The sequence below is a fragment of the Labilibacter marinus genome, from assembly GCF_001659685.2.
GTDB classification, from domain to species: Bacteria; Bacteroidota; Bacteroidia; order Bacteroidales; family Marinilabiliaceae; genus Saccharicrinis; species Saccharicrinis marinus.
In genome coordinates, this window is sequence record NZ_LXYE02000009.1 from 115,343 (window position 1) to 173,013 (window position 57,671).

Genomic DNA, 57,671 nt, shown 5'->3' on the forward strand with positions numbered 1-57,671 from the left:
GCCAAAATGGTTGGATTACCTACTTCGTCAATCGATTTTAGTGCTGCTTGAAAAAATGGCAATTGCTTCATCTTAAAATGGCGGTGCATATTTTCCGCAATAATAATAGAATCATCTACTACTATACCCGTTACAAATACCAAAGCAAAAAGTGTGATTCGGTTAAGCGTATAATCTAAAAAGTAATAGCTGAACATGGTTAAAGCAAAGGTAATAGGTACCGAAATGAATACGACCAATCCGCCTCTCCAGCCCATGGCTAGCATCACAACCAAAGTTACGGCTACAATAGCGCCCAATAGGTGCATTAATAATTCTGATACTTTTTCAGAAGCTGTTTCTCCGTAATTGCGGGTTACTTCTATATGGATATCGCTAGGTAGTAATTCACCTTGAAGAATCTCTATTTTTTGCTCAATTTGTTCTGCTAAACGCATCGCATCAGCGCCACGTCGTTTAGCTATTGAAATAGTTACAGCTTCATATTCACCTGGATGAATCTCTTTTTTATCACTAGCTTTTCCGTATCCAAAGGAAATATAACTGCTGGGTAATGCAGGGCCATCTTCTACTTTAGCTACTTGATGCAAATATATAGGACTGTTTTGGTTGACTCCAATAACTAAATTACTAACCTCTTCAGCTGTTTGCAAAAACTTACCCGTCGAAACCAAATACTCATCATTATTTTGATTGAATGAGCCTGATGAAAACTGGGTGTTTGAAGCCTTTAGCTGTTGAGCTATCATTAATGGGTCAACTTTAAAAGCTGTCATTTTATCTCTATCTAAAACAACTTGAATTTCTCGGTTTCTACCACCTATGATTTTAGTTTCAGAAATGTCGGTTATTTTTTCAATCTCAGAATTTAATTCTTGTGCTATACGCTTAAGCTGATAATCCGAATAACTCTCGCTCCAAAGCGTAAGCCCCATGGCTGGCACATCATCAATAGACCTAGTTTTAACCAAAGGAAGGGTAGTTCCTTGTGGCATCTGGTCCATATTTTTCATGATTTCGTTATACAGCTTTACCAAACTACGCTCAATATCTTCACCCACATAAAACTGAACGATGAGCATGGCTTGTTCGGGCATAGATTGAGAATATACATACTCAACCCCTTTTACATTAGAAATGATTTTTTCTATTGGCTTTACTATCCTCGACTCAACCTCTTTAGGGCTAGCACCTGGATAACCTAAAAATATATCGGCAATAGGTACATCTATTTGTGGTTCTTCCTCGCGTGGGGTAAGATACGAACTGTACATCCCAATGATAACAAAGGCTACCATTAATAGGGGAGTCAGTTTTGATTTTATGAACATACGGGCCAATGACCCTGCGAATCCTGTTTTCATTACTTCTCTGTTTAGTGCTTTGTTTATAATTGAATGGCCATTCCGTCGTGTAAACGCTCTTTACACTGCACAATAAGTTGGTCGCCTTCGGATAAACCAGAAAGGATTTCAACTTGGTTGTTTTGTGTTTTTCCTAAACGTACCCAGCGTAATAATGCTGCTTCAGATTCGCCAACGGTCCAAACACCTGTTAACTGACCTCTATTAATAATCAGCTCTTTTGCTATCATGATTTTTGTATCACTGCCTTTGCTTAATTTAACTTGCGCAAACATGCCGCTTCTGAGTGCTTGGCTTTGTTTTGCTGTAGGGTGCAACTGTACGCGCGTTTCAAATTGAGCACCTGATAACCTGCTTGAAGAACTTACGCGGGTAATCACACCCAAAACATCCTCCGAACAATTTTTTAAAGCTACCATTACCGTGTCTCCCTTATCAATTAATTGAATCTCTGATTCTGGAATACGCGTAATTACTTCAAACATACTTGGAGCTTCAATAGCTAGTAAAGGCATGCCTGGGTTGGCCATATCACCAGCATCAATAAATCGGTTGGTTAAAACGCCACTGTATGGTGCACGTATATTAGCGTAAGTCATCATTTCTTCTACTTCGGCTTTAGCTTTATTCACCGCTTTTAATTTGGCTTTCATCATTTGGTAATGAGTGCTGATGTCGTCTAATTCTTTTTTAGTGGCGCTTTTACTTTCATATAATGATGAAATTCTATTGAAGTCTGTTTCTGCGTTATTATAGGCTGCAGTTACTTCTAGTATGTTAGCCTCTACCTGACTTTTTTTAGCCATAATATCGTTGCTGCGAATGGCCATCAATAATTGTCCCTTTTCTACTATATCACCTTCGTGAACGAAGACTTTATCTACCTGGCCCATAATGCGCGTACTCAAAGTTGACTTTTTTACCGAGGCTACACTGCCAGAATATTCATAGGTTTTAGCAACCGAAGCTGACTTTACAGTTTGCACCTCTACGGAAGTACGGCTTTCTTTTCTTTCTGTATTATCCTTATTTCCACATGCCTGTACTAATGTTGCTCCTACTAACAAAAGCATGAATGATTTTGATAAATTCATTGTATTTAAGTTTTAATTTTTACAAAAGATGAGTTGATTATTTACTTGTTTCAGAGGAAAGTAACTCGTACTTAAAAACTGAAACATTGTAATTATAGAGTGCATTTAAGTGCATCAATTTGCTTTCTGCCGATTTAGCCTCAGCCATCAATAAGTCTGATGTTCTTTCCATGCCTTCTTTATAGCGGTTAGCTCTAATTCTTAAAGATTCCTGAGCTTGTTCAGCTGCCGTTTTATAGGTTAATATCTGACTTTGATTAACCAAAATGTCTCTTTGGGCTTGCATCAGTTCCATATTACCTTTATCTAAATATTCGTGATAGGAAATTTGAGCTTTACTATATTCGGCTTTCGATTTGCTTATTTTTCCTAAGTTTTTTCCACCGTTAAAAATTTTCCATTGAAGGTTTACTCCAACCATCCAGCTATTGGAATCGAATCCACCAAAATCGGCATCATACATGTTGTACATACCAAAGGCGTTAATGCGAGGAGCAAAACTGAAAGAGTTACTCTTCTTCATTAATTCATGTGCTTCCATACCATATTGCATGGCCATAACATCGGCTCTATTGTTTACAGCATTAAAACTGGTGTTCGAATAAGAAACCTGTTGTATGGAATCGGCTAGTTGTATTGGAAGTGAAATATCTCTACCTATTAAAAAGTTAAGCGATTCCTGAATGGATTTCTCCTGATTGTCAGTTGATTTTAATTGTGCATCCAGCTCCAGTGTTCTAACCTTAATAGCCAACACATCTGCATCTTTCATATAACCTTGTTCTAGGTTATCTTGTGCCATTGACAAATATGCCTCGGAGGCTTTGTATGCTTTTTCAATTACACTCTTTCGGTTTTGAGCCAATTGCAAGGCATAATAGGTTTGTTTTAGGATAAAATGAATATGTGCTTTGGTATATTCACTCTTTAACTCAATGGCTTTAACCGTTTTACTTGCTGCGCTTTTGCCTAACCAGGCATCCACATTAATAATGGGCTGCTCAACTTTAATTTGTGTATGAAAGTTATTCACTGTACCCGGGTTGTTTAACAAGTCAGGATTAAAATCTGCTTGAGTTACAATAGCTTGTTGCAATTTAAAACCAAATGCATTTAAAGGGTCTGTGGTTGAATAGAAAGTATTAGACAATTCAACAGAAGGTAAATACATAGCATTAGCTTGCTGGTTATCGGCTTGTGCACTTTTTACATCAGCTATGCTCTTTAAAATGGTGCTATTGTTTTGGTCTGCCAATTCTATTATTTGTTGTAATGTAAATACATTACCTTCAGAAGTGGTCTGTGCCCATATTGGCGGAATAATCATTAAATTCGCCAATAGGGTAAGGATAAGTAATTTTTGAGTATACATAGTTATATTAATATTTACAGTTTTTCTATTTATTTGGTGTCAAATATAAATCCACAAATACATATATCCAAATAAATAGATATGTAATTATCTAGAATAGATAATTAAAAGTATTTATATTGCACATATGTAGATGGTTACGTGATTTTTATTTAATTCGATATTTTTTCGGATAATATAAATTGGCTAATATTTCCTGACAAACGAGCAGAAGTTTGACTGTCATTTTGTACAAAAACTGTCATTAGGACTTATTCTTTTAAGAGGACTTGCAAACGTTTTTAAATTCTGTTTGATTAAATTACTTTTACGTCTTATAATAATTACAAATGCGAAAAGATAAAAGCTATATAAATTTTCCACAGAAACTAAATGCAGGTGGGAGACTGATTGATATATCCACTCCTTTAATTATGGGTATTTTAAATGTTACACCCGATTCTTTTTTCGATGGAGGAAAGTACACTAATGAAGATGCTATATTAAGTCGTGTAGAACAAATGATACAGGATGGAGCAGATATAATTGATATAGGTGCATATTCATCTCGCCCAGGAGCTAAGCATATTTCCGAAGAGGAGGAGCTTGAACGTTTAAATACAGTATTGGCAAGTATTCGAGCAAATTATCCTGAAATCATCATATCTGTAGATACTTTTAGAGCATCTGTAGCCGCATGTGTTGTAAATGAGTTTAAGGTGGATATAATCAATGATATTTCGGCAGGAGATATGGATGAGAAGATGTTTGAAACCATAGCTCGGCTGAATGTGCCATACATCATCATGCATATGAAAGGAACTCCGCAAAATATGCAGGTAAATCCAAATTACGAGAAAGATATTGTTTTTGAGGTGATTGATTATTTGGCCGAAAAGAAAAGACAATTAAGTTTGCTTGGTGTGCATGATGTAATTATTGATCCAGGTTTTGGTTTTGGTAAAACGCTTGATCATAATTATCAATTATTAAATAGGCTGGATGATTTAAGGTTATTAGAACTACCTATTTTGGTTGGTGTTTCAAGAAAATCAATGATTTATAAATTATTAGAAACATCTCCTGAAGAAGCATTAAACGGAACCACCGCTTTAAATATGGTAGCGCTTGAAAGAGGAGCTGGTATATTAAGAGTTCATGATGTAAAAGAAGCCAAGGACTGTATTAGTATTTTTAATAAATTACAGCAGTAAATTATATTGTATTAAATGACATTTTTAGATATACGTTTTATAGACTTGGTGGATATTACTCTGGTGGCTTACCTGATGTATAGGCTATACAAGCTTATTAGAGGTACCGTTGCTCAGAATATATTCTTCGGTCTACTCGCCTTTTTCTTATTCTGGATTTTAATTAAATCCTTAAATATGACACTTTCGGGCGCCATAGTTGATAATATTGTGAGCGTTGGTGTAATTGCATTGATAGTTGTTTTTCAGCAGGAGATACGACGTTTCTTTTTATTGATGGGAACCAAGTATAATATTGCAAACAGATTTAGTTTTGAAAAAATGTTCTCTAATCCTAGTACGGGTGTTATGAATTTTTACAATAAACCCATTGTAAGAACCTGCGAGCATTTGGCTAAAACTAAAACAGGAGCCATTATTGTTATCTCTAAAAAATCGGAACTGCTGGATTACGTTGAAACGGGTGAGTTAGTAAATGCAGTTATCTCAAGCCGTTTATTAGAGAATATCTTTTTTAAGAATAGCCCATTGCACGATGGAGCCGTTATTGTGGCACAAAACAAAATTAAAGCTGCAGGCTGTATATTGCCCGTCTCCCAAAGTTTCGATTTGCCTAAAAAACTAGGTTTAAGACACCGAGCAGCTCTAGGTGTAACAGAAGCGACTGACGCCTCTGCGATTGTTGTTTCGGAAGAAACGGGGAAAATTTCTTATTTTCATGCTGGAGAAATCAATCATGGGGTATCACCAGAAGAATTAGAAAAGCTACTTGAACAAGAATAAATAAACCATCATTATGGAACTGAAAACCATTATATATCTATTACTTATTATAATAGTAAACGTAGGTGTTTTTGGAGGTCTGCATCGATTAAGAAAAAGCTATGGCGATGGCTTTAAAGGTCAAATGTTGGGTGTGGCTTCGAACTTGTTAAAACTGGTTTCTTCGTTTGTATCCATTTCTATTATTGCATTGATTTTTGAGCTTCATCTTATGGATTATTTAGCCATTGAATTATGGAGCTTTAAAAAGGATGTTTCAATTACAGGATTTCTTATCGTATTTTTGGTTTTCACCATTTCCTTATTGGTGATTATCAATCGCTTTTTAAGTAAGGTATTTACTGAAACGCGCGGCAGAGGTTTACATTCCATTCCTGTTAAAGTAACAAAGTCCTTACGCACATGGGTTAGCTTTTTGGCATTTTTAGCTTTAATAGAGGGCGTAACCAAAATTACAGGAAGTTCAGTTCATATATTTGATATTGTACTTTTAACAGTTGCTAAAGTTCAGATTACTATAGGTAAGATAGTACAAGCGATATTTATGGGATATACTGTACATATTGTAATTCTCACCATTGAATTTTTTTATAACCAACATATTTCAAGTAAGAAAATAGACACAGGAAAAGGTCGTACTGTATTTCAGATTGTGAAGTATTTTGTGTGGGTTGTAACCATTGTTGCTATTATTGGAAGCCTAGGCATAAGCGTTAATGTTTTGTTGGCTGGTTCTGCAGCGTTGTTTGTTGGTTTAGGTTTTGGAGTACAGGCTTTATTTAATGATTTTGTTTCAGGATTAATCATATTATTTGAAGGTACGATTAGAGTTAACGATGTTGTTGAACTGGAAAATGGAATTATAGGAAAGGTTGAGGAGATTGGTCTAAGAGCTTCAAAAGTGTTAACAAGAGATAATATTATTACCATTGTTCCCAATAATAATTTTGTAGGTAAAAATGTAATTAACTGGACCTACAATGAAAGTAAAACACGCTTTAAAGTAAATGTAGGAGTAGCCTATGGCTCAGATGTTCGTTTGGTTGAAAAGATACTCATTGATGCCGCTATAAATAACGAATACGTGTTTAAAACGCCAAAGCCCTTTGTTTACTTTAACGATTTTGGTGAATCATCCTTAGACTTTAGTTTATTCTTTTGGACGGATGAATCTTATTACGTTGAAAAGGTAAAAAGTGAATTGAGATTTGCTATAGATGATGGGTTCAGAAAGCATAATATAGAAATTCCTTTCCCGCAACGAGATTTGCATATTCGTTCTGGTTATAAATCTTAATTCGATAAAAATACCGAGTAATTTTAATTGGAGTAATAAATTACTATTTTTATAACTCAATTAAACATTAAAACGCGTATTATTACCATGAAGATATGTTTAACAGGAGGTACAGGATTTTTAGGTTCTAGAATTACTCATTTTTTTTTAGCAAATAATTTTGAGGTCGTTAATATCTCCAGACGTGATTTTCATGCAGGAATAGATACCTTAGTACAAAAAATTGAAGGTGCCGATATGTTAATCAATTTAGCGGGTGCACCTGTTATCAAAAAATGGACTTCAGTTTATAAAAACAAAATACGTAATAGCCGAATTAATACCACCAAAAAATTAGTAGAGGCCATCTTAAAAGTAGAAAAGCAGCCATCTATAGTTTTATCTTCATCTGCAGTGGGTATATACGATGATATATACGAGCACGATGAGTTTTCGGATAGATTAGCCAACGATTTTTTAGCTCAGGTATGTAAAGACTGGGAAGCAGCATTAGCCCCATTGGCTTCAACCGATATCAAGTTAGCTGTTATGCGTATTGGTGTTGTTTTAGATGATAAAGAAGGGGCATTGGCTAAAATGTTACCGTCGTTTAAAATGGGCTTTGGTGCTGTGGTAGGTGATGGATTACAATCCTTTCCGTGTATTCACATAAGTGATTTATTATCTGCTATATGGTACATATTAAAAAATCCAGAATCAAAAGGTGTATATAATTTGGTGGCACCAGAAATGGTTTCTAATAAATACTTTTCTAAAATATTGGGCCAGAAGCTTCACAAGCCAGTGTTTTTTAAAGCGCCTAAATTTGCCATGAAAATGATGTTTGGTGAGGGTGCCGATGTCTTACTGAAAGGGCAAAAGGTTAAACCTCAAAGACTTTTGGATCTCGGTTTTCCATTTCAGTTCCCTACCATTGAGTCCATGTTAGACGATTTAATCAAGAAATAACCTTTTGTGCGTTAAATCATACTTCATAATCTCAAGTTTAAAGCTGATTATTTCTATTTTTACATGTTTTAATATTGTTCAGATAATCATGAGTTATCATGAACGAATGAGACGTAATTGCCTTATTGTACAAACACCCATTAAGTGAACCATGCAAGTAGATAAAAATTTACTCGAAAAATATAATATTCCGGTACCTAGATATACCAGTTATCCTCCAGCAAATCATTTTACTGATGATTTTAAGGAGTCTGAATTTAAAGACTTATTGGTGACATCTAATACTGAAGAACCGCATAATATTGCTTTTTATATTCACATTCCTTTTTGTGCTCAAATATGTCATTATTGTGGCTGCAATGCCATTAAAATGAAACGAGCAGACGAAGTAAAGACGTACATTACTGCTTTAAAAAAGGAGATTGAAATGCTAGTGTCGGAAGTAGATAAAGGCAGAAAAATATCACAAATCCATTATGGAGGAGGTACTCCTAACGCCATAAAAGCACATTATCTGAAAGAGATTAATGATATTCTTTTCAGTCACTTTCAGTTAATAGAAAGTCCAGAGATTGCCATAGAATGTAATCCTGCACATTTATCGTATAGTTATTTAGATGAATTGTTTGACGCAGGTTTTAACCGTTTCAGTTTTGGAATTCAGGATTTTGATGAGTGTGTATTACAAGATGTAAATCGTCGCCCTTCAGCTTTGCCTGTTGGCGATTTGGTAAAATACGTAAAAGCAAAAAATATTAAGTTTGCTGTCAACCTCGATTTTATTTATGGCTTACCAGGCCAATCGGTCGAAAGCTTTTGTGAGTCTATTCAGCAAGCCATCGAAATTAAGCCTGACAGATTAGTTACTTTTTCGTATGCGCATGTGCCATGGTTTAAGGAGCATCAAAAAATATTGGACGAAAAGGGTTTGCCTTCTGCCGATGATAAGTTAGAAATGTTTTTGGCAGCTTATGATATGTTGCTTAAGGCTGGTTATATCTCAATTGGTCTTGACCATTATGCATTGCCAGAAGATGAGCTATGTCAAGCCTTAGATAAGCATCAGTTACATCGTAATTTTCAAGGTTATTGCACTAAACGAACTACTGGTCAGGTATATGCTGTAGGTGTTTCATCTATTAGTCAATTGTCAGGTGGTTATGTACAGAACACAAAGGATATAAAACCATATATTGAGGCAATAGAGAAGGGAGAATTTCCTGTTGAAAAAGGAATTTTGGTTAGTGATGAGCAGAAGTTAATTCGAATGGTTATCAACGAATTAATGTGTAATAAATATATTCAATGGCAAACAATTGCAGATGAGTTTGCTATAGGTGTTGATGAGGTAAAGAAAAAAGTGGCTTACGATGAAAACTTATTAAATCAGTTTAAGGAAGACTTACTCATTGAGTTTAGTAAGGATGAGTTATCAATTACAGAATTGGGAACCATGTTTATTCGCAATATTGTAGCCTCTTTCGATCCGGCTTTATCAGGAAGTAAAAAACGTTATTCTAACTCACTTTAATATGTCGAATAAAAAAGTTGATGTTGCCATTGTTGGAGCTGGATTAACGGGATTAACGCTAGCTTTTTATTTAGAGAAGGCAGGTAAAAGTGTTGCGCTCATTGAGAAGTCGGATAGAGTAGGAGGTGTGATTAACACTATCGAGGAAGATGGTTTTGTGTATGAGCAAGGTCCTAATACAGGTGTAATTGGCTCCGAAGGTATCGTACAACTTTTCGACGACCTGAAAGGAAGCTGCGAGCATGTTACTCCAAATACCGAATCGGAAGAACGATGGATATTAAAGGGTGGTAAATGGGTAGCTATTCCCAATGGATTATTAAAAGCCATCAAAACACCTTTATTTTCATTAAAAGATAAGTTTAGAATTTTGGGTGAGCCATGGCGAAAAAAGGGAACTAACCCAGATGAGTCTTTGGCAGATATGGTAAAACGCCGTATGGGACAGAGTTATTTAGATTATGCTGTAGATCCATTTGTTTCAGGTATTTATGCAGGTGACCCTATTCAATTAATTACCCGATTTGCCATGCCTAAACTATATAGGCTAGAGCAGGATTATGGAAGCTTTATAAAAGGAGCTATAAAAAAGAAAAAGGAACCAAAAACAGCGCTTCAAAAACGTGTGAGTAGGGAAGTGTTTTCTGCAAAAGGTGGTTTAGGCAAACTCATTGAAGGCTTGGAGAACAATATATCTGATGAAGCCTTTTATTGTAGTAGTAAGAATCTAAGCGTCCAACCTCAAGAGAGTGGATACAATTTGCAATTTTCTACTTTCGAAGAAAAGAAGATAAATATTGAAGCGGATAAGGTGATTACAACTTTTGGAGGAGAAGGCTTAGCGAGTGTGCTTCCATTTATCGAAAAAGATTGGATGAAATCATTGGCTAATACTGTTTACGCCAAAGTGGTACAGGTGGTAGTTGGATATAATAAATGGAATGGAAGAGAATTAAAAGCCTTTGGCGGTTTGGTACCATCAAAAGAAAATAGGGATATACTCGGAATTCTTTTTCCAAGTGCTCTGTTTAAAAGTAGGTGTCCTGAAGGCGGTGCTGTATTATCTATTTTTGTAGGAGGAATGAAGAAACCTAAAATGATAGAAAAAACAGAAGAAGAGATAAAGGCCATTGTGATGAAAGAAATATCGGATACTTTATATTGTAGTGATACGCCTGATTTATTGAGAATTCATAAATACGAAAAGGCCATTCCTCAATATGATATTTCTACAAAGGATAGACTGGCAGCCATTGATAATATTGAGCAAAAATATGCAGGCTTGTATTTAGCCGGGAATATAAAAGATGGCATTGGCATGGCTGATAGGGTACAACAAGCATGGCTGTTGGCTAAAGAATTGACAAATAACTAGGCATCTATTGATTTGAATTTTTAAACCAGATTATGAAACGAGCATTATTAATCATCAACATAGGAACACCTGATAAGCCAGAAAAAAAAGCAGTTAAGCGTTATTTAACTGAATTTTTAAATGATAAGCAAGTTATTGATATTCCTTGGCTATTGAGGAAAATATTGGTTAACCTGATTATTATTCCTTTTCGTGTTTCAAATTCTACGCAATTATATAAGCGATTATGGAAAAAGGATGGCTCGCCTTTATTGACCTACCAAAATAAGTTGACCGAAAAATTGAATCAGAAATTAAAAGGCGAATACGATGTGTTTTCTGCGATGCGATATGGCAATCCATCATTAAAATATGTACTGAAAGACATCATGAAAAATAAGTATGATGAATTGCTTGTATTACCACATTATCCGCAATATGCTACGTCAACAACTCTTTCTACCATAAACAAAGTAAAGAAAGAACTCAAGGATTTTGCGGATGCTCCTAAACTTAAGTTTGTGGATCAGTTTTACGATCATCCTGCATTTATTAATGCCTTTGTTCACAACATTAAAATGCATGATGTTGATTCATACGACCATGTTGTGTTTTCGTACCATGGGTTGCCCGACAGACAAGTTAATAAAATGCACCCAGGAATTAATAGTCCTGATTGTACATGCCATGTTGCTATGCCCGAGCATGGTAAAAATTGCTATAAGGCTACCTGTTATCAAACTACACGTTTATTAGCATCAGCTTTAAAGCTGGATAAAGAAAAATATACCGTTTCTTTTCAGAGTAGGTTAAGTAAAAATTGGTTGATGCCATTTACAGATGTAGAATTGATAGAATTATTGAAGAAAGGCAAAAAGAAAATATTAGTGGTTTCCCCTGCTTTTGTAACGGACTGTTTAGAAACAGAAGTGGAAATTGGTTATGAATACCAAGAGGACTTTATCAAGAATGGAGGTGAAAAGCTGCAACTGGTAGAAAGCTTAAACGATTCTGATGCATGGGTAAATGGTATTGCAGAAATTATTAAAGACTAAGCACTGTCTTTTTTCATTTGAATAGAGTTAACTACATGTTCAATATCCACTTCAACAAGCATGCCTGGCTTAATGGATGAGGCATATTGATCATGTACATGTAAGGTAACTACATACATTTGGTGTTTACCTTTTATCTTTTTAATTCCATGAATAAAAGCAGGAATTTCAAATAGAACAACATCCTCAATATTACATTTTATGCTGACCATATTTTGTATGTGCATAAAATCTTCCTTAGGTATAGTAAATATTATATCTGGGCTAGTTTCACTTTTAATTAATTGCAAATGCTGATGATTGTTGGCTAGTTCATCTTGTTCTTTGCTTGCTTCGTTCTTTTGAACTACGCCTACGTATGATAATGTGTTCATGCTATCTAAAATTAAAGAAGGTTATTGTTTCATTTTTTTTGATTCTTTAAATCCGTAATAGGTAACTACAGCAATAATTAAAATATCTATGACTATTCTTCCTATTACAATAAAATTGCTTTCCATAGGTTATCGCTTGAAATGCGTATTAATTAGAGTTTATTGATGATATAAAAGTAATATATGCATCATGTAGCTTTAAATTATACTGTACGAACTGATAAAAATAAGCGGTGAAATAAACAAATGACGAGTTGAAATTTGATAGAATATTAACCGAGCTTATTAAAGTTGAATAATATTTGATTGAAAACTTTCTTTTGGATAATGGTTTTACTAAATTAATGGGTGTAAAGCGTTTATCTATGCTCGGGAGATTTCTTATTTTATACTTTTTTTTGATGTTTACTTGTAGTTTACAGGGGGAGGAGTATAATTTTGTGCCTCTTGAAACAAACGTGGGTATTAATATGGTAAGGTCTATCTGTAGAGATCAGAATGGTTTTCTATGGATAGGTAATCAGCGCACTGGGTTAATGCGTTATGATGGTTATCAAATTAAACGTTATCTGCATCGAAAAAATGATTCCTTATCGATGAGTAGTGGCGCTATTTTTAGTATGCACGAAGATGTATACCAAAACTTATGGATAGGAACTACCAATGGCTTGAATAGATATGTGGCCAAAAAAGATAAGTTTGTCCGCTACTATTTTAAATCTAATATAAGATCTCATTTTTCCTCTAATTTTATTAATGAAATTGTTGAATCACCTGACTCTGTTTTGTGGATTTGTACACAGCATGGTATTTATAAATACAATAGAGAAAAGGATGATTTTAAAGGATATTTTAATTACGAGTTTAATGCGAGTAACCATTTTACCTGTTTAGAATGGGATAAATATGGAAGAATGTGGTGTGGAGTGAACGATAAAAATGGTTTGTTTTTATTTGATCCTGAAACATCGAGCTTTACTCATTATGATGATGGAAGGCCACTTTCTGTTGGAGTAAAGACCTTGTTGGTAGATAAAAATAATATGTTTTGGTTTGGTCATCGTGGAGTAGGATTTGCCCGATTTAAACCTAGAAAAGGCCAGTTTAATTATTATCCTGTAAAAGGTAATGGAAAAGGCATTTTAGGCAGTTTTATTTATGACCTTGAAGAAGTAGATAGTGTAAATCTCTTTATTGGCATCGATCAAGCAGGTATTAATGTATTTAACAGAAAAACAAGGCGATTTACTTATATCACAGATGATAACCATTTCTATGGGAACTTATCCTCTAACGGAATTTATTGCATTTACAAAGATGATGAAGGTATCATATGGACAGGTACTTCCAGAGGTGGGGTATGTTATCATAATCCAAAACAATCGCGATTTAAAACCTATATACCGCGAGTAAAAAGTAAAAAGAGTACAACGGAGGGTGGATATTATCCTTCTTACGGATTACATTCTAGCTACTACGAGTCGGAAGATGGAAAAATATGGATTGGAACAGATGGTGGTGGAATTAATATTTTAAATCCTAAAACAGGAAAATTCTCGTACATATACGAAGTAATGATAAATGGTAAACCTGAAAATCTAAATGTTATTCGTTCCATCACCAAGGGAGGTGATAACAATATTTACATTACGCCATGGGAGGGCGATATGGTGGTGTATAATACTAAAACTGGCAGATATTCAAAGCCTAAGTTTAAAGAACCCAATTTAATGGATTTGGATGCGAATACTTTTTGGAGCACTTTCGTGGATTCGAAAAAACGCTTTTGGGTGAGTTATACCTACGGAACCATTGCTTTATATGATAAAAATAAGAAGTGGTTAGGTAAGTTTTATGTAGGTGATTCTACCAACTACATGGATGTGAAAATTCAAGAAACAAAGGATAGTTTAATATATCTTTTAACACGGAATGGTATCCATCAATATAATGATTCGCTTAATAAACTCAATAAAATTATTGATGTAAGAAATCTGGTATACATGGATGTGTTGGAAGATGGTTCTATTTGGTTTGCTTCAGATCAGGAAGGCCTTTTTTATTATAATAGAGAACGAAAGAAAGTTGAGCGTATTGATTTGCCATTTAATGCAAACCAGGTTTTGGTACGAAGTTTAGCCTATTGTAAAAATAAAGTGTATATCGCTACCAATCATGGTATATTAATTTATGATATTAAGACAAAGAAAACACAAAGTTTTGATAAAGAGGATGGTTTGCAGGGGAATGAGTTTTTTCATCAAGCAGTATTAAAAACATCAGATGGTAAAATCTATTTTGGGGGAAACAATGGATCTACCATGATTGATCCAAGCAATTTAGGTATAAATACCTTCGTGCCGCCAGTTTATATATCGGATATTTATGTATCACATAAGAAGCAAGAATTACATCAAGAAGCATCTATATTAAAAAACAATGTGCTTTTCACTAAGGATATTGAGTTAAAATGGCGTTCCAACTTATCTCTTGAATTAGAGTTTGTGGCGCTGAATTTTACCTTTCCATATAAAAATGAATACGCCTATATGTTAGAGGGAATGGATGAGGAATGGCAAAATTCCAGTTCTTACTCGCGTAGAGCTGTATATACCAATTTAAGACCAGGGGAATATATTTTTAAAGTAAAGGCGTGTAATAATGATGGAGTTTGGAATGAGAATGAAACCAAACTTAATATCATTATTCATCCGCCATTTTGGTTTACAAGTGGGTTTTTTCTAGCCTGTGGAGTTGCGCTTCTTTTGATTTTATACCTGATAATCGTTATCCGAGAGCGCCGTATTGTAAGAGATAAAGAAAGATTAAAAAAGAAAGTAGCTAAAAGAACAGAGTTGATTGAACAACAGAAAGAACAACTCGATAAACAGAATAAAGAACTGGAACATCATTACGAGGAGTTGGCTATGAAACAAGAGGAGCTTCAGGTACAGAATGAGGAACTGTTTATGCACCGCAATAACCTTCAGATATTAGTAGATGAAAAAACTAAGGATTTATTAGAAGCCAAGTTAAGAGCCGAACTGTCGGATAGATTAAAGTCTTCATTTTTAGCCAATATGTCGCACGAAATTAGAACTCCGATGAATGCCATTATTGGATTCTCTAATTTATTGGTAGATGACAATATAAATGAAGAGGAGCGCAAACAGTTTGTTTCGGTTATTACAGATAATAGTGAGGTGTTGCTGCACTTGGTAGAGGATATCTTAGACTTTTCCTTGATAGAAAGTAACCAAATGAAAATATCTAATAATGAGTTGGATTTAAATCATCTTTTAGAAAGTATTTTTAGCTCTTTTGTTATTCGCGAAAAACAGATTCCTTCAGTTGAATTGTTATTAAATAACCATCTTCAGCAGCATAAGGTAAAACTTAAATCTGATGAATACCGAATCAGACAAATTATTTCTAACTTGATTGGTAATGCCTTTAAATTTACAACAGAAGGCTCTATTGAAATTGGGTGTAGACTAAATATGGACAATGTTGAGCTATACGTAAAAGATACAGGCATAGGCATGTCAAATGAGGAGCAAGCCATCGTTTTTCAGCAGTTTGTAAAGTTAGATAAAGAGAAATTTTATAATAAGCGAGGCATTGGTTTGGGCTTGTCCATCTCTAAAAGATTGGCCGTTTTATTGGGAGGTGACCTATTGGTTAAGTCTACCATTGATAAAGGATCTGAGTTTATATTAACTATCCCCTATAAAAATAAAGGGCTCGTATAATTATCCCTTCCTTTTCATAAAGGATAATGTTTTTTTGACTATTCACCTAGTTTATAAGTGTCATATTTGTAGTAGTTTGTATTCACAAGCACATTTACAGTCCTGTTAGTACTCCTGTCTTAATATATTTTCAAGCACATATTTGTTACGGATAAACACAAACATCTACACTAATTCTATCACCTTTATGTTATCGAAATACAGAGATAAAAATAAATGATAGGAGGAAATATTCTATCGGAATTAAAAATATAAAAGATGAAGAGATTGTTTACAGGACTAGCATTAATACTATGCTTAAGTGTAGGGTTAAGGGCTGAACTTATTAATGTGGTGGATTATGGTATTAAGCCAGGCGTGGACGTTACGCTTGAGGTAAATACTTTAATAGAATCGTTAAAGGGGCGTAAAGATATTACCTTGTTTTTTCCAAAAGGGAAATATGAGTTTTACCCAGAGAATGCCACAGAGCAGTTTCGGGCTGTAACTAATCATGACAATAGTTTAAAAAGAATGGCGATGCCTTTCTTTGGTTTTGATAATTTAACCTTGGATGGTAATGGTTCTACCTTTGTATTTCATGGACGTATTTGTCCTATTACTTTAGAGGGCTCTACAGGGGTTACGTTAAAAAACTTTAGCATAGATTGGGATACTCCATTTCATCATGAAATTAGAGTAGTAGAAAGTAATCCTGATGATAACTCCTTTGTGGCCGAAATTAGCCCAATGAAATATGGCTTTGAAATTAAAGGAGGACAGTTGTTGTTTAATCATTATAATTGGCAAGATGGTATTGGGCAAAATATTGCTTTTAATAGCAAAACATCAGCTCCAAGCTGGATGACTCGCAACTATGCCATTAGTGCAGGCCGTGGAAAGTTTACAAAAGTTGGAGATAATAAAGTAAAGTTTGAAAAAGCAACGAAAGAAACTCCTCCTGTTGGAACGGTTATTTGTACCTACGGATCTGCACCAACCAATAGGTTAGCTCAAGCTATTCATATTTCTAATTCAATAGATACTTATATAGAAAATGTAACAGTATATGCTGCTGGTGGAATGGCTTTAATAGCGGAGAGAAGCGAAAATATTCATCTGAATAAATTTGTAGTTACTTCAACGGACGAAAGAAACTTAGCGACACGCGCTGATGCTACGCACTTTTTGGGATGTAAAGGTTTGGTAAAGCTAGAAAACTGTTTGTTAGAACATATGGCAGATGATGGTATTAACGTACATGGCGCCTATATTAAAATAGAAAAGGTATTGCCTAATAATCAACTGCTATGCGAAATTAGTCACCGGCAGCAAACTGGTTTTATATTTGCCGAAGCTGGAGATAAGGTGATGATAACATCTAGAGAAACGGTTCTACCTATTTTTGAATCTACTGTAAAAGAGGCGAAAGTACTAAACGAGCAGCGCATACTTTTAACGTTAGATGAAATGCCAAAGCAACTTCCTGCTGGATTATTATCTATAGAAAATATTACATGGTATCCTGATGTTGAAATGAAAAAGAATATCATCCGAGATAATCGCGCACGTAGTGCTTTAATTACAACCAAAGGGGATGTGCTAATCGAGGATAATTTCTTTTCATCACAAATGCATGGTATTTTAATAGAAGGAGACAATAATAAATGGTACGAATCAGGAGGTGTTCGTAATGTGGTGGTTAATAATAATGTGTTTGAGAATATAGGATATGGTAGTGGTACTCACTATCCTTTGTATGCTTCTCCTTTATTAAGACCAGAGCAGCGCCTTGGCGACGAAAAATATCACTTAAATATTAAGTTTACTAATAATAAACTAAAGAGTTTTAATGGCCTGTTAGTACATGCCCTGACGGTTAAGGGCTTGGAGGTTACGGGCAATGTAATTGAGATGGACGATAAATACCCTATAGGATGTGATTTACCATCTGTTGAGCTAGATTATTGCGAGGATGTAAATATTAGTAATAATAAATTTGTTGGCTTTAATTGGGATACCAAGTTGGACGTAAAAGACAATTGTACCAACGTAAAAATTAAAAGTAACAAAGGATTAAGTAAGTAAATTTTTTCATAAGTTTTTATTGATAACCCTCTAGTTATGCCTAAAGCATGATAGAGGGTTTTTCTTTTTTCAAAAAAATGTAATGAAGGCAGGACTGATGAGATAAGCTCATTGCCCAAACGCCATGAGGTTTGTAAGAAAAAGAATATTCATTGAGTATCTATTTATCCATATTAATTTTGAAATATATGAAATGTATTTTATACCAATGATTGTCAGTTTATATATTTTTATACGATACGAACTACATTTTATGCCTTAATAAAGGTTAAAAGTAATAATCTGAAATTAAAACCTGCGTTTTTGCTTAAAAATGAAAAAATAATGTAGTTACTTTTGACAAAGTATTAATTAAACAAACTATATCATGTCAAAAGAAAACGTTGTTAAATTACTAGACAAAGGAGCCGAGGACAGAAAATTTCGTATTAAATACGATAATACGTTCTCAATGGAAAAATTTGCAGAATTAGCCAAAGAAGATGGTTTTGATTTTACTGCAGATGATTTAAAAGCAGTCATCAACGAAAACGGAGATTCGTTTGATTCGTATGGTAACCCACCTAAAAAAGGTATTTGGGTGTAAGCAGGTTTTAAGTAATGGCAGGTAATGTAAGTTTCTATCCAGACAATAGAATACTGATAACTTAATTAAATATAAGTCTTTACCTGCCATTGTTTATACACATGTTTGTTTTTGGTTTTTCGTATTAATACCTGAATAACTTCTCAATATTTAAATTAAAAGAATTCTCTATATCAACTTATCTCGCCTCATTTCATTTTTTTTTACTTTAGCGCTCCAAAATAAACTGAAATGAATATTGTAGATCTCATAAAGAAATTACTTCCAGGTTTAGCACCATTAATCATATTTGTAATTGCAGATAGTATCTGGGGTACCGAGGTAGGCTTGATTGTAGCTATTGGTTTTGGACTGGTTGAGATATTTTATAGCTTGATAAGAAAGCAAAAACCCGATAAGTTTATTCTGTTTGATGTTGGGCTTCTGGTTGCTATGGGTGGTGTATCTTTACTATTGGATAATGATTTGTTTTTTAAACTAAAGCCAGGAGTAATAGGAGCTATTTTATGTGTTTTGCTTGGTGTGTCTGCCTACGGAAAAACAAATATAATGATGGCTATGAGTGGTCGATATTTAAAAGATGTAGATATTAATCCGTGGCAGCAGTATGAAATGTTACAGAGCATTAAAGCCTTATTTTGGATTTTTTCAGGACATACTGTATTGGTTATCATTTCAGCAGTTGCCATGAGTAAAGAGGCTTGGGTAACCATTAGTGGACCAGGCTTTTATATTTTGTTTGGGGCTTATTTTGTATTTGAGTTATACAAAAAGAAAAAAGTTCAAAGTAAATATCAAGAAGAGGAATGGTTACCTATAGTAGATGATGAAGGTGCTGTTTTAGGAAAGATGCCCAGAAGTGTTGCGCACAAAAAGTCCATGATCTTACATCCAGTAGTACATATTCAGGTTTTTAATGCTAAGGGAGAATTATATCTGCAAAAGCGAGCTGAAAATAAGTTGGTTCAACCAGGAAAATGGGATACCGCAGTGGGAGGTCATGTTTCAGCCGAAGAATCCATTGAATTATCACTTCAGCGTGAAGCCTCGGAAGAAATAGGTCTAACGGATTTTAAAGCACAACCTTTTCAGCGATATAAATGGGAGAGTAGCATTGAAAAGGAGTTGGTGTTTGCTTTTATATGCACCACCGACCAAGCTCTTAAGCCGGATCCAGCAGAGGTGAGCGAAGGTAGATATTGGACGATGGATGAAATAGAAGCTTATATAGGAAAAGAAATTTTCACACCAAATTTTGAGCATGAGTTTGAGTTGTTAAAAGCGTATTTGAAAGGTTAATCAATTCTCACCTTGTATTAGTTGCTTGGATAGAAGGGGGAATTTAAAACAAACTTCCTTGTACTGCTTCATTCGAAACAGGTACAATTTTATCTAAACTCACATACCATATAAAACCTTTCACTGTGGCATTCCCCATATTTTTTACCTGTCGAATATATTGTAATACCTGCTTTTCGTATTTAGATTCTTCTTTATCACCAAACTTGTAATCGATAATGTGTACCTCATTATTTAAGAATACAACACGATCGGGGCGATAGCTTCCTTTGCTAGTGAGTATCGTATTTTCAGCTTTGATGATATGCTCAGGATTAAACCAATCTTTAGTTTCTGGTTGAGCAATAAGTAATTCAATCTGAGACTTTAACTTACCCTTTTCTTCTTCTGAAATTTTGCCTTCAAACAGCATTCTACTCAAAGCATTGTCAATATCTTTTGCTGTATGGATATACTCAAATGCTTCGTGCATCACTTTACCGTAGTTCACTTTACTCTGTGTACCATCTACCGAAAAGTAATCGTCACTTTCGGTTTTTATGGCAATATGCTCATCACTCAAGAGTTTATTCACAAAAGGTTTTAAAGCTTCACTTTCAATATCAGCTGATGATTCTTCTCTTTCGGTATTTACTTCTGGAATATCTCCATAAGAAAAAAGGTTTGACTCAGCATTCCAACTATTGGACAAATCAATAAATCCAGTTTTATCCGTAAATTGATGATTGTTGATAGAAAAATACATTAAATCAGAAACGCTTTTTAGCTCGCCTTTGCTATTTTTTGAAGGTGTGTTGCCGTAGGTTAAAAGTACCTCGCAACAACGCGTTAAAGTTACATAGAGTAGATTTAAACTATCTACGTACTGATACAATAGCTCCTCAAAATATTCTTCCTTAAAAATAGTGTTCTGCAACCTGGAAGTATAAGTGATGGGTAATAGTTTTATTTCGTTAAACGGCCCTTTGTTTGGGCGACACCAAATAATATTACTCTTTATTTCAGAATCTAGTTTCCAATTACAATAGGGGACAAGGACCACCTTAAACTCTAGACCTTTTGATTTATGAATAGTCATTATTTTAATAGCATCCTGGTCGTCGGGAACAGCCACCGCTTCTGTTATTCCTTTATCTTCCCACCAATCAATAAAGGCCGTTAAATCGGGATAATGGTCTTTTATAAACTGATTGGTACAATTGATTAATGCTTGAATAAAAATACCTTGCTCTTCCTTAACTTCTTCAGGAAGTTGATGTGCCAAGTATTCTAATAATTCCAATAATGGTTTCTGACGCTGAGTAAGCAGGTCTTCTATCCATGGATGTTCTTGTTGAGCAAAGCTTATTTCGGTATCTAGTTTAAAGAGTTTCCCTATTTCTTGCTGTGTATACTCAGTATCGGCCTGTAATAATTGACGATTTAAAACCAAGTCGGCTTTTAAAATCAGGTTGTTAGGGTTTTGTAGGTATTTAACCTGCGCCATTAAAAAGTTTACAGCCGTTGAACCCGATAAAAACAAAGACTCATTGGAGATAACAGGAATAGTCGTTTTGTTAGGCGAATACTCTCCAGATAATAAGGCATTTGCAATGGTTTCTCCTTCTCCCTTTTTCCGAACCAGAATACAAAAGTCGTTATAGCGATAACCTTTACTTACTAAGTTTTCAATGTTTTCAATCATGTCGGCTAACATGCGCTCATCGTAACTTTCTTCCTTACTAGGTGCAAAAAACTTAGCTTTGATATGGCCTTGGTTTACGGGTTTGTGCTCAGGTAGTTCCTGAAATACATCGGCGTATGCCTGAGCAATTTTGTAGCCATATTCCTTAAGCAGGTTTTCATCATCAATATATTGAGAAAATATACTGTTAAAGTTGTTTTGTATATATTGCGAACCATCAACAAACAGGGCGTTATTAAAACCAATGATGTTAGAAAGGCTTCTCCAGTTTTTATTTAGGGTTAAGGATTCGCTTCCATGCTGTCTGAAATCATGCTCAACTTTATTGGCCAATAAGTTCCAATCAGAATTTCGCCATCTGTAAATGGATTGTTTTACATCGCCAACAATAAGGCTGGTTTCGTTATTGGCCAAGGAGTTATCTACCAGTGGTCTAAAATTTAACCATTGTAGCTTTGAAGTATCCTGAAATTCATCAATCATAAAATTTTGAAAACGCGTTCCTATTTTTTCGTAGATGAATGGCGTTTCGTTTTGATCGATTATTTTATTTAGGAAATATGATGAATCAGCAATTAAAAAGATATTCTCATCACGACAAATAGCCTGAACTTCTTTAGCAATATCTGCAATAATGCCTAGCGCAAAATAATTCTGACTGATAACTTTTGCTGTGGTATAATTCTCGTATTCACGATCGATTAAGTCAATGGCTTTTTTAACCAGCATATTGAGCAAAGGGTATAAACCATCAATGGTATCGCTATCTGCAGGAGTGTTATCTTTTCGTCCCCATTTAGTGGGCTCATCAATAATTTTAAGAAGTGTTGCTGTAGGCTCAAGTTTATCCACGGCCTTTAGCTTTTCGAAGTATTTAACGGGGGTACGACTTTTACCTGTAAAGGCATCATATTTTAAACCGCTCTTTGTAATGGCTTCACTACCTTCTTCACCAAATGCTTTTATTTTACCTTCAAAATCTTTAATAATCGCTTGAATCTGATTTAGGTAGTCCTGCATTTTTTCCTTATCGCTGATTACCTCTAGGATATCGCGACTCTCTAACTGAAATAGTTCGTTAAAAATTTCGGAACCCAGCTTATTTAAATCGCTACTTAAATTCCAGCTTTTACCCTGATTTAATTTTTGTTCGGCAAATTGAACCAACCACTCTTTTAAATGAGCATATTCGGGTAAATCAACCTTCATTAATAAATGGTCAACGGCCTTTTGTAATATTTTAGGAGTATTTAATTCAATTTTAAAGCCACTTTCTAGTCCGGCTTCACGAGCAAACGAACGGATTATCTTTTGAAAAAAACTATCAATGGTACTTACTGAGAAGTTTGAGAAGTCGTGCAATAAATAACTCAATAATACTTTAGCACGTTTACGTACTTGCGTTTCATTCAGTTTAAACTCCTTCATTAATTCATCTACATAATCATTGGTTTGACCATTAGATATTTGAAAAAGTTTTTCCAGAATACGACTTTTCATTTCGCCAGTAGCCTTATTGGTAAAGGTAACCGCAAGCGTATGAATGTAGTTGGTGGGATTTTTATATAAAAGAAAAAGGAATTCGCGGGTCAGTGTAAATGTTTTTCCAGAGCCTGCAGAGGCTTTGTATATCTTAAGTTGCGACATTTATAGCTATTTTAGTCTTTATCATTAAATGCCGAATATTCTATATTTTTTTCGTTCTTGACTCTATTTTTTAATACCCAAGAGGATGAAAGAATATATTTCAATTCAACTTTTCAATAATATCTTTTTAAAAGCATAAAAATAGCAATTGTTTTATAAAAAAGGCAAGCAGTGTCAACCATCCCAAATTCTAAGTAATCAATCTAACTAAACAATTCCAATCTTCCTTAATTTACACTATCAAAATTACTGCTTGCCTTCATTTCACCCTAATTATTGAACTCAGTATTTATCCAAAACTAATATGAGCTCAATTTCTTTTAAAACACTACTAAAATGCAGTGCTCAACTATATTATTTAATGTCTTCTCCGTTTACAAAGTTATCCGACTCAAGCGTCATTTTAATGTTTTGTCTGTGTACAACTTGTGCTGGTAACAAAATTGCTGGTACTAGTCTTTTCCCATTGTGTTCTGTTAAGTTCATATTGGATGGAGCAATACCATCTGAAATTTTAATAGCTGCATTGGCAACTGCATAAGCCATCGATTCAATCGGTTTATATATTGTAATCGTTTGGTCGCCACCAACAATTTTTCTAATGGCTTCTTTGTCCGCATCTTGCCCTGCTATCAAAACTCTTCCAGCCATATTGTGTTCTTTTAATGCGCTAATAACACCAGCTGCTAACGCGTCATTACTGGCAATAACAGCATCTAAAGCAGTATCTGTATTGGTTAAATAGTCCTTGGTAATGTTATATCCTTCGTGTAAAGACCAGTCACTAGAAAATTTATTAAATACAATTTCAATATCCCCTTTTTCCACGAATGGAGCAAGCACGTTCATTTGCCCTAAGTTTAATAAATACGCATTATTGTCGAGTGTTGGACCGCCTACAATACCATATTTGCCCGTTGGTTTAATCTTAGTTAAAAAATTGGCTTGTAATTCGCCTATGGCAATATTATCGGTAGAGATGTAGTAATCCAAATTACAGTCTTTAATTAATCTATCGTATGAAATTACTGGAACGTAGTGTTGATGTGCATATCTAACTATATCGCCCGCTTTTTTAGAATCAACAGGGATAACGATTAATACTTCAGCACCATTTTCAATTAATTCTTTTGCTTGCTGTAATTGTTTATCAGGATCTGAATCGGCAATGGCCACTGTGCAAATGCCTCCCATTTCCTCAATATGCTTTTCAATTAAGGTCATGTCTTTTTCCCATCTTTCCTGGGCCAAAGTATCCATTAATAATCCAATTTGGGGTTTTTGATTGCATCCTGTTAATAAAAATAATCCGAATGCAATGATCAGTGTAATCTTTAAAGCTTTCATATCGGTTTTGTTTTTTAGGAAGAATTATATTTAATAATTTACAAAAAAACATTTGGAATGTAAAGCCAAAGCATAAAAGATTTGAAAAAATGGAGAAAGGTGCAATGGTGTTATAGCATAGAGAAATGGGCTAAGCGTTAACGGTTGAGAGGTTTATTGATGTATAAGGTTAAAGGTACAAGAGTGCAATTATTTTTGTCATGATCCGCTTGAATTCGAACCTACCGCTAAAGTTTTTTTTAAAGTCATGTATCATCGAACCTTTGCACCTTTAACCCAATTACTGATTACTCCCTCTTCTTTGCTTCATCCCAAATTTTGTCCATTTCTTCCAGCGACATTTCCTTAAGATCAAGGCCTTGTTTAATGGTTTTATCTTCCAGATAATTAAAGCGAGAGATAAACTTACGATTGGTTCTTTCTAGGGCATTTTCAGGGTTTACTCCGTATAGGCGAGCTGTGTTGATGATAGAGAATAATAAATCGCCAAATTCAGCTTCAATTTTATCTTGGTCGCCTTGAGCTATTTCTACTTTAACTTCATCCAGTTCCTCTTGTACCTTATCCCAAACCTGTTCGCGATTTTCCCAATCAAAACCTACACCACGGGCTTTATCCTGAATTCTGTTGGCTTTTACCAAAGCGGGTAATGATTCCGGTACACCTGATAAAACCGACTTGTTGCCACCTTTTTCCTTTAATTTAAGACGTTCCCAGTTTTCCTCTACTTCTTTGGCATCTTTAACCTGGGTGTCGCTAAAAATATGAGGATGACGATAAATCAGTTTTTCATTTAACGAATCAATTACATCCTTAATAGTAAATTCATTGTTTTCATCCCCAATTTTGGCATAAAATACAATGTGCAATAATAAGTCGCCTAACTCTTTTTTTATTAAATCAGGATCCTTTTTTATAATGGCATCGGCTAATTCGTAGGTTTCTTCAATGGTTAAGGTGCGCAGACTATCATTGGTTTGTTTTTTATCCCATGGACACTTTTCTCTGAGCTCGTCCATGATATTTAATAACTCTTTAAAAGCGGTTAATTTATCTTCCATTATATATTGATTTATGCTCGTATATTTTTTAGTGATTCAAAAGTAGATATATACTTCCACTTTTAGCAAAGTAATCTTTAAAAAGACTATTGAATAAGCTAAAATGTATTTATTTTGCATTGCGAATTACTTGATTTTAATACATGATAGAAAAACTGATATATATAGACTCTGTTGATTTAATAGAGTTTTTAGGCGTAAAAAATGTAAAGCTCGATATAATCCGGAATAGATATCCTAAACTTAGAATTATTGCTAGGGGAGATTGGATAAAGGCCATGGGCGAGGAAGAGGAAGTAACTGCTTTTGAGGAAAAAATTCATTTACTTTTGGATCATTACAACGAATATAATGTATTGAGTGAGCACTCCATTATTGATATTATTGAGAGTGGTGGCATTGGCAAGGTGAAAGATGTTGATGATGTTATTTTATATGGCATCAATGGTAAGCCAATAAAAGGACGAACTGCTAATCAACGTTCGTTTGTGCAAGAATACGAGAAGAACGACTTAATATTTGCTGTTGGTCCAGCAGGTTCTGGTAAAACTTACACGGCCATTGCACTTGCTGTTAGAGCATTAAAAAGGAGAGAGGTTCGTAGAATCATATTAAGTAGGCCGGCAGTTGAAGCAGGGGAGAAATTGGGTTTTTTACCAGGTGATATGAAAGAGAAGATTGACCCTTACTTACAACCACTATATGATGCTTTACAGGATATGATTCCTGCTGCTAAGCTAAAAGATTACATGGAGAATGGAACCATTCAAATTGCTCCTTTGGCTTTTATGCGTGGTAGAACCTTAAATGAGGCCTTTGTTATTTTAGATGAAGCGCAAAATGCAACTACCAACCAAATTAAAATGTTTTTAACCCGTATGGGGCATGGAACTAAATATGTGGTTACGGGGGATGTTACGCAAATTGATTTGCCAAAAATATCTATGTCGGGATTGGTACACGCCATGCGCATACTGACCAATGTAAAAGGAATGAAAATAATTAATTTTGATGTCCGTGATATCGTTCGCCATCCATTGGTTCAGCGAATTGTGGAGGCTTACGATAAAGAAAAGCCCACATCTAAAGAATAAATTCAAATTCTAACGCAACCTTTAGTAATTATTACCTTCTAAATAAAGAAATATTCACAAGTAGATAGATTTAAATAACATGAAGAAAAATTTTGGTTTGATAGCTGGCTTGTTAATAGCCTTGGTGTATAGTGGATGTAATAAGGAAGAAGAACCTATTGATTATGATGCAAAAGATGAAGGCATTATTCAAGATTATTTTGAAGCCAATAATATTACAGACACCGTTGCAACGTCTTATGGTGTATATATAAAGCATATCGTTGAAGGTACCGGAGAATCTCCAACCTTAAATGATAAAGTAAAGGTTAAATATGAATTATATAATTTGCCTAGTGATCAAAGAGTAAATCAACCAGAGGAGCCAGTTACTTTTGCGTTATCAAATTTAATTGCAGGTTGGCAAATAGGCATACCTTATATGAAAGTGGGAGGTGAAGCCTATTTGTATGTACCAAGAAAGTATGCGTATGGTGATGGAGTGTTAAAGTTTAAGATAACACTAATTGAAATTGAGTAGTTGATTTTAAGAATAAATTTATTATTAAAATATTTAGGGAAGCCTGTTATGGGTTTCCCTTTTTTTGTGCAATTCTCTGATGGCGAAATGCATGTATTCTTCGTTAGCAATCTGTTGGTAAGGAAATAGAAGAAGTTATAGTAAAAGACTTTATGAAACTGAATATTGGATTTAAAGATGCCCCAGAGTTTAAGCAATAGATAAAGCACGAAAATATACTTAAGAAGATGAGAAAATAGAGGTCATTTGAAGGTGATAATAAAAAAGGCTGTCCGTTATACAAACGGACAGCCTTAAGCTATTTTTTTAAATGAGAGTTTTATAAAACTACTCAGTGATAATTTCGAACTGATCAGCAGTAGAAATTCCTTTTAAACCAGGGTTGTCTCCAAAGTAGTTTTCTAACTGACCGTTTAATTTTACATGATATCCTACAGAAGCACCACTTGTAGAAGCAAGTCCAAGTTGCGTTCTTGGAGCCGAATCACTTCCCGATAACTGAACAAATAGCATTTTTGATGCATCTGTTTCGCTAGCAGATGATGCTATGGCAATATTCGTATCTACTGCAGCTGAAGGATCGCTTGAAACGGTATGGTTACCACCTGCATCATACACAATATACCCAATGATATAGCCTTCAACCCATGCAGTTGATTCGTCTTGCTTATCTCTCGCTTCTTCTACAGTATAAGGAGTATCTTTTGAACCTTTAACAACAGGAGTATCTCCACCTTCCTCAACAATTACAATTGAATGTCCGCTTTCCGAAGCGAAACTTAATTGAGCTTCTCCACTATACTCATCTCTTTTACCAGTAAGAATCAGGGTTTGACCAACTTCATACACAATGTCAGAGACTTTAAATACTCCGTAAGCCTTAATTTCGTCACCCTTGCTATCTTTCATTATTAAGTAGGTAACAGTACCATAATCAGGGTTTACAGATACTTCTTTCACTTCAGCTTTGATGGTGCCAACAGTTCCAACTTCTATCGTTAAGAAATCAGCAATAGTTTTTCCTTCGTCTCCAGTGCCACCAGAAAGGATTTCGATAGAGTGACCTGCGTCAGAACTAAAGCTCATTTGATCCTCACCATTATATGAATCTCTATCTGCTGTAATGCGTAGTTCTTGTCCAACTGTGTAAATTTCATCAGATATTTTAAATACGCCGTAAGCTAATATTTCATCACCACTCTTATCTTTCATCAATAATGAAGTAACAGTTCCATAAGATGGGTTAACAGAAACCTCAATAACTTCAGCCTCTATAGTTCCAACTGTTCCATCCGCTAATTTTAGAAATGCAGCAATAGAATTTGCTTTCGCATCAGCTACAATTGAATGTTCACTGTCTGCCTCTAAAGCAAGTCCATCTTCGCCGTTGGTTCCAGTTCTTTTACCTGTTACAAATAAAACATCACCAACTTCGTAGATTATATCTGAAATATTGTAAACTCCATATACTTTAATCTCGTCACCATTACTATCTTTCATCATTAAGTACGAAACTTTACCAGAAGCATTTGTTACAACTTCGGTAATATACGCATTGATGGTGGCTACAGATCCATCTGTTAATGCTAAAAACTCAGCAATACTCAATGGAGGTTCTTCTACTTCAGGTTCTTTGGTTTCGTCAAATTCAACTAATTCTAAGGCAAATACAGTAGTATCATTTTCTAATACGTTTTTTGCGATAGGTAAATAAGATTCTTCTCCTATCTGAGGCGCTCTATCATCATCTTTATCAATACCACAGAATTCAGTCTCTCCATCATTTAATAAACTAATAGACTGGAGTTCATAATTACCGTGCTCAATTTCATATGATTCAGTAACTATTGAGCCATCCTCATAAATGCTATCAACATCAAGTTCTATGATGGTTAATTTTTCGTTGTACTTTCTATATAGTTTAGCCTTAACTGTGTAATCTTCAGCTTCACCTTTAACTTCTGTTGTAGTACTTAAATTAAATTGTACATTTCCTTTGTAAATCGTTTCATCAAGTTCATCGATACACGAGGAAGCAGCTACTACAAGAAGTACAATGCTTAAATATTTTAATAATGTCTTCATTATAATTATAATTTATACGTTTTTTTAAGGATTATAAACAATTCCTCCATTCCATTTTTGGTTTTGCTTATCGCCAAAAATATGATCAACCAATTCGGGATGATCAATGAAAGGGTTTCTGTTTTTCTGGTATTTAAAAATCACATTATTACGTCTAACCTCAAACGGATCGACAGGATCTTCAGTATGCCACATCAACAGATCAACTAAATTACCCTGTGATGTGGAATTAGTAGCAGATACTTCATCACTTATTTCAATTCCACCACTTTCGCCATACTTTACGGCCATGTAAAACATGATTCGAGCAGCATCACCACGTGCAGATACCTTTGGGGCATAAGCCTTACTACTATGGGTACCAACAAAAGCTTTATCCGACGGTTTGTAAGCAAAGTTATAGTTACTCTTATTCGAATTAACAGAAGGAGTTTCCGCTTTTAAGTTATGAATATCTGAAGCCATGGATATTTCACTATTATCAGTGTTTCCATCAACGCCACGCGAACGAGCCCATACGTGTTCTCTATTCCAGGTTGTTCCACCATCCCAATTAGCATTTGCAGTGTTTTCTTCATAGAAGCACCAAACACTATTTTCTAAGGGATTTTTATCGGCCTCTTCTAATACATACCTCGCTTCACCATATGTTTTACCAACAAATTCATTAGAAATTATATAAGCGATAGCCGTTTTTAAAGCATCACCACTTTTTCCGTTTGCCGCTTTATAATAATTAGCTAAATCATAGGCTTTAGAAGCATCTATATCATAAGCCACAGATACAACATGTTTAGTTGCAGTATCGGTATACATAGGAGGTGTACCAAGTACAGCAATTCTTCCATCACTACCTACTTGAGGAACGATATAGTTATATACGGTAGGATCCTCTCCAATTGGGTCTTCATCAGTTGGATCTTCCGGATCAACATAGTCCGGGGGTAATCCTCCATCTTTCATTTCGTCTTCGTCGCATGCCACACATGTTATGGCAAAAACAAAAACTATATATCTAAGTAATCTTAAATAATCAAATTTCATCATTATTATAATTCGATGTAATCAAACGTAAAATCATCAATACAGAAACTCGTTGTTTGCCCTTTCTCAGCTACGTATTCAAACCCAATATATACAGTACCTGAATAATCTGATAAGTCTAACATCCCAGATGAAATAAATTCGTAATTATTGTTCTCTTCAGTTGCAAACACAGCATCAACTAATTCTTCTTTAAGTGTAGCTTTAGCAGGATCTGCATCATTCATCACATAAGCCTTAATAACTGCTCCATTTGGATATGCTATGGCATTTTCAAATTTTAAGTTAGGAGCAACAAAAACTTTATCAAGATTTAATGCAGGAGAAACCATCCAAATTTTATAGCCGCCTTCACTTTTACCTTTATATGCTGTAACGTATGCGTAGGAATTTCCACCAAATGACTTATATATATATGTCATGTCCTTTGCTGATCCTAAATTATATTGTGTCCAGCCATTTTTATCAACGTCTTCACCAGATGTTCCATCATTAAAGTCGTACATATATCCAGGTTCTGGAAAAACCATCCACGAATACAAAGAAAACTTAAAGAAACCAGTTGTAGAATCTACAATAGCCTCTTCTACTGTCTCTCTGAATTTATAGGATACTTTATTTAATGATTTAGGTGCATAACCATACATACTTTCCATATTTCCTAACATTTCAGGAATATATGTTGATGCTAAATCTGCGGTTAATGCAGTATCTCCTTCTAAAACAGATTCTGCAATTTCTAACTCTTCGGCCGTAGTTGCATCAGCTGCAGCAGATTCGCTAATAGATTTATAATCAGAAGCTGTTAGTTCGTATTTTATTTCTTTGTTTAAAGGACCATGGTAATTATCATCCAATTCATCCTTTATATCTTCTAATGGTTCGCAAGCGAATGCAAATAAAGCCATTAGAGCAAATAATATATATTGTAATTTTTTCATCTTTAGCATTATTAGAAGTTAACTTTTAAACCTACAGAATATGTTCTACCAAAACCATAATAAACAGGAGATGTTTTCCAGTCGTGGTTTTTACCATCATCTGCATCAGTAATATATTCCGTATTCAATAAATTATTTATTTTACATGAAATACGGGACTTTACACTTGCAATAGTAAAGTTATAACCAGCATCTAAGTCAAATAAATAAGCATCTGGAACTTGCCAAGAGTTTATTCCAGCAGCATTGCTTCCAGTTCTGGTTGATGGATCAAAGTCAGCAAAGTTATTACCGAAATAATTACCGTCAAAACCAATGTTAAAGCTGTTAAGGAAACGATAGTTAATACCTAATGCAGCAGTTGTTTGTGCCGAGTTACCCACACTTACATCTTTTATATATGCATTAAACTCACCTATTAAATTACCTTCGTCATCAACTTGTTGAAAACGCACATCATCCATATATTTCCAATCTCCTACTGAAGCCATGGCTCTAATAGTAAGATTTTTGGTTGGTTTGTAAGTAGCTTCCAACTCAAGACCCATATGTCGTGAATTAAGACCTAATAAGTTGTATGTTTGATCACCTACTGATCTTGATAAGCCTTGGTCTCTCCACTCAGTATAATAGTAACCCAGTTTAGCATTAAATACTCTCGACCTGTATCCATAGCCTCCTTCAAAAGTCATTACTTTTTCGTATTTGGCATCATCCAGAATATCATTTGTGTAACCATCAAATACAAATTTTACAAATGGTGAGCGTGTAAAGTAACCTGCATTTACAAATACATTGTGGTTATCATTAATATTATAATTTGCTCCACCTTTTACACTCCAATCTGCAAAATCAACCCAATCAGACTTATAATTATCGGCCGCATATTGAAAATAGTCAATACGACGTACATTTTGATAAGATGCCGTTGCAGATATAAATGCTGTAAAATCACTTAACGAAATCTCAGCTTGACCAAATAACCCGTTTCTTACCACTTGCATATCGTTATGGTAGTTTATTTTGTCTCCTTCACGTAAAGCCTGCTGTGTAGGTCTGTTTATGTTATTATCATCAATATAAAACTGAGAACCTAATAGGTCATCAATTTCTTCGTAGTGACTACCTACATAATATCGAGAATCTAAACCGAAAGTAAGGCTTATATTATCTACGGCAGTATTGAAGGTTGATAATAATCCGTACCATTCGTGACTATTGATAGAATTACTTGCTACAAAGTCGCCTTTGCCGTTAATGTCATTGTTATGTTCTGTTACTTGATCCCAATCAATTAAGCCATCACCATTACGCCATTTCATAAAAGACTGACTAAATTCGTGGTTATTTCTATCGTAATCTAATTCAGCAGCTTTGTCTCCTCGTATACGGCGTCCTCCACCTGACGAAATAGAAGCATATACCGAAGTACTTAAGCTTGTAGTTGAGTTTATATCCCAATAGTGATTAATTGAAGCCTGTGGTTTGTGGTAGAAGTTATATCCATAGCTACCACCATAAATTTCACCATTTCTTATACCATATTCGGTATTTAATTTAGCTCCTGAGTTATTTGAAAATGGTAATTGCTCGTTTTTATTTTCATAGGTAGAAATTAAATGCTTATTACCACGTTGTCCGTGCCACTGCGGTGCTCCAAAAATTTGGAATGACAGACGATGATCATCATTAATAACCTTGGTTATATTTGCAAAATAGTTATATCCTTGAAAGTTAGTTCCGTTTATATATCCATCTCCCCTAACAGTTCCTCCTAATAAGGTTATGGCCCAACCATTTTCCATTAAACCTGTAGAAACATTAAAGTTAAATTTCTTATATCCATCATTACCCATGCCTGCATAAAACGAACCACCTTGTTCTGCATCTGCACTTTTTGTAAGAATATTCATTGTACCGCCAACTGAAGAAATAGCTAATTTAGATGCCCCTAAACCACGCTGAACTTGCATTACCGAAGTAACATCACTTAAACCAGCCCAGTTTGAGAAATAAACTTTACCATTTTCCATATCGTTAACAGGAACTCCGTTTACCAGAACACCAATATTACTCGTGTTAAATCCACGAATGTTAACACGAGAATCACCAAAACCTCCAGATCCTTTAGTTGCATAAACCGAAGGTGTTGATTTTAAAATTTCTGGAAATTCCTGATTACCCAATTTCTCAACAATTACTGAGGCAGGAATATTAGAAATGGCCACAGGCGTTTTTCTGTCGGTTGCAAAAGAAGCTACAACAGATACTTCTGTAAGGCCTACTGTCGAAGGTTCAAGCTTAATAGCTTCTAAGTCTAAATCACCTTCTAGGGTGATCATTTTGTTCTGATCTATGTATCCTAAGTAAGTAAATACTAATTCATACTTTCCGCTTTCAAGAATTAACTCAAAAGTACCATCTAAAGAAGTAACTGTACCTACTCCTTTGTCCGACTTTAGGTAAACTGCGGCACCAATTAAAGGTTCGTTAGAACTGGCATCAACCAATTTTCCGGATACTTTACCTTGAGCAACTATCGCTAAAGGAAGGGCCAGTAATAAACCAACCACATAAAGCTTCGTGATAAAATGTTTCATTATTGAATAATTGAATTTAGGTTGTTATGTAACTTTTATAAAGCAATGCAAAGATATAAATTTTTACAGCGCAAATATCACTAAAACCGACCGACAAGTCGGTTTAATTATCTTTAAGTATGTGTTAAGCTAATGTTATTAAGGGTTGTGGTATTGACGTAATCTTTTAATTAATTATTGCACAGAGGATTGGTGAGTGTTAAATGATTTTAGTGAATAAATATTAAATTATTTAAAAATGTAGGGGTGTGTATAAAAATGCATATAAAAACATGCTATTTGTCGGTTGCAAAGGGGGTATGATTGTAAAAGTTTAGGATTATGCGAGCAATGTGTCCTATCTGGAGGCGCCATTCCAATATAAATCAAAAGCTTCATCAAATTCCGTTCGGAATAAACTCATAGGATTAGCTTGAGATAAGAAGTAGTTGGCTGTTGACCTGGTAAATGCAAAGTCGAAAAAGGTAATTAACTGTGTGTTATAGTTTTTCATTACACCCATATTCACCTTTTGCATAATGTTTTTCTGCGGTCCGCTTAAGGTATCTCTTACGGATAAGGCATGTACTTTAATATATGGACTAGCTTCGAAGCTATTGATATAGTGAAATTTACTTGGGTATTTGATAAACCAGCTGACAATTTTTCCAAATACATCCTTGGTGTAAGCAAACGGATCTTCTTCTTCCGACATTTCCGAAACGCATTCTTTTTCAATTTCGAACATCAAGGTTTTGTAAATATCTACAATAAGTTGGTCTTTGCTTTTAAAGTGATGATATAGTGTTCCTTTGGCGATGCCAATTCTGCTAATTAGTTCGTTGGTAGAGGCCGAAAATCCTTTTGCAACAAATAATTCAATGGCACCATTTAGTATTACTTCCTTTTTTTTCATCACTACTATATTTATGATTCGGTTTTCTTATTAACAAAATATTATCTTATGAAGACGCTGCAAAAATAGTAATATTTTACTTTGAAAAGTTTGAATAAAATGATTTAACGGAAAGATAACACTGGTATTATTAAAAGTGGAGTATTTAATAAATAGGGTAGGAGCGTCAATTATAACAAACAAAAAAGGTTACCCTTGTTCAGAGTAACCTTTTAGTATAATTTAGAAATAAAGATTTATTCCACAGGAATATCTTTATTTACGTTTTTCCATCCAACAAGGGCATACCATAATAGATAAGCAAGTGCAGCTACAATTACCCAGTATGATGCCATGTAACTAAAAGTTATATCAGCTACACCACCTTGAATTAGTGGTAAAATTCCACCACCACAAACCATTACCATAAATATACCTGCTCCCATTTCAGTATACTTACCAATTCCTTCAACAGCAAGGTTAAAAATACCGCCCCACATAATAGAGGTACATAATCCACAAAGAGCAAATAACATAACAGAAAGAGGTACCGTTTGTAAACCAAAGCTAATATCAGCTAAAAATACAGGCATCCCAATAGTTACTGTTTTAGGCAATAAAATACCTACGCCAACAAGAAGTAATCCTAAACTAGAAACAAATAATAACTGTTCTTTAGCGGAGAATTTTGCGCCTAAAGCGCCTCCTAATAAACGACCTATTAACATTAAAAACCAGTATGTTCCAACAACAGTACCTGCGGCAGCAGGATCAATTCCCATACCAGCAGCTTCTCCAGCAGCTGGATTAACAGGGGCAGTAAGGAAAAGATTCATGAAGTTTGGAATACCAACCTCAATACCTACATATAAGAATATAGCAATGGTACCGTATACAAAATGACGGAATGACATTGGGCTGTGTTCATCTTTTACTTTTGAAGCACTTGCTTTTGCTAAACCTGGTTCTGGAATTTTTACAGCAGCTAACACCCCAAATGCAACTAAGAAAATAGCTAATGCAATTTGTAAGGCAGGAATAGCATCTCGCAATGAAGTTTCTCTCGTTATTGTACCGATTAATGCACCTCCTAAAATAGGAACAATAGTAGCAGCCATTGAGTTTAATGATCCTCCAAACTGAATTAATTGATTTCCAGTTTTACCACCACCACCAAGTGTATTTAACATTGGATTAACTACTGTGTTTAACATACACATAGAAAAACCAGATACAAAAGCACCTAGCAAATACACCATGAATATTGGAATAAAGTTATCGCCAGCTTGGTATGGCATATAACCTGAAATCATTTGAATAGCAACACCTATAATACCAACACCAATAGCCGTAAGCGCAGTAAACTTATATCCCTTGTTTTTTAAGATTATCCCAGCAGGTAGTCCCATTACAGCATAGGCAATAAAATTACCAAAATTACCTAATTGTGACATCCAGTTTGGGATACCTTCTTGAGCTTTACAAATTACTCCAATAGGATTAGATAGGCCAGTGACAAAGGAAATCATTGCAAAGAGGAAAAACATCATTACAATGGGTAATACATTACTTTTTTTAGTAGTCATTTTTTTGTTTTAAAGTAGTTTTAAATATTTTTTGGTGAAATTAAGCTTGTGGTAATCTTAATTTCGTTTTAGAGTAGCACAAAAAAGTAGAAAAATATTTACAAATACAAACAATAAGGTGGTTTTCAGATTGATTTTAAATGGTTTTGACGATTTATAATTATCATTCTAAAATAACTATAGGGCAAAAAAAAACCACCCTGAATTCAGGATGGTTTCTATATCGTAAAGTATCTATATTAGATAAACTTATATACGCATGTATGTTTGTATGTTTCTCCTGGTTGAAGAACTGCATTAGGGAAGTTCTCTTTGTTTGGAGAATCTGGGAAAATTTGCGTTTCTAAAGCAACTCCTGCCCATTTTTCGATAGGAGCTCCAAGTTTTCCAGTTTCAGAACTATCAAAATGACTTCCTGTATAAATCTGCACACCCGGTTGGTCTGTATAAACTTCCATTTCACGACCGCTTTCAGGATCAGTTAATCGTGCAGCAATTCTTAAATTACCATCGAAACCACTAATTACAAAGTTATGGTCAATTCCGTCTACTAACTTAACTTGAGCGTCATCGCTATTGCAAGCTTCTCCAATTTTCTTTGTATCAATAAAGTCCATTGCAGTGCCTTTTACATCAGCAATTTCACCAGTTACAGTTCCTAGCTCAGCAGAGATAGGCGTGTATTTGCTAGCGTTTAGTTCAAGCTCATGGTTTTCAACTGTACCTGTACCTGCTCCTTTTAGGTTAAAGTAAGCATGGCTAGTTAAGTTAATAATAGTTGCCTTAGTTGTTTCGGCAGTGTAGTCAATTACAAACTCGTTTTCTTCAGTTAAACCATAGATTACAGAAATAGTAAGTTCGCCAGGGTAATTTTGGTCGCCATCAGGACTTACTAGAGATAACTTATAAGCTTGTGCATATTTAGCGTCAGCATATGGCTCAACATCCCAAGTGCGGCTATTAAAACCTTCGTTACCTCCATGAAGGTGGTTTGGTCCGTTGTTAATATCTAATTGATATTTAGTTCCATCCAGTTCAAATTTTCCATCTACAATACGGTTAGCAAATCTACCGCATAGAGCGCCAAAATAGCCGTCGCCAGCTAATGCTGCATCTACTGTTTCGTAGCCAATAACTACATCAGCAATATTTCCTTTGGCGTCAGGTACATTAATACCTGTAACTTGTCCACCTCTTCCAATAAAGGTAACCTCAACGTTGTTTCCGTTTTTTAGCGTAAAAACATCTGAAGCTTTTGTCATATCTATATTTTATTTTAATTGAACACTTACCAACAAAGGTAAGTGCTCTTTAGGTAGATAACTAGTTATTTTCTAATTTTTGCTCCTTTTAATGCAAAGAAGATAATATATGCATAAAAGAAGAAGAAGAATGCATAGGCAATACCATAATCAGGAGTTGATGAATCGATAGAGCCGTCAGCAAGAACAGTTCCTGTTGAATCAACAACTTTACCCATGATATACATCCACATACCGGTAAATACTACACCTGTACAAATAATACCCGAAGCTAGTTTTGATACACTTGCAGGAATATCCTTCATAGATAAATCAAATAATACCGACCACATAATTGAAAGGAATAATCCTTGAGCAATTAATGGCCAAATAGAAAAGGCAGTACCTTTAGTAATGAAGAAAGTAGCTAATAGAGCAACACATATTAGCGAGTTTACTAATAAAACTTTAGTAGCTACATATTTCTTTAGAATACCAACGCCTAATAAACGACCTACTACAAAACATATAGGGTAAAATGAGAATATTTTTGCTGCAACATCAGCATCTATTCCTACATTTTTACTTGCATAACTTACAAAGTAATTTCCAACACCAACTTCAAGTCCCATATACATACCAATCGCAACAAAACCCATTATTAGGTGAGGGTAGCTCCATGCACTTCTAGAAGGCGTTTCAGAAGCTTCTTCTTCGTCATCTTTAATTACAGGTAAATCAATAAAGAACAATAAAATACCTGATAATATTGAAATACCAGCAAGTACAATAAACATTAGTTTTGCCATGAATGGATCAACTGTAATGTCTGCACCTTTACCACTGATAATGAACGATCCAACAAATGGAGCTAAGGCGGCTGCTACTGAGTTTATTGCCATAGCTAAAGTTAATCGAGAAGCAGATGTTTCAGGTGTGCCTAATGCTATTACATATGGGTTTGCAACAACCTGTAAAATAACAACACCAATTGCTGTTACGAAAAGTCCCCCCAATACCATGCCGTAACTAATGCTTAATGCAGGAATAAATATGGCACAACCAATACCTGTAATAAAAGACCCTATTATTACACTTTTTTTGTATCCCAATTTTTTAACGACTCCACCTACAGGTATTGAAATAATATATGCTCCAAAAAAGGCGGCACTTACTAATTGAGCTTGACTCTCAGAAATTGAGAATTGAGCCTTCATAAAAGGCACAAGGATATTGTTTATCCAGGTTACAAATCCTAAAAGGAAAAGTAAAAATGACATTGTCGCCAATGGCACACCATAGTTCTTATTTGAACTCCCCATAATGTATTATTTTTTTATAGTTAAACGTGTATATAAAAAAACAGTCAGGCATAATTATATACCTGACTGATTATTTTGTTTTTTATTAAAGCGCTAATGCTACAGCTCCTTTAGAACGGATAAATAACTTGTGACAGTTACCTTCGCCAAATACAGACTCTAAAGTTGAGATGTATGTATCAAGCGTATCGTTAGGAACAAAAGCTTGGATAGTACCAGCAAATCCACCACCGTGAACACGCCAAGCTCCTTTACCTTTAAGAACAAGATCACTTAATGCTAATGCAAGTGCTACATTTTGCTCTTTGGTTTTTCCTCCTACAAAAATATTTTGGTTGTAAGTATATGAACTTAATCCAGACTCAATTACTAACTCCAAGAATTTGTCAAATTTGTTTCCTTCTAACGCTTCAACTTGGTCAACTACACGAGCGTTGTCTGCTTGGAAGTGGATAGAACGTAATAAAGCACGGTCACCTACTTTTTCGCGGATAGCAGGAATTCCTTTAACTACATCATCCATTGAAAGAGGACGTAAAACTTCTTGTCCTAACTCTTTTGCAACAGCTTTCATTTCACCAGGAAGTGCATTGTACTCTTCGTCTAATCCACCGTGGCTACCACCTGTGTTAGTAATAACTAATGAATAACCTGTTGTAGCAAAATCAAAATCTAAAGCCTTAACAATTGGGTTAGCTTTATCTTCAAAGTCGATAGTAATAAATCCACCAACAGCACAAGCAGTCTGATCCATTAAACCGCAGAATTTTTTACATGCGTGCTCAGCTTTCTGACCGATTTTAGCATTGTCAACAGGATCTAATTTTCCATCGTTAAATAAGTTACTAAAGATAGCACCAATCAATACCTCAAACGAAGCAGAAGAACTTAATCCAGAACCTTCAGGTACACAACCGTGAATAACTGCATCGAAACCTGCAATTTCTAAACCTAAACCTTTAATCTCTTTGGCAATTGTTCTCACAATGTTTCCAGGAGTAAGCTTAAATTCAGTAACCTCTAACTCGCTTAAATCAACTTCAAAAGGATCGAAACCTACAGAAGTAATTTTAACCTTGTTAGTTCCGTTAGGTGCAGCAACAGCAATGTTATCAAGGTTTACAGCACCAGCAAGAACTCTACCTAATTGGTGATCGGTATGGTTACCCCCAACCTCAGTTCTACCTGGAGAACTTAAAAGAGTTACATCATCATTTCCATAAATGCTTTTAAACTCATCCATGTATTTTGCGTAACGATCAGCTTGTTCTTTAAGTACAGCTGCATCAGTACCATATAATTCCTTAAAAAATGGGTTATCCCCACCGTTCATTTTTTCGATTAACGAACTTATCTGTGCCATAATAATATTGTATTAGAATAATTAATAGTTTTCCAAACTTCATGTTATAGACTTTAATCTATAGCGAAGCATTTGTTAATTTTTATTTATTTATTGCAATTATAGTAAAAAAAACGAATAAAATACCTACCAGTCCCTACTAGTTTAGTTTTTTAACACTTTACATATTTATATTGTCTAGTAATGAGAGTTATAATAAAACAATGCGGCTGTTTTAATAATTTAATTAATCTTAATTGATAAATGCTTTTATATAATTTATGTATTAGAAACAGTTGTTTGTCAACGCTTAGTACCAAAATAGCAAGTATTCTCGTTAAAGAATGTGGTAGAACCAAAACAACAAGATTATGAAAAAGGTATTAATTGTGGATGATGCGAGTGATTGCAGATTAATGATAAAAGGTATGCTTAATAATCAAGGGTTCGGTATTATTGAAGCAGATAACGGTTTTGATGGTTGGAAAAAGATATTAGTCGAAAGGCCTGACCTTATATTCCTTGATTTGCATATGCCTAATAAAAATGGTTTTGAAATACTGAAGGATCTAGAAGAGGAGTGGATGGGTATACCTGTGGTGGTGGTTTCTGGAGATTCTACGCAAAATGCTATAGATTCATGTTTTATGTATGGTGCTAGTGCATATCTGCATAAACCTATTAACAAACAGGCATTTGTGGATGCTTTAAAAGTGTTGGATTAGGTATCATTCTAAAGTAAGTGACTGTTCAATATTTGTAATGTTGTCAACTACTTTAAATATAGATTGTTAAATCTTAGATATGTAATTCTTATTGTGAAAATATCTTAAAATTAAGTTAGAGATACACTTCATGTTATTGCTTGTAATGTGCATTGTATTAGATGAATGAGTGGAGGATATGTGTTTAGTTAGATTAGGTAAATGGATACTTTAATTATTAAAAAGTATTAAAATCGTAACTAAATATGTTGGAAGCCGTTACAGGTGATATATTTGGAAAACTTAATTTATATGATGAAGAAGTTAGTTGTTGTGTTATTCCTTGCTTTAATTGTTGGGAGCGCAAGTGCTCAGGTACAGATTCAAAAAGTGGAGGCCTCTTTTATTGCGAATTTTATGCGTTATATAAAATGGCCAGAGCAAGAATCAATGAAAACATTTACCATTGGAGTGTATGGTAAAAATCATGCCATGTTTAAAGAGTTAACCTCTAGTATTAATGGACGTAATGTAGGAGTGGCTACTATAAACGTAATTGAAGTAGAAAGTGTAGAAGCTGCCAAAGGTTGTCAAATGCTTTTTATACCTAACGGAAAATCGGCTAGAGCAAAAAAGATGGTTGAAGAGTTAGCTGCATCTGCCGTTATGCCAATTACAGAGGAACAGGATTTTATGCCGAAGTTTGCAATGATTAATTTTAAGGTTAAAAATAGTAAGCTTACATTTCAGTTAAATCCAGAATTAGCTAAGGCAAAGCAAATTCAAGTAAGTTCTAAACTTGCTCAAATGGCTTCAAATTAAAGAATATCAAATTTATAATTATATAAAAAGCGATACATTTATTATGTGTCGCTTTTTTTGTGACAAAAAACTAAATTGTAAGTCAATCTTAAATTATATATATCATGAAGATTTTATTAATTAATTACATGATTGAGTCAATTGAAAGCTTGTTTTGTTAAAAAGATTATATTTGTTGCTTGTTTTAAGAATATTCAAAAAATAACTAGAGTTTAATGGCACAATTAGTAATAAAAAGTTTTGATGAATTAGAGGCTTTAAAAGGAAGTGAACTTGGGAAGTCGGACTATCATACAATAACTCAGGATCAGATTAATAAGTTTGCTGAAGCAACTATCGATCATCAATGGATTCATACTGATCCAGAAAGAGCCAAAAAAGAATCTCCATTTGGAAATACAATAGCTCATGGTTATTTAACTGTTTCACTATTGGCCTACTTATGGGAACAGGTTGTGGAAGTTCAAAATATTAAGCTTCAAGTAAATTATGGAATTGATAGCCTAAAGTTTAGTCAACCTGTATTAGTGGATTCCAAAGTGCGATTAGTTGCTACCGTGGTTGATGTTAAAAACCTAAGAGGCGTAGCAAAAGCTAATATTGGAGTTAAGATGGAAATTGAAGGTAGCAAGAAGCCTGCTTTTGAAGGAGAAATTATCTTTTTATACCACTTTAAGTAGTATTTACAGATTTAAGGAATATTAGTAGGGTACCAATAGGGTACCCTTTTTTATTAAAACCAATTTAACCAATGAGTAGAAATCAACTAGTATTAGGACTAACGGTGCTTTTGTTAAGCGTTTTAGGATGTCAGAAAGATGACATAGATCCTCAAGTATTAAAAGTTAACAGGTTTGTTAAGGATAATATGGAACTGTATTATCTATGGGAGGATAAACTACCAGCTATTAATAGCAGTAAGGAGAAAGATTCGAAGAAATACTTCGATAAACTACTTTATAAGAGAATTGATAAGTGGTCATTTATTACGGATGATGTTGATGCCCTAAATAATTATTTTGCTGGCGTTAGAAAAGAATTTGGATATTCAGTGCGAGGTTATTATTTCGAGGAAGGAAGTGAAAGGATTGTTGCTTTTGTTGAATACATTGAACCTGGTGGTCCTGCGGATAGAGCTGGGTTAAAAAGAGGTGACTTAATTGTGAAAATAAATGGCTCTGATATTACTCAAGATAATTATGGACAGTTATTTAGTGCGGAAGCGGTAAGCATTGGATTAGGTACTGTAACTGATAATTCTATAATTGAATTATCATCTTCTGTAAATATGGTATCGGAGGAACTACAGATCAACCCTATTCTTAAAACGGAAATATTTGATGTGGGTGGGATTAAAATTGCTTATTTAGCATACACATCTTTTATTCATGAATATAATGATCAACTGGAAGCTGTTTTTGCAGAATTTAAATCATCGGGTATATCTGAACTTATTTTAGATTTACGTTATAATAGCGGTGGGTCAATTTCCACAGCTCGTTTAATGGCTAGCTTGATTGGTCCTACGTCAAACGCAGGAAAACTGTTTTTGAGAACAGCTTATAATGAGGGTTTAGAAGAAGCAATTAAAAATGAAAACCCGAGTTCATATACGGAGTGGTTTGAAGACTATTTTGAGACAAACCCCAATAACCTGGGTATAGAAAATCTTTATGTTTTAACCACGAATGGAACTGCATCAGCTAGCGAAATGGTAATTTATAGTTTATCTCCTTATATAAATGTAGTTCAGATAGGGGAGCAGACACATGGTAAATATTATGGCTCTATTACTATTGATGATAAAAAAGAGCATAATTGGGCTATTCAACCAATTATAATGAGAGCTGAAAATGTAGACAATTCAATTGATTATAGTCAAGGCTTAATTCCAGACGTAGAAATGAATGATAATTATATGTATGAATTAGGTACAAAAGAGGATGTGTTAACAGCTAAGGCTATAAGTCAGATTACTGGAGTTACTTCTAAAAGTTTAGAGGGACTAAAGTCTGCGTCTAAAAGTTTAGGTGAGCCATTATTGCGTACAGAAGGAGTTAAGCATCCTTTAAAGTATGAAATGTATATTCATAAATAGATAGAGGTAATTGTAATAATTAATATACCTATAAATTAGCTGCATGATTTGTGTTTTTTAGTTGTGTGTAGCATTATAACTAATAGTTATGCTCACCCTCTTCATACCTGGACATACTATACGAATGTATTTTATCACCGTCTAACTTTGTCTTTAAAGCTCTTGGGTGAATATCCAAATGCTTTTATAAAGCTCTTCTGAAACTGAGCATAACTACCAAATCCGGCAGAAAAAGCTGCCTCGGAAATAGTAAGGTGAGGCGAGGAGGAATAAATCTGTTGAAAGTATTCCAAGCGTTTTTGGTTTCTATACAGAATTAATGTAGTACCAATTTGAGCATGAAACAATCGGCTTAATCGTACTGGGCTTAAATGGCACTCTTGTGCTAGGTCGTCAAGATTGTACTCTAAAATAGCAGGGTAATTTTCTTGATTGTTTAATTTTAAATAAGCAGTTTCAACCGAAGGATGTAATTGTATTTACTCGTAAAAGGTGAGTATCTCAAAACAATAACAAAGAGCCCAACTTCCAAATTTATGCTTATAGCCCATGCTCTTTATTTATTATTGTACATAGTTTTTTATCTCATTAATTTTATTCTCTATTCTTCTAAATTCAATTATTTCATCCTGAATCTCTATTTTTATGGTTGTTTTCTTCCAGTACGGAGATAACCATGTCATTGCGGTTCCTATATTATAAACATCATTGTCCACTAATAATAGTTCAACGCGATGTTTAAAAGAGAAACTATCTTTATAGAATTTGGTAATTTTCTTTTTTGCAAGTCAACAAGTTAAAGAACAAATCAACAGTTTCATTTAGGTCATTATATTCCGGATTACAATGAACGTGTGTCATCCCATAACCAACAGTCAATTCTCTTGTGTCTGACATAATCCCAATTCCCGTGTCAGCTATTGAAATATGGTTCTCTTCTTTGTTTTCTAATAAGTCATTAGGGAAAATATGAATCAATAACTCCTTAATTTTCTCAAAAACTGTTTCATGTCTTTCCATTCTATTCCCATATTTCCTTTAAATCTGCTTTCTTGTAAAGCTTCTTTATTTCTTTATCTATTTTTCTATTCGCTTGCTGATAATCACGTTTAGACCATTCTGCACCAAGACAATTTACAGATTTATCAACCATTATTAGTTTTAATAATCTATAGTTAGTTATTATGATTGTTTCATCTGTCAAACCAATATATGAGAACTTTAAAGTATCACCTATTTCAGCGTTTATTTTAAAAGATCCATTTTTATCAGTCCGACAACTTTCTTTTGTGTTTATATTGACAATGTTGACCGCAAGTAGGCTGTTGAGTTTTTTATCTTTTATTTTTCCTTTAATCATAGTTGATTGACCTAGAATGGGAAAAGTTATCAGAATTAGAACTAGGAATATTTTTTGTTTTTTCATTCCGTTTTTATTTTGCATGTCATTCTTCTATATTATCACGATTGCCAATTGCGTTATACTAGTTTTTTTGTAAGCCGTATTTATTTACTCATGAATCATTATCTACAATAATTCTTGCCACTAGTTAAGCTTATACTTTTTGATATTACGAAACCAAAATTGAGAGAGTTTTAGTCCAATTGCCAAAACAACCCAATGTGATATAGCAATAATTGCAATAATAATTGGCGCCATTACTATTGAAATTAATAGTCCTTTTATCCCTGTATATTGAGTTTCGTTTAAGGTGGCAGGTACAATTCCACCTAAAGCTAAAAGCCCAAAAATTATAGCTATTGGAATATAGAATGCAGTGCTAACAGTAATGATAAACTTAAATAAATCACTTGCTGTCAATGTTAAAATCAATTCTTTCGCTTTCATATTTTTTATATTTTCTGTGATTCATGAATTTCTTAAAGCCATAATCAAGAGAATTGTGATTAATGTCAAATTCTACAATTTCGCTATTGCGTGTATGTTAGCTGAAACTAGATTCTAGATTTGCTGTTGTCTGTGGGGGCATGGCTCACAGTTTTTTTAATAAGTGGTTAACCTTTCATATTAATGCCAAATCTAAGGTTTGGCGGTGCTCACCATACTCCACATCCAAAATATCACTGAATCCGCATGGATTTATTCCTGATTGTTGTGATGTCGTGATTCTTTAAAAAAGTTCATTTATTTCAATTTCAAAGTAATTGGCAAATTCCATATTAGGTGTACCGTTTGCATCGAAATCAAGAATTATATTATTATCTATAATTGTAACAGTGTCATGTATGAAGCTATTCCAATATGGTCTATTTATAAAAATTAGTTTATTACCTTCTATTTCATAAGTTCCATTGAAAGACTCTTTACCAAATATATTATTGGTTTGTAATTCAAACTCTTTGTTTTCCCTTAACACAAGGGTCATTCCAGACAAATCATCTATTAGCCGTGCTTGAAGAACTTTCTTGCTTTTGAATACTTCCCAAGTCTGGCTATCAATGATAACAAGAGAGAGTAAGATTCCAAGTCCAAATAAAATTGATTTTTTGTTCCATTTGATAATTGAAAATCCAAGAACAATAGCAAACACAACTCCCAATAGAGCAATAAGTATTTCCCCTAAAATCCATAACTCTTTTACCAAGTCATTCTTGAAAATGTAACTTAAGATTAAAAGGAGCCCTGTTACTATAATTGCCTTACTTTGTTTCATCTAGATATATCTTTCTCTACGGATTGGGGGAATGCAGCACAACGTTCCGGCTATGAAGCGCAGAAACGGTTTGGTTGGTTAGGCCTATGCTTTATAGCCATTATTAGGCACTTTATTTATTTCGTATCCAACTTGAACAGGTTTTAATAATTCTTCCGATTCAAGCTTGACAAGCAATTGTTTTAATTTGTTCATTCTGGTTTTTTGATCATTCATCCAGTTCTTATCCGAAATGGGAGCACCAATTAAACCTAAAATACTTTCTGGTGTTAAAATTGTTTGCTCATTTCTGTGGTACAGCTCTATTACCAGATCTTTGATATTATTATCTGTAAGAGTTTCGGGGTCTACCTTTCCAATTGCTGAATGCTTAATCCAAAGCGGTTCAAACGTTTCATCATTGGTCTTCTGTTTTCCAAAGGATTTTAAACCTTCAAGTATTTTGTCATCTTCAATGTGAAAAGTGGTTGGGTGAGGATCAGATGGTCTTGCTGCAACAGTCACTAATTGACCTAAACGAAAGTCTGGGTTGTCTCTCCAAACTCTTTCAAGTTCCTTAAGTATCTCTGGTATTCTGTTTATATCTCTCACTTATTTATAGATTATTCTGAATCATCAATTATCTCCGTCAAATTAAGGTCTAAGTCTTTCATTACTTGATCAACATCATATTCGAAATCTTTTGGAATGTTGACAGTAGCTATTCCACCAAAGTCAACTTGCCAAAACCCACCTCTTTTCCCCAATTCATCACCTAACATCCTATATTCAGATTCTTTGTATTTAGGATTCAGGAAAAAACGTCTTGTTATGAAATCAGAGTGCTTAGTAATTCTGATAATTACATGCTTTCCTTCAGCGTTAATTCTAGTTACAAATTCTGTTCCTAGGGTCAAGCGGCAATTCCAAATGTCATTATCAGTCATTCTGAATTTATTTTCAGCTAGTTGTTCAACATACATGGTTGCAGTTGACCTTTCTCTTTTGTCATAGAGTTCTATTTTGACTTCTTTGCTATCCATATATTATTCTGACTAACGTCAAATTTTCTGTTTTGTATTTTCTTGATAATTTGCACGTTAGCAAAAGAAATAAATAAACCTAAAAAGGTATTGATTAACTTGCTTCAAAAAATCAATACTTCAGGTTTATAGGGCGAATTGTGCCCAACGTTTACTGGATGAAGCGTGCGGAGATTTAATGAATCAAACCATCCAAACTGCTCCAGAGCCAAAGCTTTTATTTGTTTTTATCATTTCATTATTAAAGCCAAATCAAAGATTTGGCGGTATTCAAACTCCCCAAACAACCTCCAAAACAACACTGAATCCTAAGGGCTTTATTCCAGATTGTTAGCGGTTGTTATTTCATTTCAATTGTTTCAACTGTCCTTTTATACTTGTCCAAATAGTTATTTAGGTCTTTATATGCACTTCCTAGAAAAAGAATACATTTTTGGTTCCCAATTATTATAGCTTGATACATAATTCCATTTTTATTTTGAAACTTTATTTTCGTCTCAAGTACAAAAGCTGTATAATCTCCAATTTTTGTTTCAAGCATTTCTTTGTTATTAAGCTGAATCCCACTTCGTTCATATCTCCATGGCAAATCCTTTGCAAATGTTTTGGCTTTTTCTTCAGTCATTTGAGGCATAATGCCAATATTCATAGAATTCGAGGTTGGGTTTTGTGCATCACTTTTACCATTCTCCGCAAACATAAACATGTTAGAAGCAGTCATAGCATATTTAAAACCAGTAATTGATTTATCAAATTCAAAATCGGCAAGTTCCAGTGGGTTTAAGGCAAGCGCTTTTTCATAATAAATTGTTTCAAAAATATCTCGTAATTCTTTTTTGCCGTTAATGTCACTGTCTTTACATACACCTGCAATCATTACAACAAAATTTCCATCGCCAAAGAATAATCCAAGTTTTGTTTCGCCAGCATACTTTGAAGGGCCTTCAGTATAAATACATCCAAATTCGTTCAATTCGATTTCTTTAAAAATATCAACTTTAGCCCCTTTTGATTCCATTACTTCTTTTGACAAATTAGGTTTCGCGTCATAAAAAGATGATGCATTTGATTCTATAACCTGGATGTAAAGTTTTTCATTCTTTTGATACCTTCCCAATTCTTTAATGTATTTATATTCTTCAGGTATTTTAACAAATACTTTAGTGCCCTTAACCCTTTCGTGTTTGTCAGTTTTTGTAGTCTTGATATTGCCTGGGAAATTAGACTGCTTTCCTTGAGCGCATGAACTTAAAAATGTCAATACTAGCAATAATCCTATTATTTTAGTCATAATCTTATTTTTTGAATTGTGTGTGTGTTTAATAACCACCAACGGCTAGGCTATGAAGCTGTACTTTTTTGTGTTGCGCCTGCGGCAAAAAAGTATGCTTTATGAGCCATTGTTGTAAACTGTGCTTTATTCTATTAATTTCTCATTAACTAAGTAGCAATTCCCACGAGTTCTTGAAAGAGCTACATATAATTTATTCTTTGTTCTGTTGGCTAGCATATGTAATGTACCTTTTTTGTAGAGCTTATATGTTGTTGCATTCAATATTATACAAGTATCAATAAAATCGTCTTCTCCTTTACATTCTCCCCAATTTTTTGCTTTAAAATTTCTTTTACTTGCATTGGCATAGACCAATTTTATGATTTCATCATTTTTCAGCACTTCACTTAAAACTTCTTTGTCTTCTATTAAATTTATTTCTGTTTCGTCATCTCTGTGAGAACCTATTTGAATTCCTAAATTCTCTGTTATGTAGCTACAAATTGTTGGACTACATCTCCAGCTCTTATTTAAAGTTTCTAAATCTATGCTAATATTGGATTCTTCATACCTATTTAAGAATTTTGGATAGTCTTTGTATAAATTTCCATTCACATTTCTATCAAAACTAGTAACATAAGTATGCTGATAGAAATCGCCAACAAATAAAAAATTAAGATTTGATTTTGACAGCTCCATTATAAAATTAAAATCGTGACTACCTAAATCCTGAACTTCATCATAATAGAAGTGGTCACAGAACTTCTCTAATCTCAATTTAACATCTTCAACTAAATTCTCATATTCGATTAACTTGGCTAGTCTATTATGGTATGCATAACCAGCATTACTAATGTATTTTTTTATATCTGAATTTTTAAAATAATTAGTATAATCAGGTGAGTTTTCAAGATATATACCCTTGAGGTTGTATTTATAGAATAAAAAAGGCTTTACGCAAAAGCTAAACATGAAATTGAAATAGGTAAATACCTTTATGTTATTTGGCAAATAACCGAACCTCTTTATAGTCCTTTGACGGATTAAATTAGCGTTTGTAACCGTATATGTAACCAAATAAAACCGTTCAGTTAAATTGAGTTTTTTTATTAAGTTGGTTGTTTTGCCAGAGCCAGCAACAGCTAAAATTAATTCTTTATCAACCATTCTATTGCTTCTTTTATATAAGCAGGAACCTTTATATCCGCACTTTTTTTGTCTAATATCTCAAATGCACATTCTGCTTTTTCATCAAGCATAAATTGCTGAACACTTCTTGTTTTCCTAGCAGGTAGAAATAAGTCGTTACAAATATCTGTATTGGTATTAAACATTGAGATTTCAAATGTAGAAACTAAATTGTCTGTTTCAGAGAATACTTGAATATTGGGTGCTTTATAATTAGAATATCTGTCTAAGCAGTTTCTTTGATAGTTTGAATCGTTATCTCTAATCACTGCAGTTTTGATGCTTAGGAGTTTTGATATTTCTAAATATCTTTTAAAACTTGTGCCGTCAACAGAAATTATATGAGAATCAAGTTCATTTGGCTTTTTGCCTGTTACTATCTCAAAAAATCTTTCTAAGAGAATAAATTCAGCATCCCCTTCAACTAGAATAACTTTCTTAGATAAGATAAATTCTAAAATATTGTTGTCTGGGGCTTTCATAAAAAAGCTAGAAGTAGAATCTTCCAAATTAGTTAAGTCGATAGAAATAGAACTATTACTGTTGAGTAAAATTGTATTTCTTAAATCTAACCTTGAACTGATTAAATTACTATGAGTAGCAATGAATATTTGTTTGTTTTTAGAATCATTTATTCTATCTATCAAATTTTTCGTATTCAAATGACTAAGATGATTTTCAGGCTCTTCCAATAAGACAAAATCTAATTCATTTTGATTCTTTTGTAATGCAAATTCTGTTTTTATAAAGCATTGACGTCCTTTCCCTTTATTTTGAATATCAATATTTTCTTCTGTAATTGTTAAGTCGGTAACAAGATTAGATTTTTTATCATTTTTAATGCCAAATTGATAGTCTCCTGTCTTTTTATTTACCTCAGATAGGATGTTCTCCCTATATTCGCTTTTAGCCTTTCTATATTCATTTAAATGTTTATTCCTTTCAGATGGTGTTACATGGCTATCATACAAGGTTTTTATGTATTGATTTGTAGCGTATTCATTATTGATTAGAGTGTTATCTAATAGAATATGCTTAAAATCCTTTCTAAAACTCAAATATGGTTGTCCAGAAAATTTGTGAAATTCAATTGAATAATATTCGAAAGGGAAATTTTGATTTCCTTGTGCTAAGATTTCTGTAATATCTTTGCTTAACTCATCTCGTGGTTCACATATGAGAGAAAGTCCAAAATGGTCAATTCCTAATGAATTATTCCTTCCAAAATAATCATCTTTATCTCCTAGGTTGTCAAAATATAGTTCGACCTTTAATTTAGGTAAGGTTTCGTACGTATTAGTATTAAAAAAACCTTTTACACTATTAGAATTAAAAAGCAAATCTAAACCTTCGGTTTCTATTCGATTTCTACTTCCTCGTAAAGCTAAGTCAATAGCTAATAAAATCGAACTTTTTCCAGATTCGTTGTCTCCAATTAAAACGTTCAAATTTTCCTTAAAATCTATTTCTAAGAACTCAAATTTTTTAAAGTTGAAAAGTCTAAGTTTTATAATTTTCATATTAAGCTGAATCTTTCTTTTTGCATTGTTTACAACGTTTTAGCTATGCGTAGTGCGGAGCTTCGAAGAAACTTCCTTTCCAAACCTGCACATAGCCAAATTTACGTTTTGAAATTTTACCTTAAACTTAACAAATTTTCGGGACGAAAATTTGGCGCCCCCAGAAAGCCTATAAACTCTCAAAAATATAACCGACTCCGCATTACGTATTAGCTTTTGTTAGCCACTGTTATTGATTATAGAATGAAGAAACGTTTAATTCTTTCTTCAATCTTTGAATCTCATCAAAAGAATGGTCAGACTTAAATAATATTGTCTTTAGTTCAGAATGTCCCATATATTCTTTTGTCCGTATTCCCATTTTATACCAAACCCTGAGTACCAGCTTCAAATCATTTAGTTGTTTTCCATTTTCAATTAGGATTTTGACTGATTCCTTATTACCGTTCTTAAAATTTATCTCAAGTCTGGCTAGTCCATTGTGCTTAATATCTTTTGAACTAAATCTTTGTCCCTTAATGTAATTGTGATAAAAAGTAATTTCTGAAAATTCTTTAAATTCTAATTCAAACTTTACTTTCTTACCAACTCTTGTCAGTCTGTCCTCTGTAAAAATTACATTTCCAATAATGTCATCTTCCTTTATCCAGTCAGGAAATAAGGTTCTTCCGTAATTAATATCTACAAAAATCAATATTCCTAATAAAGCGATTAGAATTGTTGAATGTATTCCTAAAAATCCTAATGGGATAATAACTAACGCATAAATAAAAATTGGTAGTATCACTAGGTAGAACGAATTGATTTCCTTTGTTCGTTTTGACTTTTTAATATATGGTAATTCTGCTAGTATCATGAGGTAATAGTGGCTAACTACCCAGGAAAAATACCAAGTAGCTTTATTTCGCTTTTATATTTCCTAAAGGTGTAGTTTCCATGCCTTATAGGTATGGCAACTACACCTCAATATGTTTAACAACTTAATTTTAGGTAATTTTTAAGCATATATTCCTAAAACAAAGCATCCCCATTGTGAGCAATTAAAGCCACGCTAATTTAGTATTTTATCCTAGTAATCATATATTCCATACATAAGTATCATAAAACATAACATGATTATATATACTTTAAAGGGTTTTCTCTTTAAATAATGCACAATCATACTTACGAGGACATTAATTAACTTGTATTAAAGCTCTCGTAAGTCTGCGAGGGCATTAATCAATTTGTATTAAAGCTCTCGTAAATCTGCAAGAGTGTTTTTACTTTGGAATAATGCCCAAACACATTTACGAGAGGGTTTTTCCAACAGAATAATGCCGAAACACACTTACGAGAGGGTTTTTCCCTGCGGAATAAAGCCCAAGCAGACTTACGAGGAGGTTTTTCCAACGGAATAAGTCCCAAGTAAACTTGCGAGAGGTTTTTTCTCTAGGAATAATGCCCAAGTAGAGTTACGAGAAGGTTTTTCCCGACCATGTTCAATAAACTGTGCCATCAAACCGCCATGTACTTATAACAAATAGGGAGAAATAAAATCAATTATTTCTCCCTATAAAACATGGTTAAAACCCAGAAGTATTACTTCTTAATTTCAATTCTTATACCCTCGGAATGCGCACTAAACTCAGGAGCATACATACATTGCATGCTTGTAATACCGTTTGAAAAACTACCCGCATGCACGGCTCGTAAGCTATACTCAAATACATAAACGCCTTTACGCATATAACTAATAAAGAAGTTTTCCGAAGCATCTTTAACACTTTCGTAATAACCCAATCCATCACGATACTTATATTCAGATAGTGTACTTACGGGTTCAAAACCTGAGGCACGCATATCTTTTAAATGCACGTATTCATAATCACGATCTGCATTAATTTCTACTCTAACCACAACTTCATCACCAACTTGAATAGGCGCATCCGCTTTTATCTCTTGTAGTACAGCCCCTGCTTCGGTAAACTCTTTTACATAGAGTTTCTTTACAATTTTAAGCTCTGTTTCGGCAGAAGTAATTTTATCCAGTTGCTCAAAATATTGCCAGTATGCCGCACCCCAGGCAACACCGTTATTGGGGTTATGCACTTTTAGCTCGCCCATTTCTGGTTTTATCTCGTTACCTGTAAAAGTAGTTTTTACATAACCCGTGCCTGCTTCGGCATGTATGGTTTTTAGTGATTCAAGCGATTCTCCTCCAACATTTACTTGTAGCAATTCCGTTTCTGCTATCTGGTTGGTACCTCTTAATAATAAAGCATAACATGCAGCTACTGTAGCCTTGGTGGTTTTCCAGTCGTATGTTTGCTTGTTGCGCAACAACCATATTTTCATTTCCTCTACTGCAGCAGTATTGTTACTTACTTCATCAAAAGCCTCAATGAGCATGGCTTGCGTTTCAATAGGAGCCTGATACCAATAATACCCATAACTATTACTTTTCCAATACATACCCAACTCCTTAGATCGGATGGTTCTATTATCCAATGATTTTATCAATTGCTTGGCAACAGCATCATCCTGACTTCTGTTTAATACAATAGACAGCATGGCTTGCGAATAGATATCCTTAGTTAAGCCGTAGGTTTTGGCCTGGTTATAGAAATAATTATAGGCTTCACTTAGGGTTTTATTCGGTATAATTGGAGCAAAAAAGCTTTTGGTATATAAGTAATGAATCTGCATGCGCGAAAGATGATCTTCTTCCATTTTAAGTAGACCTTTTTTCTCTTGCTCTTGCAGTTTTTTGTAATCCTCAACAATACGCGCATCTAAATAATGAAGCGCTTTTTGTATCATCCTATTTACATTTGCCTGGTTATTGGTTTGAATAGCCTTTAAATGCTGCAGTTGCGCCAGACCCATGGTAACATGTTGGGTAATATATCTGTTATCGGGCATGCCTTCGAACCAAGCAAATCCACCATTAGGGGTTTGTTTATGCTGCAGTTTATTAAACGCCGATTGCAAATTATTACTCATATGGTTTAAATCGAAAAGCAAACCCAAGCGTTTCTTACGTTCCGTTTCACTCTGAGCATTTCGCAGCCAAGGTGTTTCTTGAATAAGCAATTCTTTTAGCTCTTGATTTTTTTCCAGATTAGAAACCAAAGCATCCGCTTGAAGCGTTTTCCAGGTATTGAATACTTCACGTATTTTTGGCGAACTATTGACCATTTTAGAAGATAATGAATTGGCAAAGAAACGCGAAAATACTTGCTCGGCACACTCATATGGATACTCCATTAGGTAGGGCATAGCTTGTATGGCATACCATGCTGGGTTAGAGGTGTACTCAATGGTGTACGATTCATTTCTCAGTGTACTGGATGATTGATCTACCATTTTATCGAAGCGATATTCGGCCGTTTCTTGCGGTCGCAGCATAAAAGGCATACTTTCGGTCACCAACTTACTATTGACCAATACGGGTAGTATGTTTTCTTCGCCATCGGTATGTTTACCCGCTTTAGCCATCACCTTGTAATGTACCGCTTGAATACCCGCTGGCACAACCAATTTCCAACGCAATCCTTCGCTTTGTCCCTTGTCAATAGAAAAAGGTATTTTGGTGTCCGACTGTAATAAAAGCGGATTGATAGGCTGATTATTGATAGCATTAAAAAGCTGAATGTAAGCATGGCCTTTAATAGCAGCATCACTGATGTTATTTACCTTGGCGGCAAAATATATGGTGTCGTTCTCCCTCAGGAATCGAGGTGTATTCACCATAATGGACACATCTTTTTGCGTGATTAAGGTATTACTTACACTACCCGTTTTAAAATCTTTGGTATGTGCAAATCCCATCATTTTCCAGCGTGTGAGCGCCTCCGGAATGGTAAAGTCAATAGTTATTTCTCCATTTTCATCCGTTTGCAAATGCGGATAAAAGAAAGCCGTTTCATTAAAGTTCTTTCGGGTTTTAATTTGAGGTATAGCTTCGGTTCTTTTCTTAGTTTTTATTCCTGGGATATGGCCAGCTAGGCCTTTCGCAGGTGCTATATCTTCTTCAAGTTCTAACTCTTCACTTATTTCCATGTCGTTATCAACCATATTCACAGCACCTGCAGGAGCCATCGCTATAGATCCTGTTACCATACTCTTTTTTTGTGTACCATAGCCAACGACAACTACATCGTCTAATTCATGAGTTTCCTCCTCCATAACAACGGATATGGTGTTGCTTAATACTTGGTGATACGATGGTTTATAGCCAATAAAACTAAATTCTAACCATATACCTTTGGGTACATTCTTTAATGAAAAGTTACCCTCAAAATCGCTTACAGTTCCTGTTTGCGAATTGTATATTTTAATATTAACACCAGGGATAGGTTCTTTGTCGTTATATGACCTAACAACTCCGCTAAGCTTACCAATTAGTTTAGCCTTGTTTTGTTTTGCTAAGCTTAATAATGAGTCGTTTGTTGCACTTATCTTTTTTAGCGTAGTATTATGTCTTTCTAATATCCTTTTTCTTCTTTCTTCGGCTTCTTTCTTTTGTCTGATTAGGTTTTGTAATTCGCGGTAATGTGGGTTATAATGACCAAAATAGTTATAGCTTAAATGCAGTGTTTCGTACGACTTATTCCACCAACTTAGGTAATGATTTACTCTAGAAAGTTGATGAGTCCTAGATAATGGATCCACCAAATTACCATTCCATTTATGCCATGTATGATTTTTATGATGGATAAAGTTGCTTGGCCATTTTAAAGGCGCAAATGCATCCAAAGAAGCATCATAAAGCGTAGCCATCATTTCGGCGGTTTCTTTTTCGCCACCTTTGTTTTTAATGCTGAGTTTCCACTGCTCTTTTGATCCGGGCAATAGTTTGTTTCTAAACGAGGTAAAAGTAATATCCAGCTTTTTATTGGTATAAGGAACTTTTATCTCGTTTAGCGAAATAAAGGACTGTCCTTGTACTACCTGAACAAATTGCACAGCAAAACCACCTCTATATTTTTCAAGGATGGGAACTTCTATTTTGCGTATTTTTTTACCGGGCTTAATAATCTTTGTTTCCAGTACCTGGTCACCATGTAATAATTCGTAACGGATAGGAGTTTGAGGGCTTAAGGCAGCTACCCAAAACTCTGCTACTTCACCTGGTTCACCGCTTGTTTTAACCGGAGTAATCCAATCTTTAGTACGGATAGGCATTTCTGGTTCTGTTTGAATTATTCGAACCACTTTTTGCCATTTTACCTTCTGTTTACTGCTGTCGATTGCGTTAATATTAATCAAGTAATAACCACGCTTTAAGCCAGAGAAGGATTCGTTAAAGGTGTTGTCATTTAGGTTACTTTGATAAGTGTATTTAAAGACGGTTTTGCCTTTTTTCCAGTTTTCAGGGTCGCTTTCCTTTTTGTAAACTCGATGGGGGAACATGGTTTTAAATGTTGCTTCGTCGTATAAAAACTGATCGGGAGCTTCCCATGCGCGATCAAACAAAAGTTGTTTAGGTGCTACAAGTTGAGTTGTGGAAATTTGTACATCTGTAATTACTTGGCCGCTATTAATATTATTGGTTTCTATTTTAATATTCGGAACATTATGGGTAAAAATAACATCCGGAATTTCTGTTTTAATCATTAATGGCGATTGACTCACACGAAGGGTATGGGTGTCAGATCTGGTTTCTCCATTAGCATCGGTAATATCAGCGGTTAAGGTATAGGCGTAAATCTGATTTTTATCCTTTATGTCTCGGTCATCCGTAAAGTAGGATATACTAAAGTTTCCATCCTTATCTGATACGGCATTACCCACAGCAACTTGTTTTTCACCCTCATTAAAGTGGCCCCAATACCATCCCCATCTTGCTTCTGCCTTACGATTAATGCGATAAATAATTGTTGCATTATCAATAGGGTATCCGGCATAGGCTTGTGCTGTACCATCAA

Annotated in this window: 46 protein-coding genes (2 of these 46 running past the window's edge); 17 read left to right on the forward strand and 29 right to left on the reverse strand. The window is 34.4% G+C overall.

Going from position 1 to position 57,671, the window contains the following annotated elements; all coding sequences use genetic code 11:
• The 3 genes in view from A8L32_RS03965 to A8L32_RS03975 are tightly spaced (at most 37 nt apart) and all read right to left on the reverse strand, a layout consistent with a single transcriptional unit that may run on beyond the window.
• On the reverse strand, nt 1-1,364 hold the beginning of the coding sequence (locus tag A8L32_RS03965) for an efflux RND transporter permease subunit (RefSeq protein ID WP_075590116.1). 1,885 nt of this gene lie to the left of the window's left edge; only the first 1,364 of its 3,249 coding nucleotides appear in the window; its start codon is at nt 1,362-1,364; its stop codon lies off the left edge, out of view.
• A gap of 23 nt (nt 1,365-1,387) precedes the next feature.
• Nucleotides 1,388-2,458: an efflux RND transporter periplasmic adaptor subunit gene (locus tag A8L32_RS03970; RefSeq protein ID WP_075590117.1), complete on the reverse strand. Its 1,071-nt coding sequence runs from the start codon at nt 2,456-2,458 to the stop codon at nt 1,388-1,390.
• 37 nt (nt 2,459-2,495) lie between these two features.
• Entirely contained in the window at nt 2,496-3,830 is a 1,335-nt protein-coding gene (locus A8L32_RS03975) for a TolC family protein (protein ID WP_075590118.1), read from the reverse strand.
• A 329-nt stretch (nt 3,831-4,159) separates the two neighbouring features.
• Between A8L32_RS03975 and folP the strand changes: the two genes are divergently transcribed.
• The 7 genes from folP to hemH all read left to right on the forward strand — a co-directional run bounded on the left by folP (nt 4,160) and on the right by hemH (nt 11,991).
• On the forward strand, nt 4,160-5,023 hold the full coding sequence (folP, locus tag A8L32_RS03980) for a dihydropteroate synthase (protein ID WP_075590119.1): 864 nt from the start codon (nt 4,160-4,162) through the stop codon (nt 5,021-5,023).
• Nucleotides 5,024-5,038: 15 nt separating this feature from the next.
• Entirely contained in the window at nt 5,039-5,806 is a 768-nt protein-coding gene (cdaA, locus tag A8L32_RS03985) for a diadenylate cyclase CdaA (protein WP_075590120.1), read from the forward strand.
• Between the two features lie 13 nt (nt 5,807-5,819).
• A complete protein-coding gene (locus A8L32_RS23290; protein WP_083631172.1) occupies nt 5,820-7,103 on the forward strand; it encodes a mechanosensitive ion channel family protein in 1,284 nt (427 codons plus the stop codon).
• An 87-nt stretch (nt 7,104-7,190) separates the two neighbouring features.
• Nucleotides 7,191-8,051, forward strand: coding sequence for a TIGR01777 family oxidoreductase (locus tag A8L32_RS03995; protein WP_075590121.1), 861 nt, complete (start codon nt 7,191-7,193; stop codon nt 8,049-8,051).
• 151 nt (nt 8,052-8,202) lie between these two features.
• The gene (hemN, locus tag A8L32_RS04000; protein WP_075590122.1) at nt 8,203-9,582 is read left to right on the forward strand and encodes an oxygen-independent coproporphyrinogen III oxidase; all 1,380 of its coding nucleotides are present in this window, start codon (nt 8,203-8,205) and stop codon (nt 9,580-9,582) included.
• 1 nt (nt 9,583) lies between these two features.
• Entirely contained in the window at nt 9,584-10,957 is a 1,374-nt protein-coding gene (gene hemG / locus A8L32_RS04005; protein ID WP_075590123.1) for a protoporphyrinogen oxidase, read from the forward strand.
• A gap of 32 nt (nt 10,958-10,989) precedes the next feature.
• Complete coding sequence (gene hemH, locus A8L32_RS04010) at nt 10,990-11,991, forward strand: ferrochelatase (protein WP_075590124.1); 1,002 nt, start codon at nt 10,990-10,992, stop codon at nt 11,989-11,991.
• Here the strand turns inward: hemH and A8L32_RS04015 are convergent.
• Complete coding sequence (locus A8L32_RS04015) at nt 11,988-12,365, reverse strand: hypothetical protein (protein ID WP_075590125.1); 378 nt, start codon at nt 12,363-12,365, stop codon at nt 11,988-11,990. The genes hemH and A8L32_RS04015 overlap by 4 nt on opposite strands.
• A 401-nt stretch (nt 12,366-12,766) precedes the next feature.
• On the opposite strand from A8L32_RS04015, the gene A8L32_RS04020 reads away from it, so the two are divergent.
• The 4 genes from A8L32_RS04020 (at nt 12,767) to A8L32_RS23615 (ending at nt 20,069) form a co-directional block, all read left to right on the forward strand.
• Nucleotides 12,767-16,117, forward strand: a complete 3,351-nt coding sequence (locus tag A8L32_RS04020; RefSeq protein WP_158027196.1) for a sensor histidine kinase — start codon at nt 12,767-12,769, stop codon at nt 16,115-16,117.
• Between the two features lie 258 nt (nt 16,118-16,375).
• Complete coding sequence (locus tag A8L32_RS04025) at nt 16,376-18,184, forward strand: alpha-1,3-galactosidase-related protein (protein ID WP_075590127.1); 1,809 nt, start codon at nt 16,376-16,378, stop codon at nt 18,182-18,184.
• A gap of 367 nt (nt 18,185-18,551) precedes the next feature.
• Complete coding sequence (locus tag A8L32_RS04030) at nt 18,552-18,770, forward strand: Nif11-like leader peptide family natural product precursor (protein ID WP_075590128.1); 219 nt, start codon at nt 18,552-18,554, stop codon at nt 18,768-18,770.
• 231 nt (nt 18,771-19,001) lie between these two features.
• The gene (locus tag A8L32_RS23615) at nt 19,002-20,069 is read left to right on the forward strand and encodes a septation protein IspZ (RefSeq protein ID WP_075590129.1); all 1,068 of its coding nucleotides are present in this window, start codon (nt 19,002-19,004) and stop codon (nt 20,067-20,069) included.
• Nucleotides 20,070-20,112: 43 nt separating this feature from the next.
• On the opposite strand, the gene A8L32_RS04040 is transcribed toward A8L32_RS23615, so the two are convergent.
• From A8L32_RS04040 to mazG, 3 genes are all read right to left on the reverse strand, one after another.
• The gene (locus A8L32_RS04040; RefSeq protein ID WP_075590130.1) at nt 20,113-23,400 is read right to left on the reverse strand and encodes a UvrD-helicase domain-containing protein; all 3,288 of its coding nucleotides are present in this window, start codon (nt 23,398-23,400) and stop codon (nt 20,113-20,115) included.
• Nucleotides 23,401-23,754: 354 nt separating this feature from the next.
• A complete protein-coding gene (locus tag A8L32_RS04045; protein WP_075590131.1) occupies nt 23,755-24,747 on the reverse strand; it encodes a sugar ABC transporter substrate-binding protein in 993 nt (330 codons plus the stop codon).
• Nucleotides 24,748-25,034: 287 nt separating this feature from the next.
• Nucleotides 25,035-25,808 (reverse strand): nucleoside triphosphate pyrophosphohydrolase, encoded by a 774-nt coding sequence (mazG, locus tag A8L32_RS04050; RefSeq protein WP_075590132.1) that lies wholly within the window; start codon nt 25,806-25,808, stop codon nt 25,035-25,037.
• Between the two features lie 143 nt (nt 25,809-25,951).
• Here mazG and A8L32_RS04055 point away from each other — a divergent pair, with 143 nt between their 5' ends.
• Together A8L32_RS04055 and A8L32_RS04060 are read left to right on the forward strand one after the other, a co-directional pair.
• Nucleotides 25,952-26,902: a PhoH family protein gene (locus A8L32_RS04055; protein WP_075590133.1), complete on the forward strand. Its 951-nt coding sequence runs from the start codon at nt 25,952-25,954 to the stop codon at nt 26,900-26,902.
• Between the two features lie 79 nt (nt 26,903-26,981).
• Complete coding sequence (locus A8L32_RS04060; protein ID WP_075590134.1) at nt 26,982-27,422, forward strand: FKBP-type peptidyl-prolyl cis-trans isomerase; 441 nt, start codon at nt 26,982-26,984, stop codon at nt 27,420-27,422.
• Nucleotides 27,423-27,749: 327 nt separating this feature from the next.
• Here A8L32_RS04060 and A8L32_RS04065 read toward each other — a convergent pair whose 3' ends face one another.
• From A8L32_RS04065 to A8L32_RS04105, 9 genes are all read right to left on the reverse strand, one after another.
• Nucleotides 27,750-29,507 carry a DUF6359 domain-containing protein gene (locus tag A8L32_RS04065; protein WP_075590135.1) on the reverse strand — a complete coding sequence of 586 codons (1,758 nt, stop codon included), beginning with the start codon at nt 29,505-29,507 and terminating at the stop codon, nt 27,750-27,752.
• 24 nt (nt 29,508-29,531) lie between these two features.
• The gene (locus tag A8L32_RS04070; RefSeq protein ID WP_075590136.1) at nt 29,532-30,554 is read right to left on the reverse strand and encodes an endonuclease I family protein; all 1,023 of its coding nucleotides are present in this window, start codon (nt 30,552-30,554) and stop codon (nt 29,532-29,534) included.
• A 2-nt stretch (nt 30,555-30,556) separates the two neighbouring features.
• Nucleotides 30,557-31,492, reverse strand: coding sequence for a choice-of-anchor J domain-containing protein (locus A8L32_RS04075; protein ID WP_143525014.1), 936 nt, complete (start codon nt 31,490-31,492; stop codon nt 30,557-30,559).
• Nucleotides 31,493-31,503: 11 nt separating this feature from the next.
• Nucleotides 31,504-34,092 (reverse strand): TonB-dependent receptor, encoded by a 2,589-nt coding sequence (locus A8L32_RS04080; protein WP_075590138.1) that lies wholly within the window; start codon nt 34,090-34,092, stop codon nt 31,504-31,506.
• 337 nt (nt 34,093-34,429) lie between these two features.
• On the reverse strand, nt 34,430-34,987 hold the full coding sequence (locus A8L32_RS04085) for a TetR/AcrR family transcriptional regulator (RefSeq protein WP_075590139.1): 558 nt from the start codon (nt 34,985-34,987) through the stop codon (nt 34,430-34,432).
• A gap of 236 nt (nt 34,988-35,223) precedes the next feature.
• A complete protein-coding gene (locus tag A8L32_RS04090) occupies nt 35,224-36,552 on the reverse strand; it encodes an MFS transporter (RefSeq protein ID WP_075590140.1) in 1,329 nt (442 codons plus the stop codon).
• A gap of 239 nt (nt 36,553-36,791) precedes the next feature.
• Complete coding sequence (locus tag A8L32_RS04095; protein ID WP_075590141.1) at nt 36,792-37,814, reverse strand: aldose epimerase family protein; 1,023 nt, start codon at nt 37,812-37,814, stop codon at nt 36,792-36,794.
• A 65-nt stretch (nt 37,815-37,879) separates the two neighbouring features.
• The gene (locus tag A8L32_RS04100) at nt 37,880-39,115 is read right to left on the reverse strand and encodes an MFS transporter (RefSeq protein ID WP_075590142.1); all 1,236 of its coding nucleotides are present in this window, start codon (nt 39,113-39,115) and stop codon (nt 37,880-37,882) included.
• 85 nt (nt 39,116-39,200) lie between these two features.
• Entirely contained in the window at nt 39,201-40,478 is a 1,278-nt protein-coding gene (locus tag A8L32_RS04105; RefSeq protein ID WP_075590143.1) for a galactokinase, read from the reverse strand.
• A gap of 350 nt (nt 40,479-40,828) precedes the next feature.
• Here A8L32_RS04105 and A8L32_RS04110 point away from each other — a divergent pair, with 350 nt between their 5' ends.
• The 4 genes from A8L32_RS04110 to A8L32_RS04125 all read left to right on the forward strand — a co-directional run bounded on the left by A8L32_RS04110 (nt 40,829) and on the right by A8L32_RS04125 (nt 44,081).
• A complete protein-coding gene (locus A8L32_RS04110) occupies nt 40,829-41,182 on the forward strand; it encodes a response regulator (protein WP_075590144.1) in 354 nt (117 codons plus the stop codon).
• Nucleotides 41,183-41,473: 291 nt separating this feature from the next.
• Nucleotides 41,474-41,983: a YfiR family protein gene (locus tag A8L32_RS04115; protein ID WP_075590145.1), complete on the forward strand. Its 510-nt coding sequence runs from the start codon at nt 41,474-41,476 to the stop codon at nt 41,981-41,983.
• Nucleotides 41,984-42,198: 215 nt separating this feature from the next.
• Nucleotides 42,199-42,663, forward strand: a complete 465-nt coding sequence (locus A8L32_RS04120; protein ID WP_075590146.1) for a MaoC family dehydratase — start codon at nt 42,199-42,201, stop codon at nt 42,661-42,663.
• A gap of 71 nt (nt 42,664-42,734) precedes the next feature.
• Nucleotides 42,735-44,081, forward strand: coding sequence for a S41 family peptidase (locus tag A8L32_RS04125; RefSeq protein WP_075590147.1), 1,347 nt, complete (start codon nt 42,735-42,737; stop codon nt 44,079-44,081).
• Nucleotides 44,082-44,215: 134 nt separating this feature from the next.
• Here the strand turns inward: A8L32_RS04125 and A8L32_RS23845 are convergent, their stop codons facing one another.
• The 13 genes from A8L32_RS23845 to A8L32_RS04185 form a co-directional block, all read right to left on the reverse strand.
• Nucleotides 44,216-44,560: a helix-turn-helix domain-containing protein gene (locus A8L32_RS23845; protein ID WP_083631174.1), complete on the reverse strand. Its 345-nt coding sequence runs from the start codon at nt 44,558-44,560 to the stop codon at nt 44,216-44,218.
• 84 nt (nt 44,561-44,644) lie between these two features.
• The gene (locus tag A8L32_RS23495; RefSeq protein ID WP_158027197.1) at nt 44,645-44,797 is read right to left on the reverse strand and encodes a hypothetical protein; all 153 of its coding nucleotides are present in this window, start codon (nt 44,795-44,797) and stop codon (nt 44,645-44,647) included.
• A gap of 40 nt (nt 44,798-44,837) precedes the next feature.
• Nucleotides 44,838-45,101, reverse strand: a complete 264-nt coding sequence (locus A8L32_RS04135; RefSeq protein ID WP_075590149.1) for a hypothetical protein — start codon at nt 45,099-45,101, stop codon at nt 44,838-44,840.
• Between the two features lies 1 nt (nt 45,102).
• Entirely contained in the window at nt 45,103-45,507 is a 405-nt protein-coding gene (locus A8L32_RS04140) for a carboxypeptidase-like regulatory domain-containing protein (RefSeq protein ID WP_158027198.1), read from the reverse strand.
• A gap of 120 nt (nt 45,508-45,627) precedes the next feature.
• The gene (locus A8L32_RS04145) at nt 45,628-45,930 is read right to left on the reverse strand and encodes a hypothetical protein (RefSeq protein WP_075590151.1); all 303 of its coding nucleotides are present in this window, start codon (nt 45,928-45,930) and stop codon (nt 45,628-45,630) included.
• Nucleotides 45,931-46,213: 283 nt separating this feature from the next.
• On the reverse strand, nt 46,214-46,756 hold the full coding sequence (locus A8L32_RS04150; RefSeq protein WP_075590152.1) for a hypothetical protein: 543 nt from the start codon (nt 46,754-46,756) through the stop codon (nt 46,214-46,216).
• Nucleotides 46,757-46,840: 84 nt separating this feature from the next.
• A complete protein-coding gene (locus A8L32_RS04155) occupies nt 46,841-47,347 on the reverse strand; it encodes a hypothetical protein (RefSeq protein ID WP_075590153.1) in 507 nt (168 codons plus the stop codon).
• Between the two features lie 11 nt (nt 47,348-47,358).
• On the reverse strand, nt 47,359-47,778 hold the full coding sequence (locus A8L32_RS04160) for a hypothetical protein (protein ID WP_075590154.1): 420 nt from the start codon (nt 47,776-47,778) through the stop codon (nt 47,359-47,361).
• A gap of 340 nt (nt 47,779-48,118) precedes the next feature.
• On the reverse strand, nt 48,119-49,069 hold the full coding sequence (locus A8L32_RS04165; protein ID WP_075590155.1) for a hypothetical protein: 951 nt from the start codon (nt 49,067-49,069) through the stop codon (nt 48,119-48,121).
• A gap of 126 nt (nt 49,070-49,195) precedes the next feature.
• The gene (locus A8L32_RS04170) at nt 49,196-50,218 is read right to left on the reverse strand and encodes a DEAD/DEAH box helicase family protein (RefSeq protein WP_075590156.1); all 1,023 of its coding nucleotides are present in this window, start codon (nt 50,216-50,218) and stop codon (nt 49,196-49,198) included.
• Nucleotides 50,200-51,759, reverse strand: a complete 1,560-nt coding sequence (locus tag A8L32_RS04175; protein ID WP_075590157.1) for an ATP-dependent nuclease — start codon at nt 51,757-51,759, stop codon at nt 50,200-50,202. The genes A8L32_RS04170 and A8L32_RS04175 overlap by 19 nt, the downstream gene beginning before the upstream one ends.
• Before the next feature lie 229 nt (nt 51,760-51,988).
• Nucleotides 51,989-52,615: a hypothetical protein gene (locus A8L32_RS04180; RefSeq protein ID WP_075590158.1), complete on the reverse strand. Its 627-nt coding sequence runs from the start codon at nt 52,613-52,615 to the stop codon at nt 51,989-51,991.
• A 725-nt stretch (nt 52,616-53,340) separates the two neighbouring features.
• Nucleotides 53,341-57,671: the 3' portion of an alpha-2-macroglobulin family protein gene (locus tag A8L32_RS04185; RefSeq protein WP_075590159.1), read on the reverse strand. The gene runs 2,116 nt beyond the window's last position; only the last 4,331 of its 6,447 coding nucleotides appear in the window; the start codon falls outside the window, past its right edge; the stop codon is at nt 53,341-53,343.

Coding starts and splice junctions, on each gene's coding strand:
- A8L32_RS03970 (WP_075590117.1), bottom strand. CDS start 2,458: ATGAATTTATCAAAATCATTCATGCTTTTGTTAGTAGGAGCAACATTA.
- A8L32_RS03975 (WP_075590118.1), bottom strand. CDS start 3,830: ATGTATACTCAAAAATTACTTATCCTTACCCTATTGGCGAATTTAATG.
- folP (WP_075590119.1), top strand. CDS start 4,160: ATGCGAAAAGATAAAAGCTATATAAATTTTCCACAGAAACTAAATGCA.
- cdaA (WP_075590120.1), top strand. CDS start 5,039: ATGACATTTTTAGATATACGTTTTATAGACTTGGTGGATATTACTCTG.
- A8L32_RS23290 (WP_083631172.1), top strand. CDS start 5,820: ATGGAACTGAAAACCATTATATATCTATTACTTATTATAATAGTAAAC.
- A8L32_RS03995 (WP_075590121.1), top strand. CDS start 7,191: ATGAAGATATGTTTAACAGGAGGTACAGGATTTTTAGGTTCTAGAATT.
- hemN (WP_075590122.1), top strand. CDS start 8,203: ATGCAAGTAGATAAAAATTTACTCGAAAAATATAATATTCCGGTACCT.
- hemG (WP_075590123.1), top strand. CDS start 9,584: ATGTCGAATAAAAAAGTTGATGTTGCCATTGTTGGAGCTGGATTAACG.
- hemH (WP_075590124.1), top strand. CDS start 10,990: ATGAAACGAGCATTATTAATCATCAACATAGGAACACCTGATAAGCCA.
- A8L32_RS04015 (WP_075590125.1), bottom strand. CDS start 12,365: ATGAACACATTATCATACGTAGGCGTAGTTCAAAAGAACGAAGCAAGC.
- A8L32_RS04020 (WP_158027196.1), top strand. CDS start 12,767: ATGTTTACTTGTAGTTTACAGGGGGAGGAGTATAATTTTGTGCCTCTT.
- A8L32_RS04025 (WP_075590127.1), top strand. CDS start 16,376: ATGAAGAGATTGTTTACAGGACTAGCATTAATACTATGCTTAAGTGTA.
- A8L32_RS04030 (WP_075590128.1), top strand. CDS start 18,552: ATGTCAAAAGAAAACGTTGTTAAATTACTAGACAAAGGAGCCGAGGAC.
- A8L32_RS23615 (WP_075590129.1), top strand. CDS start 19,002: ATGAATATTGTAGATCTCATAAAGAAATTACTTCCAGGTTTAGCACCA.
- A8L32_RS04040 (WP_075590130.1), bottom strand. CDS start 23,400: ATGTCGCAACTTAAGATATACAAAGCCTCTGCAGGCTCTGGAAAAACA.
- A8L32_RS04045 (WP_075590131.1), bottom strand. CDS start 24,747: ATGAAAGCTTTAAAGATTACACTGATCATTGCATTCGGATTATTTTTA.
- mazG (WP_075590132.1), bottom strand. CDS start 25,808: ATGGAAGATAAATTAACCGCTTTTAAAGAGTTATTAAATATCATGGAC.
- A8L32_RS04055 (WP_075590133.1), top strand. CDS start 25,952: ATGATAGAAAAACTGATATATATAGACTCTGTTGATTTAATAGAGTTT.
- A8L32_RS04060 (WP_075590134.1), top strand. CDS start 26,982: ATGAAGAAAAATTTTGGTTTGATAGCTGGCTTGTTAATAGCCTTGGTG.
- A8L32_RS04065 (WP_075590135.1), bottom strand. CDS start 29,507: ATGAAGACATTATTAAAATATTTAAGCATTGTACTTCTTGTAGTAGCT.
- A8L32_RS04070 (WP_075590136.1), bottom strand. CDS start 30,554: ATGATGAAATTTGATTATTTAAGATTACTTAGATATATAGTTTTTGTT.
- A8L32_RS04075 (WP_143525014.1), bottom strand. CDS start 31,492: ATGAAAAAATTACAATATATATTATTTGCTCTAATGGCTTTATTTGCA.
- A8L32_RS04080 (WP_075590138.1), bottom strand. CDS start 34,092: ATGAAACATTTTATCACGAAGCTTTATGTGGTTGGTTTATTACTGGCC.
- A8L32_RS04085 (WP_075590139.1), bottom strand. CDS start 34,987: ATGAAAAAAAAGGAAGTAATACTAAATGGTGCCATTGAATTATTTGTT.
- A8L32_RS04090 (WP_075590140.1), bottom strand. CDS start 36,552: ATGACTACTAAAAAAAGTAATGTATTACCCATTGTAATGATGTTTTTC.
- A8L32_RS04095 (WP_075590141.1), bottom strand. CDS start 37,814: ATGACAAAAGCTTCAGATGTTTTTACGCTAAAAAACGGAAACAACGTT.
- A8L32_RS04100 (WP_075590142.1), bottom strand. CDS start 39,115: ATGGGGAGTTCAAATAAGAACTATGGTGTGCCATTGGCGACAATGTCA.
- A8L32_RS04105 (WP_075590143.1), bottom strand. CDS start 40,478: ATGGCACAGATAAGTTCGTTAATCGAAAAAATGAACGGTGGGGATAAC.
- A8L32_RS04110 (WP_075590144.1), top strand. CDS start 40,829: ATGAAAAAGGTATTAATTGTGGATGATGCGAGTGATTGCAGATTAATG.
- A8L32_RS04115 (WP_075590145.1), top strand. CDS start 41,474: ATGATGAAGAAGTTAGTTGTTGTGTTATTCCTTGCTTTAATTGTTGGG.
- A8L32_RS04120 (WP_075590146.1), top strand. CDS start 42,199: ATGGCACAATTAGTAATAAAAAGTTTTGATGAATTAGAGGCTTTAAAA.
- A8L32_RS04125 (WP_075590147.1), top strand. CDS start 42,735: ATGAGTAGAAATCAACTAGTATTAGGACTAACGGTGCTTTTGTTAAGC.
- A8L32_RS04135 (WP_075590149.1), bottom strand. CDS start 45,101: ATGGAAAGACATGAAACAGTTTTTGAGAAAATTAAGGAGTTATTGATT.
- A8L32_RS04140 (WP_158027198.1), bottom strand. CDS start 45,507: ATGAAAAAACAAAAAATATTCCTAGTTCTAATTCTGATAACTTTTCCC.
- A8L32_RS04145 (WP_075590151.1), bottom strand. CDS start 45,930: ATGAAAGCGAAAGAATTGATTTTAACATTGACAGCAAGTGATTTATTT.
- A8L32_RS04150 (WP_075590152.1), bottom strand. CDS start 46,756: ATGAAACAAAGTAAGGCAATTATAGTAACAGGGCTCCTTTTAATCTTA.
- A8L32_RS04160 (WP_075590154.1), bottom strand. CDS start 47,778: ATGGATAGCAAAGAAGTCAAAATAGAACTCTATGACAAAAGAGAAAGG.
- A8L32_RS04165 (WP_075590155.1), bottom strand. CDS start 49,069: ATGACTAAAATAATAGGATTATTGCTAGTATTGACATTTTTAAGTTCA.
- A8L32_RS04170 (WP_075590156.1), bottom strand. CDS start 50,218: ATGGTTGATAAAGAATTAATTTTAGCTGTTGCTGGCTCTGGCAAAACA.
- A8L32_RS04175 (WP_075590157.1), bottom strand. CDS start 51,759: ATGAAAATTATAAAACTTAGACTTTTCAACTTTAAAAAATTTGAGTTC.
- A8L32_RS04180 (WP_075590158.1), bottom strand. CDS start 52,615: ATGATACTAGCAGAATTACCATATATTAAAAAGTCAAAACGAACAAAG.